The sequence below is a fragment of the Paenibacillus sp. FSL E2-0178 genome (assembly GCF_038593005.1).
GTDB classification, from domain to species: Bacteria; Bacillota; Bacilli; order Paenibacillales; family Paenibacillaceae; genus Paenibacillus_AQ; species Paenibacillus_AQ phytohabitans.
Genome location: NZ_CP151953.1, coordinates 403,701 through 461,371, shown reverse-complemented (window position 1 = coordinate 461,371; position 57,671 = coordinate 403,701). Strand labels below are relative to the sequence as shown.

42 protein-coding genes and 1 riboswitch (2 of these 43 cut by a window edge) are annotated in these 57,671 nt (G+C 51.7%); of the genes, 37 read left to right on the top strand and 5 right to left on the bottom strand.

The features are described 5' to 3' along the window. Positions 1 to 192, top strand: partial view of an SGNH/GDSL hydrolase family protein gene (locus tag MHI42_RS01895; RefSeq protein ID WP_342422550.1) — the 3' end only. The gene continues 426 nt to the left of window position 1, outside the view; 192 of the gene's 618 nt are visible here — the last part of the coding sequence; its start codon lies beyond the left edge, outside the window; it ends in the stop codon at positions 190 to 192. A 97-nt stretch (positions 193 to 289) separates the two neighbouring features. Here MHI42_RS01895 and MHI42_RS01890 read toward each other — a convergent pair whose 3' ends face one another. Then, positions 290 to 2,599 carry a helix-turn-helix domain-containing protein gene (locus MHI42_RS01890; RefSeq protein ID WP_342422549.1) on the bottom strand — a complete coding sequence of 770 codons (2,310 nt, stop codon included), beginning with the start codon at positions 2,597 to 2,599 and terminating at the stop codon, positions 290 to 292. A 261-nt stretch (positions 2,600 to 2,860) separates the two neighbouring features. Between MHI42_RS01890 and MHI42_RS01885 the strand changes: the two genes are divergently transcribed. The 20 genes from MHI42_RS01885 (at position 2,861) to MHI42_RS01790 (ending at position 27,614) form a co-directional block, all read left to right on the top strand. Further along, complete coding sequence (locus MHI42_RS01885) at positions 2,861 to 4,459, top strand: extracellular solute-binding protein (protein WP_342422548.1); 1,599 nt, start codon at positions 2,861 to 2,863, stop codon at positions 4,457 to 4,459. A gap of 86 nt (positions 4,460 to 4,545) precedes the next feature. Continuing rightward, a complete protein-coding gene (locus tag MHI42_RS01880) occupies positions 4,546 to 5,517 on the top strand; it encodes an ABC transporter permease subunit (protein WP_342422547.1) in 972 nt (323 codons plus the stop codon). Continuing rightward, positions 5,511 to 6,365, top strand: a complete 855-nt coding sequence (locus MHI42_RS01875; RefSeq protein ID WP_039292182.1) for a carbohydrate ABC transporter permease — start codon at positions 5,511 to 5,513, stop codon at positions 6,363 to 6,365. The genes MHI42_RS01880 and MHI42_RS01875 overlap by 7 nt, the downstream gene beginning before the upstream one ends. Positions 6,366 to 6,395: 30 nt before the next feature. Then, positions 6,396 to 8,465, top strand: a complete 2,070-nt coding sequence (locus tag MHI42_RS01870; RefSeq protein WP_342422546.1) for a hypothetical protein — start codon at positions 6,396 to 6,398, stop codon at positions 8,463 to 8,465. A gap of 23 nt (positions 8,466 to 8,488) precedes the next feature. Beyond that, on the top strand, positions 8,489 to 9,859 hold the full coding sequence (locus MHI42_RS01865) for an FAD-dependent oxidoreductase (RefSeq protein WP_342422545.1): 1,371 nt from the start codon (positions 8,489 to 8,491) through the stop codon (positions 9,857 to 9,859). 27 nt (positions 9,860 to 9,886) lie between these two features. Further along, positions 9,887 to 13,633 carry a sugar-binding protein gene (locus tag MHI42_RS01860; protein ID WP_342422544.1) on the top strand — a complete coding sequence of 1,249 codons (3,747 nt, stop codon included), beginning with the start codon at positions 9,887 to 9,889 and terminating at the stop codon, positions 13,631 to 13,633. Between the two features lie 69 nt (positions 13,634 to 13,702). Next, positions 13,703 to 14,989: a Gfo/Idh/MocA family oxidoreductase gene (locus tag MHI42_RS01855; RefSeq protein ID WP_342422543.1), complete on the top strand. Its 1,287-nt coding sequence runs from the start codon at positions 13,703 to 13,705 to the stop codon at positions 14,987 to 14,989. 606 nt (positions 14,990 to 15,595) lie between these two features. After that, a complete protein-coding gene (locus tag MHI42_RS01850; protein WP_171719619.1) occupies positions 15,596 to 16,156 on the top strand; it encodes a glycerol-3-phosphate responsive antiterminator in 561 nt (186 codons plus the stop codon). A 135-nt stretch (positions 16,157 to 16,291) separates the two neighbouring features. Then, positions 16,292 to 17,119: an HAD-IIA family hydrolase gene (locus tag MHI42_RS01845; RefSeq protein ID WP_342422542.1), complete on the top strand. Its 828-nt coding sequence runs from the start codon at positions 16,292 to 16,294 to the stop codon at positions 17,117 to 17,119. 17 nt (positions 17,120 to 17,136) lie between these two features. Further along, positions 17,137 to 17,880, top strand: coding sequence for a glycerophosphodiester phosphodiesterase (locus MHI42_RS01840; RefSeq protein WP_342422541.1), 744 nt, complete (start codon positions 17,137 to 17,139; stop codon positions 17,878 to 17,880). Beyond that, complete coding sequence (locus tag MHI42_RS01835; RefSeq protein WP_171719621.1) at positions 17,877 to 18,611, top strand: glycerophosphodiester phosphodiesterase family protein; 735 nt, start codon at positions 17,877 to 17,879, stop codon at positions 18,609 to 18,611. Before MHI42_RS01840 ends, MHI42_RS01835 begins: the two co-directional genes overlap by 4 nt. Before the next feature lie 46 nt (positions 18,612 to 18,657). Then, positions 18,658 to 19,749, top strand: a complete 1,092-nt coding sequence (locus MHI42_RS01830) for an ABC transporter ATP-binding protein (protein ID WP_342422540.1) — start codon at positions 18,658 to 18,660, stop codon at positions 19,747 to 19,749. Further along, entirely contained in the window at positions 19,746 to 20,624 is an 879-nt protein-coding gene (locus MHI42_RS01825; RefSeq protein WP_342422539.1) for a sugar ABC transporter permease, read from the top strand. Before MHI42_RS01830 ends, MHI42_RS01825 begins: the two co-directional genes overlap by 4 nt. 14 nt (positions 20,625 to 20,638) lie before the next feature. After that, on the top strand, positions 20,639 to 21,466 hold the full coding sequence (locus MHI42_RS01820) for a carbohydrate ABC transporter permease (protein ID WP_171719624.1): 828 nt from the start codon (positions 20,639 to 20,641) through the stop codon (positions 21,464 to 21,466). 66 nt (positions 21,467 to 21,532) lie between these two features. After that, a complete protein-coding gene (locus MHI42_RS01815; protein ID WP_342422538.1) occupies positions 21,533 to 22,843 on the top strand; it encodes an ABC transporter substrate-binding protein in 1,311 nt (436 codons plus the stop codon). A gap of 180 nt (positions 22,844 to 23,023) precedes the next feature. Continuing rightward, positions 23,024 to 23,156: riboswitch (cyclic di-AMP (ydaO/yuaA leader) on the top strand. 7 nt (positions 23,157 to 23,163) lie between these two features. Next, positions 23,164 to 23,973 (top strand): alpha/beta hydrolase, encoded by an 810-nt coding sequence (locus MHI42_RS01810; RefSeq protein ID WP_342422537.1) that lies wholly within the window; start codon positions 23,164 to 23,166, stop codon positions 23,971 to 23,973. A 113-nt stretch (positions 23,974 to 24,086) separates the two neighbouring features. Continuing rightward, a complete protein-coding gene (locus tag MHI42_RS01805) occupies positions 24,087 to 24,773 on the top strand; it encodes a MarR family transcriptional regulator (RefSeq protein WP_342422536.1) in 687 nt (228 codons plus the stop codon). Between the two features lie 241 nt (positions 24,774 to 25,014). Then, positions 25,015 to 26,367, top strand: coding sequence for an MATE family efflux transporter (locus MHI42_RS01800; protein ID WP_342422535.1), 1,353 nt, complete (start codon positions 25,015 to 25,017; stop codon positions 26,365 to 26,367). A 93-nt stretch (positions 26,368 to 26,460) separates the two neighbouring features. Next, on the top strand, positions 26,461 to 27,312 hold the full coding sequence (locus MHI42_RS01795) for a chromosome condensation regulator (protein ID WP_342422534.1): 852 nt from the start codon (positions 26,461 to 26,463) through the stop codon (positions 27,310 to 27,312). Between the two features lie 113 nt (positions 27,313 to 27,425). After that, positions 27,426 to 27,614, top strand: a complete 189-nt coding sequence (locus MHI42_RS01790; RefSeq protein ID WP_042213975.1) for a hypothetical protein — start codon at positions 27,426 to 27,428, stop codon at positions 27,612 to 27,614. Positions 27,615 to 27,662: 48 nt separating this feature from the next. Here MHI42_RS01790 and MHI42_RS01785 read toward each other — a convergent pair whose 3' ends face one another. Continuing rightward, positions 27,663 to 28,235: a TetR/AcrR family transcriptional regulator gene (locus tag MHI42_RS01785; protein WP_342422533.1), complete on the bottom strand. Its 573-nt coding sequence runs from the start codon at positions 28,233 to 28,235 to the stop codon at positions 27,663 to 27,665. Between the two features lie 186 nt (positions 28,236 to 28,421). On the opposite strand from MHI42_RS01785, the gene MHI42_RS01780 reads away from it, so the two are divergent. The 7 genes from MHI42_RS01780 (at position 28,422) to MHI42_RS01750 (ending at position 36,951) form a co-directional block, all read left to right on the top strand. Continuing rightward, positions 28,422 to 29,285 (top strand): alpha/beta hydrolase, encoded by an 864-nt coding sequence (locus MHI42_RS01780; protein WP_342422532.1) that lies wholly within the window; start codon positions 28,422 to 28,424, stop codon positions 29,283 to 29,285. Positions 29,286 to 29,462: 177 nt separating this feature from the next. Next, entirely contained in the window at positions 29,463 to 31,214 is a 1,752-nt protein-coding gene (locus MHI42_RS01775; RefSeq protein WP_342422531.1) for a spore germination protein, read from the top strand. 23 nt (positions 31,215 to 31,237) lie between these two features. Further along, positions 31,238 to 32,326 (top strand): spore germination protein, encoded by a 1,089-nt coding sequence (locus MHI42_RS01770; protein WP_342422530.1) that lies wholly within the window; start codon positions 31,238 to 31,240, stop codon positions 32,324 to 32,326. After that, complete coding sequence (locus MHI42_RS01765; RefSeq protein ID WP_342422529.1) at positions 32,323 to 33,516, top strand: Ger(x)C family spore germination protein; 1,194 nt, start codon at positions 32,323 to 32,325, stop codon at positions 33,514 to 33,516. The genes MHI42_RS01770 and MHI42_RS01765 overlap by 4 nt, the downstream gene beginning before the upstream one ends. 111 nt (positions 33,517 to 33,627) lie before the next feature. Then, entirely contained in the window at positions 33,628 to 33,981 is a 354-nt protein-coding gene (locus MHI42_RS01760) for a YciI family protein (protein ID WP_342422528.1), read from the top strand. Positions 33,982 to 34,639: 658 nt separating this feature from the next. Then, positions 34,640 to 36,145 carry a right-handed parallel beta-helix repeat-containing protein gene (locus MHI42_RS01755; protein WP_342422526.1) on the top strand — a complete coding sequence of 502 codons (1,506 nt, stop codon included), beginning with the start codon at positions 34,640 to 34,642 and terminating at the stop codon, positions 36,143 to 36,145. Then, positions 36,142 to 36,951, top strand: a complete 810-nt coding sequence (locus tag MHI42_RS01750; RefSeq protein ID WP_342422525.1) for an AAA family ATPase — start codon at positions 36,142 to 36,144, stop codon at positions 36,949 to 36,951. Before MHI42_RS01755 ends, MHI42_RS01750 begins: the two co-directional genes overlap by 4 nt. 43 nt (positions 36,952 to 36,994) lie before the next feature. Here MHI42_RS01750 and MHI42_RS01745 read toward each other — a convergent pair whose 3' ends face one another. After that, the gene (locus MHI42_RS01745) at positions 36,995 to 37,630 is read right to left on the bottom strand and encodes a glycosyltransferase family 61 protein (protein ID WP_342422524.1); all 636 of its coding nucleotides are present in this window, start codon (positions 37,628 to 37,630) and stop codon (positions 36,995 to 36,997) included. Positions 37,631 to 38,531: 901 nt separating this feature from the next. Here MHI42_RS01745 and MHI42_RS01740 point away from each other — a divergent pair. The 5 genes from MHI42_RS01740 to MHI42_RS01720 all read left to right on the top strand — a co-directional run bounded on the left by MHI42_RS01740 (position 38,532) and on the right by MHI42_RS01720 (position 45,509). Beyond that, positions 38,532 to 39,482: an ABC transporter permease subunit gene (locus MHI42_RS01740; RefSeq protein WP_171715819.1), complete on the top strand. Its 951-nt coding sequence runs from the start codon at positions 38,532 to 38,534 to the stop codon at positions 39,480 to 39,482. Continuing rightward, positions 39,476 to 40,372 (top strand): carbohydrate ABC transporter permease, encoded by an 897-nt coding sequence (locus MHI42_RS01735; protein WP_246354110.1) that lies wholly within the window; start codon positions 39,476 to 39,478, stop codon positions 40,370 to 40,372. The genes MHI42_RS01740 and MHI42_RS01735 overlap by 7 nt, the downstream gene beginning before the upstream one ends. A gap of 130 nt (positions 40,373 to 40,502) precedes the next feature. Continuing rightward, positions 40,503 to 42,098, top strand: coding sequence for an extracellular solute-binding protein (locus tag MHI42_RS01730; RefSeq protein ID WP_342422523.1), 1,596 nt, complete (start codon positions 40,503 to 40,505; stop codon positions 42,096 to 42,098). A gap of 118 nt (positions 42,099 to 42,216) precedes the next feature. Further along, complete coding sequence (locus MHI42_RS01725) at positions 42,217 to 43,659, top strand: response regulator (protein WP_342422522.1); 1,443 nt, start codon at positions 42,217 to 42,219, stop codon at positions 43,657 to 43,659. A 20-nt stretch (positions 43,660 to 43,679) separates the two neighbouring features. Continuing rightward, on the top strand, positions 43,680 to 45,509 hold the full coding sequence (locus MHI42_RS01720; protein ID WP_342422521.1) for a histidine kinase: 1,830 nt from the start codon (positions 43,680 to 43,682) through the stop codon (positions 45,507 to 45,509). A gap of 505 nt (positions 45,510 to 46,014) precedes the next feature. On the opposite strand, the gene MHI42_RS01715 is transcribed toward MHI42_RS01720, so the two are convergent. Continuing rightward, a complete protein-coding gene (locus MHI42_RS01715; RefSeq protein ID WP_342422520.1) occupies positions 46,015 to 46,233 on the bottom strand; it encodes a hypothetical protein in 219 nt (72 codons plus the stop codon). Positions 46,234 to 46,458: 225 nt separating this feature from the next. Between MHI42_RS01715 and MHI42_RS01710 the strand changes: the two genes are divergently transcribed. From MHI42_RS01710 to MHI42_RS01695, 4 genes are all read left to right on the top strand, one after another. After that, entirely contained in the window at positions 46,459 to 49,548 is a 3,090-nt protein-coding gene (locus tag MHI42_RS01710) for a family 43 glycosylhydrolase (protein WP_342422519.1), read from the top strand. Between the two features lie 51 nt (positions 49,549 to 49,599). After that, complete coding sequence (locus MHI42_RS01705) at positions 49,600 to 54,123, top strand: glycosyl hydrolase 115 family protein (protein WP_342422518.1); 4,524 nt, start codon at positions 49,600 to 49,602, stop codon at positions 54,121 to 54,123. A 2-nt stretch (positions 54,124 to 54,125) separates the two neighbouring features. Further along, a complete protein-coding gene (locus tag MHI42_RS01700) occupies positions 54,126 to 55,838 on the top strand; it encodes a hypothetical protein (RefSeq protein ID WP_342422517.1) in 1,713 nt (570 codons plus the stop codon). 320 nt (positions 55,839 to 56,158) lie between these two features. Next, entirely contained in the window at positions 56,159 to 56,962 is an 804-nt protein-coding gene (locus tag MHI42_RS01695; protein WP_342422516.1) for a DNA-binding protein, read from the top strand. Positions 56,963 to 57,233: 271 nt separating this feature from the next. Here the strand turns inward: MHI42_RS01695 and MHI42_RS01690 are convergent, their stop codons facing one another. After that, positions 57,234 to 57,671 carry the 3' end of a carbohydrate ABC transporter permease gene (locus MHI42_RS01690; RefSeq protein ID WP_171715811.1) on the bottom strand. The gene runs 441 nt beyond the window's last position, so 438 of the gene's 879 nt are visible here — the last part of the coding sequence; its start codon lies off the right edge, out of view — the gene reads right to left on this strand; the stop codon is at positions 57,234 to 57,236.

Below are 57,671 nucleotides of genomic sequence, written 5' to 3'. Positions count from 1 at the left end.
CGCCTGGCGGAATACGCTGAAGCAATCCGCGGGCTTGGAGTCTATTACGCCTTACCCGTCCTTGATCTGTATGCTGAAAGCGGGATTACCCGGTTAACCCTGGATTATTTCACCCTTGACGGTCTTCACCCGAACGCGGCTGGCTTTCAGCGGATTGCAGGACTGGCTGTTCCTTTTCTGGAGCGGCTTTGAGCCGTATATAGATAACAGCAAGCATTGTCGACAAGAACATATACGCACAGAAAGCCGCCGGATGGGCGGCTTTCTGCGCTTTTCAAAGAGGTTTCAATCAGGAATTCAAATGCAGCTGCCGGTATTCCGTCGGCGTCATGCCATAGTATTTCTTGAAATTGCGCAGAAAACTGGAGAAGTTGGTGTAGCCGACCTGCTCGGCAATATCATTCAGCTTCATGGGGGTTTCCAGCAGCAGCCGGTGGGCGGCCTTCATGCGTACTTCAATCAGATAGTCGACAAAATTGCTGAAGGTATATTCCTTGAACAGCTTGCTTAAATAATTGGGGCTGATGCTGAACCGGTCCGCCAAATAATTAACGGAAATATCGCTCTGGGCGTAGTGCTCTGTGATATAAGAGAGAACGCTTTCAATTAACTCGCTGCTTTTTTTCTTACTGCTCCGTTTCTCCTGCAGAGACTGAATCAGTTCGGTCATCAGCGAGCTTAGAACCATCCGCATCTCGTACAATGTCTCACATTGCTGAAGACGGATGAACACCGCTTCATGCTCCGTCTGAAATTGTTCATTCAGGCTGGAGTCAGCTGCGGTCCGCAGCGCTTTTAGAATGACCTGCAGACAGAGCTGGACCATCATCTCTTTGGACAGATTGCATCGCGCCGCCCGTTTGAACAGCTCCTCCAGCACGATTCCGGTTTTCTCCGCGTTCACCTGCTTGACCGTTTCCTGCACAGCATCAACGGATTCGAAGACCTCAAGCAGCCTGCCGCTGTCCCATGCACCAACATCGTTTGAGGTGATGAGCGCATTATGACCCATAAGAATTTTACAGGAAATCAGCCCTGCCGACTCCAGATAAGACTTGCGGATATCTTGAAAATGATCATAATACTCCCCCATGCTGACGGAGATCGTCCGTCTGAACTGCACCTCAACATAGGCCATGAAATCCTCTCCGAATGATCTGGCTTCCATTGTATTCTCCGCACGTCCCGCATCCCTGAAGCTCAGAATCATTACCGCCTGATCATCGTTCATCTGAATCGCAGCCCCTTTGACCTTGTCCTGCCGGGAGCGGATCATCTCTTCAGCTACATTACACAGCGCGTACAGGTACAGATTCATGTCTCCAACCTTCTCCAGCATAGCCTTATTATCGAATTCAATGGTGAGGACGATATAATGCTGCGGATACAATTCAATGCCCACATGATTAAGCATAGGCTCAGCGGAGGCGAATTTCGTCCGGTTGCCGGTCAGAATATCGAACATAATCTGCAGCTTCAGCGCCGGAATGCTCTCGTGGAGCTTCTTTTCTGCATTGGAATATCCGGTGAATACCTGCTCTATTCTGTTATGCAGATCATTATACGAGAGGGCTTGTGAAGATGTTAAGCTCTGGAAACCAGAGGGAGTGCGCACAGTAATCTCCTCCAGCCTTGCAATGAAAAACTCCATGGGAGCAAACCAGCGGTGATTGACGAAGCGGCTTGCAGAAACCGCGATGACAACCATCAGCACGGCCATGGCGATCAGAATATAGCGCACTGTAAGCGAAAGCGTGCTGAGCTGCTGCTGGGATACGATGTAAATCAGCTTCCAGCCGGTATAAGCAGAGTTATCGTAGAATACGAGATTTTTCCCGGTGGCCGTTTTCTCTACCACGTACCCCCGCCCTTCGCGTGCAAGTACCCGGGAAGCGTAGCTGTTGTCCAGAATGCTCTGATGAATCAGCTTGGGGTCCTTATGGGACAGCACATTCCCGTTCCGGTCGACCAGAAATACATTGTAGCTGTCGCTGAATTGAAGATCGCCGAACATCTTCGAGATACTCTTTTCATTAATTCGCGTGACCATTACACCGCTTCTGTCTTTGGGTCCGGCGGTAAAAGGGTAATTGCGGACAAGCAGGAAATCGCTGCTCTCTGCTGCCGGAGGAGAGGCATTCCATTTGCCTGTCTTGCCGCTGCCGGTAAAGGACTTGATCCAGCCCATGGAATGCGCTGATTCCAGCGGGTAATAGTCGGACGCAGAGAGGAGCTTGCCGCTTTTCTCCGAATACAGATAGATCGCCTTCATATTAAAATTAGCTGCGAGATTGTTGCCCAGCTGATCCTGAAGTATAGAGAGGCCCAGCAAATGCTGTGCGGAATCCGGACCGGAGTCCTCAAAAAAAGACCGGGTATCATTACTCCGCAGCAGATTGATGGTGGTTAAATCGATTTCCTGAAGTGTGCTGTCTACCCGTTTGCTGATCTGGCTCAGCACATTCTGATTCGAACCAATCACCTGCCTTTCTAACTGGCGGATAGAGCTAATATAGCTGATCGCCACTGTCATCAGGATAATCAGGATGAATAATGCGGTATACATGAGCTGTACTTTGGCTGAAATTCTTCTCTTCACTTGCTATCGCTCCTTAACCGGCGGATGTTCACTTCATTATATGACATAATGCAGCGGTAAGCGGGTGTCACTTTCCATTATGATGTAGCGTTATCTACAAATATCCGCCGGATAGCGGGAGATGAGAGTTCATTGTAGGTTCTGCAACTATTCAGTCTGCCGGATAGCCCGCTATAGTTAGGTGGAGGCCAGGCGCCAGGCTTCACCGTCTAAGCAAGACATGATCTGCCCAACATCACAAGTCCATTGGAGGTCAAAAGAATGTACAGAAACAGAAAGCTCACCCCCGCGCTTCTCGCGGTGCTGCTGTTAGGAACGGCGGCGTTGTCCGCATGCGGCAACAGTAACGGAAACGCCGGAACATCCGCAGGGCCATCCCCGGCCGCTGCCTCACAGGCACCAAGCGCAGATCCCTATGCTTCGCTGCCCAAGGAGATATCCGGTTCCATTTATGACAGGGGGCAGGTGGCAACGGGAGAAGGCTCTTATGAAGAGAACCGGTGGACAAAGTATATCAATGAGAATTCCGGAGTGAAGGTCAATTGGGTGCCGATTCCGCGCAATCAGGAGGCGGATAAATTCAATGTTCTGATTGCTTCCGATCAGGCGCCGGATATGATGACTACCTTCAACCGCGATTTTATTGTCCGCTGGGCCGATGAAGGAGCCATTCAGCCGCTGGATGAGTATATCGACAAGTACAGCACCAGCTACAAAAAATATCTGCAGGAGCATCCCGAGCTGAAGCCGTACCTGACGCTGGATGACGGTAAAATCTATGCCATCGCCAGCATGCGGCCTGCCCGTGCCAATACCGCTATCTTCATCCGGCAGGACTGGCTGGATAAACTCGGACTGGCTATGCCGACTTCGGTGGATGAGCTGGTGGTGGTCGCCAAAGCCTTCCGTGACAATGACCCTGACGGCAACGGTACGGCCGATACCATTCCAATGGCGATGTCAACGGCCTATACGGCGATTACTGACGACTGGTATATGGCGCGCAGTGCGGCCTGGTTCGTGGAGGACGGAAAGCTCACCCAGAGCTTCTTCACCGAACGGTATAAAGACGCGCTTGCTTTCCGCCAGCTCGCTTACCATGAGAGTCTCGTTGATAAGGAATTTGCGACAGATAAGGAATTTTCGCGGCAGAAGCAGCTGTGGACCACGGGTCGCTCCGGCATCTATTTCAGTAACCTGAACATGGACAATACCATTACCGAGCTGCGGAAAAATAATCCGGAGGCCACACTGGCCGCAGTTCCGCCTCTGTCCACGAAATATGGAACGAATGGCTATGAGGTCGAAGTCCCTAACCATCTGCTGACCGCTTTTAACAAAAACATGAAAAATCCGCAGGCTGCGATGGAATTTATCGACTGGATGCTGGATTCAGGCTGGGAGCCGCTGACCTATGGAACTGAAGGCGTACATTATCAGCTGAAGGACAGCATTCCGGTAACAACCGATTTTGACAAATGGAAGACAGAGGTCGGCTATGCTTCGGAATACCGGCTGGTTCAGCAGGAGCAGCAGACGCCGGAATATTTGGTTACCCGGGCAGGGGACAGCAAGGATGATCAGGATATGGCTGCCCTCAAAAGTACGATTATTAAGAACAGTGAGACCTATACCTTCCGCAAGGATCTGCCATATATCCCGCCAGTTGCGGAATACGCCTCCATCGCCGGCCAGTTTGAAACCAAATGGAAGGAAATCAACACCCGTATGGCGATGAGCAATCAGACACCGGATGAAGCGGTCGAAGAGCTGCGCCAAGCCTGGAACAGCCTGGACGGAGACAGTGTAACCGCCAAGGTTCAGGCCTGGTACGACGCGAACAAAGACAAGCTGAAGTAACCCATACTATTCTTGGATATAAGGGAGCTGCGGAATGAACCCTATTCCAGGCTCCCGAAATTTATAGAGGAGTGAGAAAGAGCTATATGCCAAAAACATTGCACCAGCCCTCCGGTCCGGCGGCCATACGCTCCAAAGGCCTGAACAATCCGGGGCGGGGCCTGCTATTTTATCTCTACCGGGACCGTTATCTGTACTTGTTCCTTATTCCGGCCATGTCCTATTTCTTCCTGTTCAAATTTGTCACCCTGTACGGCGAGCTGATCGCCTTCAAGGATTTCCGTCTGCTGGACGGGGTTTGGGGCAGCCCCTGGGTGGGACTTAAGCATTTTCATACCTTGTTTGGAAGCGCAGACTTCTGGAATGTGCTGCGCAATACCCTGCTGCTGAACTTGTACAATCTTGTTTTTGCCTTCCCGGCTCCGATCCTGCTGGCCCTGCTGCTGAATGAGCTGCGGGTGAACTGGTTCAAGCGGGCCGTGCAGAACATGCTGTATTTGCCTTTTTTCATCTCATGGGTAGTTCTGGCGGGGATCATTGTCTCCTTGCTGTCACCTTCCACCGGAGTAGTGAACGCGGCCCTGCGCCTGTTCGGGATTGATCCGGTTTACTTCATGACCAGCACCTTTTGGTGGCCTGTGGTGTTCATTGTCTCCACCATCTGGCAAAGCGCGGGCTGGGGTACGATTATCTATATGGCCGCCATCTCATCTATTGACCCCGGCTTATACGAAGCGGCCAAAATCGACGGAGCCACCAAGCTGCGCCAGATCTGGCATATTACGCTGCCGGGTATCCGCGGGACCATTGGTGTCCTGCTGGTTCTGCAGATGGGGAAGATGATGGATGTGGGCTTCGAGCATATCTTTAATCTGCAGAATGCCGCTGTCTTCAGTGTATCCGATGTCATCAGCACGTTCGTGTACCGCACAGGGCTGCAGAACGCGCAATACAGTCTGGCAACGGCTGTCGGATTATTTCAGGCGCTGATCGGGCTGATTCTGGTGCTGACGGTCAACAAAATTGTGAAAAAGCTGGGAGAAGGCGGATTATGGTAAACCGACTGAAAAGTATGCCGCTGTATTTGTTTCTGGCCCTGTGTGCGTTCATAACGGTGTTTCCGATTCTGAATATTCTGGCGATGTCGCTGAGCAGCAGCCGGGCGATCATTTCCGGTGAAGTGGTATTGTGGCCGGTAGAAATTACCGTTCAGGCCTATAAACAGCTGTTCATCGACGGGCAGCTGCTCATCGCTCTCAAGAATACAGTGATCATCACAGCCGTAGGTACTGTACTCCAGATGATTGCAACTACGCTGGCCGCATACACGCTTTCGAAGCGGAGATTGAAAGGACGGCAGATCTTTACGTTTATGGTGATGTTCAGCATGCTGTTCGGCACCGGGCTGATCCCGCTGTTCCTGCTGGTTAAGCAGCTGCACCTGATTAATACCTTCTGGGCGATCTGGCTGCCCGGGCTGGTAAGTGCTTACAATCTGTTTGTGATGAAATCATTTTTTGAAGGCCTGCCGGCCGAGCTGGAAGAATCAGCGACGATTGACGGCGCAACGGATCTGACGGTGTTCTTCAAGCTGACGCTGCCTTTATCCAAGCCTATCTTGGCTGCGATTTCGCTGTTCTATGCGGTTGCTCTGTGGAACACCTATTCCAATGCCTTGTATTTCATCAGCAAATCGCAGCTGCTGCCTGTAACAGTCAAGCTGTACCAGATGCTGCAGACGCCGATTGATTCCCTGCTTGCAGGCGGTGATTCCTCTCAATACATCCAGCCGGAGGGGCTGAAGGCCGCGGCGATCATCATCACGGTGCTGCCAATCCTCTGCGTTTATCCGTTTTTGCAAAAGCATTTTATCAAAGGGGTTCTGCTGGGCTCGGTGAAGGGCTGAAGTGCAGAATTCCATTTCTGGAGGGAACACATGAAGGTGACTACAAACTATACACTCGGTTCATTTGCGTTTGATTTACGGAAAAGTCTGGCACCTGCTGAACATCTCTGGGTGAGCAGCGGCTATAGTACAGTTGCGCCTTCTGCGCGAACGGTCAGCGGCGTTCAAGGCTGCTATTCACCGCCTTTTGCTGCCAAGGATCTGGGCGTGAAACTTCATATAACAGCGGACGGACATCCTGTCCGGGATAACGGAGACTTAGGAAAAGGGGACTGTGGCGTACTGTATGCGAAGGGCGTATGGCAGCCCGATCAGATCAAAAGACAAGGAACATACCATCATCTGGTGGACGGAAACCTGTTATCACTGGCGGTGTCCAGTGAATTGACGCCTCTGGCGGATACCCATGGATTCCTCCTGACTCAGCGGATCAAGAACCGCAGTCTTAGAACGGTAACGGTTGCTGTTCTACCTGAGCTGGTGCCGGGAAGCCCGGCCATGGTTCCGCTGGACGATTGGGACTATGGAGCACCGCTGACCTCTGCCGGTCCTGCGCTGCAGATTGAGGAAGGAATCTGGGAGAATGAACAGGTCCGCATTACCCTGCTTCGTGAAGGAGATCAGGAGCGAAGCCTTGGAGAAGGGGAGGAGGCCGTGTTCCGGATGGCTGCGGTTCTGACTCCTGCCGGACAAGAGTTCCGTTGGGAAGAAGGGCAAACCCTGGAAGAGATGGCCCGGCAGACAACCGTTGTCTGGGAACGCCGGCTTGAGGAAGCCTGTCGTGAATTGCCGGTGCTGCAATCGGATATTCCGGGTCTGGAAGACTATTACCGCCGCTCATTGATCAGCGGGATGGTCTGTCTGTGGGAGAATCCGGAATTCGCCATTCAGCCTTTTCCCGCCGTCTCCGGCCTGGAAGGTGCAGGGATCTGCTGTTATCCATGGGATGCCGGGGGGTACGGAGCAAGAACGCTGGCATTAATGCTGGGGAAGGACAAAGCGGCAGAGCTGGCTAGTCTGATGGCAGCCAGCGGCATTGAGCGGCACTCCCGGTTTGCCCCCAGCGGACAAGGCGCCCATGTGCCCTACTCGTATAGCTTATGGTCGTTTCTGAACTTTGCCTGGTCGATCTTTGTGCTGCATGGGGGAGAGGCAGAGCTGTTCCCGACCATGCGGACGCTGGCCTTATATGACGATAGCCGGTTGCCGGAGTGGAATGAGCTGCTGGATTACGGCCTTCAACCGAACCTGCTGGAAATGCGGGGTGCAGGCTATGAACATATCGTAGCCAGTCCGAATGCCGAGCGGGCCTGGAGTTATGACCGCTTGGCCGATCTGGCGCAGCATCTGGATCTGGCGGCGGATCAGCCCGCACAGGAATGGCGGGACAAGGCGGAGCGTATCCGCCAGTCGATCCGCACCCATCTGTGGGATGAGGACAAAGCCTGGTTCAAGGCCATTTATCCCGAAGGCCATGCGGAATGGATCTATTCGATTCAATATTATGACGCGCTGCGCTTCGGTGCCTGCACCGAGGAGATGAAGCAGGGAATGTTCGCACAGGTTAGGGATGGTGCATTTCTCGGCAAATACGGCGTAAGCAGTATCTCGGCCGAAGATGAGCTCCATTATGAGCAGAATGATCCGGACTGGTCGGGAGGCGGGGCGTATACCGGGGATGGGCCGATGCTGGCGCTGACATTGTGGGAATCCGGACGCGATGAGCTGGCCTGGGATACACTGAAGCGCCACTTCTGGATGGGGCAGCATCTGCCGTATTATCCGCAGGAGCATTACTGTGACCGCCCGGCTGTACCCGTGCATAAGCGGGCGAATGTGGTCGCAGGCTTGGCCGGCGCGGAAGCAATACTGTTTGGCCTGGCCGGTCTCGATCCCCGCCTGGACGGCAGCTTATGGATTCATCCCCGCCCGCCCGCTGAAGGAAAGGTCTCTCTTTCCGGTTTCGCTTTCCGGGGGCATATCATTGATGTGCGGATGAGCCCGGAATGGTGCGAAATCATCTGCGATGACAAGGTAATCTACAGTGGTGTCCCCAGCCTCCGTGAGGTTGTTCAGTCCCCCGGAAGCCTGAGGAATTGAAGAGAGAGAAGGGAGCGGACGCTATGAAGGGAAACTGGAATTTCGAGCTTGTGGTGGTAGGAGCAGGAGTCGGCGGGATCAGCGCAGCCCTGGCTGCTGCGAGGTTGTTCCGGCGGGTGCTGCTGATTGAGGCGGGACCTGAAGTCGGCGGCACCGGCGTCTTCTCCAGCGTCTCGCTGATCTGCAATTTCCGCGACATTATGGGACGCCCGGTTACAAGCGGCATTCACCGCGAGCTGTTCCCGGCGGCGTATACCCATTTCAACGAACAGCGGGTGCCGACCTATGATGAGCAGTCTCTGAAGTCCACCTATCAGCAGCTCCTGGAAGCTGAGCCAACGCTAACTGTGTGGACCGGGTGCTCGGTGAATGAGGTTGATGTGGAGAAGGGTCGGATTCAGCGACTTCACCTTCAGGGCAATCAGGCTGGAACGGTTGCCGCAGAGGTATTTCTGGATGCCACGGCGGACGGTAATCTGTCCGCAATGGCAGGGATGCAGTACGAAATCGGCCGTGAAGGTGACGGCAAGCTGCAATCAGCCACCGCCACCTTTCGTGTAAGCGGCTTCGATCCCTTGAAGCTGAAGAATCCTGATATCCAGACCTGGCCGGCGATCCATTCCCTGCGGCTTGAGCTGCTGCCGTATTATCAGGAGCTTAAGGACAAGGGGGAGACCGCTAATCCAAGGCAGAGCATCACCTGCTTTCCTTATCCGGACGGCAAGTCGCTGCTCTTCAACTCCACCTCTGTGCTGGGAGTGGACCCTACCCGTCCGGATTCAGTAAGCCTGGGCATGGAGGAGGGTACCCGGCAAGCCAATGAACTGTTCGGGGCCATCTGCGGGCATCCGGCATTCCGGCAGGCCAGGATGGATTATATCGCGCCGCGACTCGGTGTCAGGGAAGGCCGGCGGATCACTGGTGAGTATGTCCTGACAGCCGAAGATTGCCTGAACAACCGGCATTTCGGGGATATGATTGCAGCTTGCGCCTACTCACTGGACATTCACAGCCCGGATGGAGGAGCGACCCGGCTGGAGCGCATTCCCGGGGACGGATATTATCATCTTCCTTATCGTTCCCTGATCCCCGTGGGCTGCTCCAATCTCCTGCTCGCCTCCCGCTGCATCAGCGGAACCCATGAGGCGCACAGCTCTTACCGGATCATGGCGTCGGTCAGCGCCATCGGTGAAGCGGCGGGGGTTGCTGCCTCGCTGGCCGTGATTCAGGGGAAGGCGGATGTAAGGGAGGTGATGCCTGCACATATCCGTTATGTGCTGCAGCTGCGGGGGCAATTCACAGAAGGTGAAGTGGAGCGGATTCCGCTTCCGGCCAGTCCGCAGCAGGAACAGCCTGGATCATTGGAACCGAACTTCAAGTCAAGTCATGACTGACCATTCAGAAGGGAGGAATACGCAACGATGAATAGGAGAAGCAGCAAGCAAGCCGTATGGGCGTTGATCATCCTGCTGGTATTCTCCATGGCGGCAGAGGGGTTCCCCTCTGCTGTCTACGGAGAACAATTGAGAGCGAATGCATCACCTGGGGGAATCATACCGCCGGATGCTCCGGGCACTCGCGCCAGCGTAACTGAGTCCGTCTATGAAGAACCGGCTTCCCCGGTCATTACAGACTGGGAAGACTTCCGCAGCAGCTTCGGTAAGCATACGCACGCTTTGGCTCTGGAAGCGGAGGACATCGTCATTGACGGGGCAGTGGACGAATGGGATCGCTACGCAGAGATCCGGCTTCCGGAGGCTGCCGGGCAGGTGCTGGTCGAAGGCTGGGGAGGACCTGCGGATGTATCCGCCAGCGTCTATCTCGCTTATGACCAGAGCTACTTCTACTGGGCGGCGAAGGTGACGGATAATGTGCATGTTCCTGTCTCCGACAGCACCATGTGGAGAGGGGACAGCATCCAGTTCGCCTTCAGTCCCGGCGGCAGCTACGGGCCGGAATACGCCATCAATTATATGGACGGGCAAGCGCATGTCTGGCAGTTCAGCGAAGGCGGAGCCGCAGCAGGAGCGGAAGTGATCACGGCTGCAGCCAGCCGGACCGGACAGGAGACCTTCTATGAGGTACGGATGCCGTGGTCTGCCATCTCCACGGGTATGCCGGAGAACGGGGAGCTTCCGTTCACGCTGCTGTTCAACGACAATGACGGTGCTGGCCGCCGGGGCTGGCTGGAATGGACACCGGGTATCGGCAAAGCCAAAAGTCCGGCCGACCATGCAGTGGTTCATCTGGTCCCTTCCGCCGACCCTTGGAGCTTCTGGGTGGAAGGTCCCCGGGAGATCAATGTGAATACGACTGTCTCTTATTCGGTTTACGCTGTGAACACGACCAGTGAACCGCATAACCTCCATCTGTCATCCAGCCTGCCGGGTGTTGAAGCGGATTTCACGCTGCCTGCCGGCTCGGCCGCCGGATGGAGCCTGCCATTCACCACGGCGGACCCCGGAGAGCAGCTGCTTGAATTCACGCTTGCGCAGCAAGGGAGTACTGCCGGCAAGCGGCAGGAGCTGAAGGTGACTGCGGTGCTCGATCCCGCAGAGATTGAGGCCATGCTGGATAGTGTGAATGCACAACTGCCCGGTCTGGAGCAGTTGCTGCTGCAATGTGAGGCACAAGGACTGTCCACAGATTATGAGCGGATTGATTATACCGTAATCAAGGACTTCATTGGTTACGGCAAGGAGGATATCGTGCAGGGGCGGCTCGGCAGAGCGCAGTATGTGGCGGCTGAGCTGGAGAGGATGCTTGCAGGCAGCAAGCAGCAGCTGGAAGGGTATCTGGATGGCAGCCTGACCCCGCAGTCCGCACCCCGGTATGTCTCCGGACGCCCGGAGATTTCCGGATATTCCTTCGTGGGTGACACCATCGTGAGGAGTACGGGCGTCACCGAAGAACGGCCAATCTTCTTCACGGGCTACGGTCACTTCAACCAGGTGAAGCGGGATATTCCGAAGCTTCAGGATCTCGGAGCTAACGTAATCCAGATTGAGCTGGGGCCAAGGGATGTCATTCTGGACAAACAAGATTTCGTAAACCGCTACACCGTCAACCGCTCCGGTGCGGTGTCTGCTACAGCAGCAATTACAGAAGGGATAAGCCATTCCGGCAATCATTCCCTGAAGATTGCCAATGCATCGCCGCGGCAGTCGAATGTATTCATCAATGTCGCCCAGACCATAGCAGTAGAGCCGGAGACTACCTATGAATTCAAGGTATGGGTGAAGGGTGACAATGCCAGGAACGTCTGGTTCCCGGGCGGAACGGGCTGGAAGCAGCGTCAGCCGTTGCCTGGCGGAACCTATGACTGGACAGAAGTAACATTCGAATATACCACAGCGAAGGGGGAGGTATCCTACCCGCTGGTTATTTTATCCGAGAATACAGGTACGGTCTGGGTGGATGACTTAAGCGTCGTCAAGGCCGGGAGCACGGTGAATCTGATTCAGAATCCCGGCTTTGAGGATCTGGGCGGTTATTCCCCAGACAAGGAGTACGTTGTCTCCACCCGCAAAATCCAATCGGATCTGTTACCGGCGCTGCAGCGGGCTGAGGATTATGATGTTGCGGTCAATCTCCTGATTTCCCCGCATTATTTTCCGGACTGGGTGCTCGCAAAGTGGCCGGAGCTGAAGGTGGAGAATAACGGCTCTATCAAATTCTCCCTGTTTCAGCCGATGGCCCAATCCATTATAGAGGATTATCTGCGGGCCTTGATTCCTGCTATCAAGGATTATGATTCGCTGCAGAGTCTTACGCTCACCAACGAATCGGTCTATACGGCCAATAAGGATGCCTATGCACTGCCTGCCTGGCACGCGTATCTTGAAGGAATCTATAACGGCGATATCGGGGAGCTGAACGGCGTCTATCAAACGGCCTATAGCTCTTTTAGCGGTGTGCCTATGCCTGAGAATATTACAGCTTCTCCGGCGTCTTATGACTATGTGCTGTTCAACCAGGATTACTTCGCCGGCTGGCATGAATGGATGGCCGGAATTATCCATGAGCTTGCTCCAGAGCTGCCTGTGCAGGCGAAAATCATGGGTGATCCCCGGGGCAGCCTGTCCTGGGGTGTGGATATCGAGCGCTTCTCGGAGTTCAGCCAGATCAACGGCAATGACAACTGGAATTATATCAACGAAGGCCCGAAGGGCTTCATGGAAGAACTCAGCTTCTATGATTTGCAGGCCTCCTTCAAAGAAGCCCCGGTCTTTAATTCGGAGCATCATCTGATCGCAGACGGGGACAAAATGTATACGCCGGAACAGGCAAAGCATGTCCGCTCCGTACTGTGGCAGAGTGCGATTCACGGCAGGGGCGGCTCGGCCATCTGGGTCTGGGAGCGGACATACAATGAAACGGCCAGTACCGAGGGCAGCATTCTGCACCGGCCGGATGTTATAGCACAGGCGGGGCGGACCAATCTGGACCTGAACCGGCTGGCCGGTCAGGTTACCGCCTTCCAGAACGAACAGCCGCAGGCGGCGATTCTGTTTTCTACCGCCTCGGGTGTCTTTTCGGGCGAATACTCGGCAGTCTCGCTCCGCGCTTATGAAGCATTGTCTTACAGCGGCTACAAGGCCGGATATGTTTCTGAAAAGCAGGTGGACAATGGCGGGCTGGACGATTATAAGCTGCTGATTGTACCGAACGCTTCAAGAGTCAATCCGGAGACGCTGAGCGGGATCAGACACTTTATGGAACAGGGCGGACGGGTGCTGTTGATCGGCTCCCACGCTTTGGAGCTTACACCGCACGGTGCACCGCTCTCTGCCGCAGACAGAAGTTATGTGTTCACCCATGCGGACATAATATCGGCAACGGACTGGACCACAGGCCAAATCAGAGATTACTTGTTACCGGTCCTGCAGACTGTAAATCCGGGGCAGCTGCTGCTGCTTGATCCGGCAGACAGTGCTCCCGTATACAATGTTGAGTGGAGAACCGTTGAATACGGGGGACATACACTCATGAATGTGGTTAACTATGGCCCGGAACCCGTGCTGGTCAAAGTAGTCCGCAATGGATTAACGGCAAACGGCTTCATGGATCTGCTTACAGATCAAAGCACTGCGGGCCAGACTATAGAGCTTCAGCCGCTGACCCCCTATTTGTTCAGTCTGGACTTTCCGGCTGAGACAGATAACTGAGGGTAGTGCACGGCTGCGATGCAAAAACTGAAACTCAATTTAAGAGCTAACTTTAGGAGGCACACGGAATTGGACAAGAAGCGTTATGTACAGGTAGGCATTGGCGGCAGGGCGCAATTTTTCTATGAAGCTATCGCGAAGGAGTACAGGGATTCTGCGGAGCTTACCGCTTTTTGCGATGTGAATCAGACACGTATGGATTACGCCAACAAGCTGTTGTCGGAGACACACGGGTATCCGCAGGTGAACACCTACCTCGCTGAGCAGTTTGACACCATGATCGAGACAGAGAAACCGGATATTGTCATTGTCACCAGTGTCGACTGGACCCATCACAGATATATTATCCGCGCGCTTGAGCTTGGCTGTGATGTGATCACAGAGAAGCCCATGACCGTTGATGTGGAGAAATGCAAGGAGATTTACGAAGCGGTGGAGCGTACCGGACGCAAGGTCAGGGTTACCTTCAATTACCGCTATGCCCCCCATCATACAAAGGCCCGCGAACTGATTGCCTCCGGGGTAATCGGGGATGTGCATTCCATTCATTTCGAATGGCTGCTGAATACGGAGCATGGAGCGGACTATTTCCGCCGCTGGCACCGGGACAAGCGCAACAGCGGGGGACTGCTCGTTCACAAATCCACTCATCACTTCGATCTGGTCAACTTCTGGATCGGTGCGGAGCCGGAAACGGTGTTTGCCTTCGGCGACCTGCGATTCTATGGCCGGGAGAATGCCGAGAACCGCGGCGTAACTTCATTCTATCAGCGTGCCACCGGAAATCCGGCTGCCAAGGACGATCCCTTTGCCCTGAAGCTGGATGAGAATCCCGTTCTGAAGGAGATGTACCTGGATGCAGAAGCAGAGGACGGCTATCAGCGGGATCAAAGCGTGTTCGGCGACGGGATCAGTATTGAGGACACCATGGGGGTAATGGTCCGGTACAGCAATAAGGCGATTCTTACGTATTCATTGAACGCCTACATGCCTTGGGAGGGTTACCGGATAGCTTTTAACGGCTCCAAGGGCCGTATCGAAATGAGCATCGTGGAAAAATCCTATGTCAATGCCGGAGGTGACCGTGCCCTGGAGGGAGCTGTGGAGGGCAAACATATTGTGGTGCACCCTATGTTTGGAGCGCCTTATGAAGTCCAGGTGGATGAAGGAACAGGAGGACACGGCGGCGGCGATCCTGTGCTGCTGAACGATCTGTTCGGAACCCCGGACGAGGATATTTACCACCGCGCAGCCGACCACCGGGACGGTGCCCGCTCCATCATGACCGGAATCGCCGCCAATCAGGCCATGCGGACCGGACTTCCGGTCCGGATCAAGGATCTGATTACCATCTGATTTGTTGAAGAAGGCTGGCGTAGGCTGCTACGTCGGGAAGAGCAGGTTTTAAATAGATTGTTGTGTTTACAAGAGGCATCCCCATCAGTTAATGATGTATGGGGATGCCTCTACTTATGACAGCAGCTTCCCTAAGCAGAATATAAATTACTCTTTCCATCAAATCCTGCACATAATACAACATTCCCCTCATCCTATCGGCCCAAATTGAAAATTGTTGTAGTAAATGCAGGATTTCACCTTTTTCCAAGCGGCTTAGCAGGTTTATTCTTGTATTTCATACAACAATCTCCCGAACATCTGGCTATCTATGAATTAAAGTTGCAAAACGTACAACAATGATGCTCAAAGTGCTTACTAACTAACTCTGAAAAGTCTCCATTAAGCGGTCTAAGAGATTCTGCCGGCATGCTTACCGAGTGAATGAAACAACTTGCTGCACTCCCTGTCAGTTATCTGCGGCAATGGAATTCCTTGCCTGAATGTTAACTGTAACTTTTACAGCGCTCTGATATTAAGCGAATAAAAGCTCTGTAACATAGAGTCTAGGACCAGCAGAAAGACAAGCTGGCGGCAGCAAGCTATAAGTGAAGGGAGGATGCTTACTTGAAGCATAACCCCATTATTGCTTCGATCACCGAGGAGTCACAGATTGATCAGGCGGTTGCCTGCGGTGTGAAGCGTGTGAATCTGATGACCGGCAACATTAATAACCTGGGGCAGATTGTGAAGCCGCTGCAGAATGCAGGCAAGCAGGTATTCGTCCATGTGGAGATGGTCGGCGGGATTGGCAGAGATGCGGCGGCGATTCAGTATTTGGCTGAAGCCTTCCGGATCGACGGGATCATTACCACCAAGAGCAATGCCATCGCCACAGCCAGAGCCCACGGGCTCGCCAGTATCCAGCGCTTCTTCGCCATTGATACGGCAGCGATAGAAACCGCGCTTCGGATGATCAAGACCTGTAATCCCGATGAGGTCGAGCTCATGCCCGGACTGATGCCGAGAATCATCAAAGATATGAAGCAGCGCATTAAGCAGCCGCTGATCGTAGGCGGACTGATCCGGGAAAAGCAGGAAATCAGCAGTGCGCTGGACAGCGGCGCCGATTATGTCTCGATTGGGGACGCGGCCCTGTGGCAGTGGAAGCGTGAAATAAGTGAATAACGTACCCCGGGGTGGAGACGATGAGAAAACCCAGCGGTCAGTTATTAGCATTCGATGGAGCCTTACGAGGCTGTAATCGGAGGCTTAATTTCTGGAGCTGGTTTTTTTGCGCGGAAATTCCGGCGCGGAGAACCAGTGAACCTGAATGAAAAGGAGCAAGCGCTGATGGACATCGCTTCATATGAAGCCTACTGCTTTGATTTGGATGGGACCGTGCTGATTGGCGATCAGCTGCTTGCGGGTGTGGTGGACACGGTTGCGGAGCTGCGGCGAAGGGGCCGGAGAGTTCTTTTTCTGACCAACAGCTCGGTCCATACTCCCCGGGATTGCCAGCGCAGACTGGAGCACATGGGGCTGGCCTGCGGGGAAGAGGAAATCTTGACGGCACTCTATGTCAGCGGCAGCTACTTCGCACGGGAAGAGCCTGAAGCCAGGGTGTATCTGGTTGGAGAATCGGTGATGCGAAGGCAAATGGAGGAATTCGGAGTGGCCGTAACCAGGGACCCTGAGGCAGCAACCCATGTGCTGGTAGGCATGGACCGCGAATTCAATTATGAGAAGCTGGTGCTCGGAATGAGAGCGGCAAGAGGGGGCGCCAGGCTGGTGGCGGTCAATCCCGATCCGGCCTGCCCGGTGCCCGGAGGTTATATCCCGGATACCTGGGCGATTGTCAAAGCGCTGGAAACTGCGGCCGGGACAGAGGCTGATGTGATTATTGGCAAGCCTTCTTCCTATTATGCGCAGGAGGCGCTTCGGCTGCTGGCCTGTCCCCCGGAGCAATGCCTGATGGTGGGTGACCGGCTGGAGACAGACATTCTAATGGGTAACGGCAGCGGCATGCAGACGGCCCTTGTCCTTACCGGAGTGAGCACAAGAGCGGATATTGCGCGGCAGCAGATTCTTCCGGGTTATGTTCTGAACTCCCTGGCCGATCTGTTCAACAAGCAAGCCGAACCCCAATAACAGGAGGATGAGAAACTATGCAGGATTGTAAAATACTCGCCCACCGCGGCGCAAGCGCCTATGCCCCGGAGAATACACTGGAAGCCTTCAGGCTCGCAGTGCAGCAGCATGCCGACGGTCTGGAAATCGATATTCATCTGACCAAAGACGGGGAGATCGTGGTGATTCATGATGATACGATCGACCGCACCTCTAACGGCAAAGGAGATATTATGGCCTACACGCTGGCTGAGCTGAAGGCCTTCCGCTTCAATAAGGGCTTCGAGGAGCAATACCCGGATGCTCAGATCCCTACTCTGCGCGAAGTATTGGAATTGGTGAAGGAGCATGATCTATATCTGAATATCGAAGTGAAGGATATCCTCTCGAAGTCGGAGCTGTATAACGGACTCGGGAAAGAGGCGGCGAAGCTGGTGGAGGATTATGGCCTCAGCGGACAAGTGATCTTCTCTTCCTTCAATCATACCTCTATGGTAAGGCTCAAGGAATCTTACCCGGAGATGCGGACAGCGCTGCTCTATATTGCAGGATTGTACGAGGGCGGGAAATATGCGCAAATGACCGGAGCCGATGCTCTGCATCCCTTGTACATCGGGGTTAACCGCGAACTGGTAGAAGAAGCCCACTCGGCAGGAGTTCAGGTCAACGCCTGGACAGTAAATGATCCGGAGCATATCCGCATGATGCTGGAGGCCGGTGTAGATGCGATCATCACTGACCGTCCGGATGTCTGCTATCAGCTTAGAGAGGTACGCGCATGAAGCAGACACAGATACTGGCTCACCGGGGAGCAAGCGCCTATGCACCGGAGAATACGATGGCCGCATTCGGGCTGGCTCTCGACATGGGGGCGCATGGCATTGAACTGGATGTGCAGCTGACCCGAGACGGTAAGCTGGTGGTGATCCACGATCTGTCCATTGACCGGACTTCGGACGGGACCGGTCTGGTCGGAGAACTGACGCTCGAAGAGCTGCGGCAGTATGATTTCTCGTATGCTTTTGCCGGGAAATACGGAACGGACGGAAGCCGCCTGCCGGAGCTTGGCGAGGTGATGGAGTTCGCCATGAAGCACGGGCTGTACATTAACATCGAGACCAAGGATTATTCCCGGCCTTACGGTGAAGTGAATATGCGGACAGCGGAGCTGGTGCGCCGTTATGGCTACACAGAGAATACGCTGATCTCTTCGATTAATCACAATGCCGTGGCCCGGCTGAAGCGCGATTACCCGGAGCTCAAGACGGCGATTGCGTTCATGGAAAGCTTCTACCGGCTGGAGGCATATGCGGCGAATTGCCGGGCGGATGTACTGCATCCGTATTATCTGGGGGTAGATGAAGCCTTCATGGAGCTGGCGGACCGCAGCCGGTTCGAGGTTAATCCCTGGACAGTGGACGATGAGGCAGAGATGATCCGCTTGCGGAATCTGGGGGTTACGCGGATTATGACCAATAAACCAGACCTTGCACGGGAGTGCCTGAAGAACTGAGAGACGAAAGGAAGCAGGCGGAAGACCACTGCTGGAGGAGGAGAATATGAGCGGCATCGTTCTGGAAAAGGTAACCAAGAAATACGGCGACAAGCTGATTATTGAGGATTTGAATCTGACGATTGAGAGCGGCAGCTTCACGGTGCTGGTCGGCCCTTCCGGGTGCGGCAAGTCGACAACGCTAAGAATGATTGCCGGACTGGAGCATTCCACGGAAGGCTCGATTCACATCGGCGGGGTAAGCATGAATCAGGTAGAGCCGGGCAAACGGAATCTGGCGATGGTATTTCAGAATTATGCCTTGTACCCGACCATGACGGTCGAGAAGAACATCGAATACGGGCTGAAGAATAACAAAGTGCCGAAGGAGGAACGCCAGCGGCTGATTACTGAAATTGCGGAGACCGTCGGACTGACCAGGCATTTGCACAAAAAGCCGGAGTTTCTCTCCGGCGGTGAACGCCAGCGGGTCGCCTTGGCGCGGGCCATGGTGAAGAAGCCTGCCGTGTTCCTGATGGACGAGCCGCTGTCCAATCTGGATGCCAAGCTGAGGCAGCAGATGCGAGCGGAGCTGATCGAGCTGCATAAGAAGCTGGGTGCGACCTTTGTCTACGTAACCCATGATCAGGTGGAGGCAATGAGCATGGGCACCCGGATCGTGCTGATGGATGGCGGGAAGGTCATGCAGGAGGATAACCCGCACAACCTCTATTACGATCCGGCCAACCTGTTCTCCAGCCGTTTCATTGGCACCCCGCCGATGAATATTCTCGCACTCGACCGCTGCGGGGAAGAGATCCGTAAGCTGGCTCCGCAGCAGGCCCGGTATCTCGGCTTCCGGCCGGAGAAGGCGAAGTTTGCCCTGGAGCCGGGAATGGAGCAGGACAATACCGTTAGCCTGACGGGTACGCTCAGCGGCCGGGAGCTGCTCGGGTCGGAGATTATCTACAAAGTGCTGCTGGAGAACGGGCTGATCATTTCGGTGAAATGCTTCGACCGTCCGGAACGCGAGCTGGAAGCAGTGAGACTCTATGTGAAGAAGGAGCATCTGGCATTCTTCGACGCACAGGAGCAGCGGGTCCGGGTAGCTGCACAGTCCGGAATCAGCACAGCCGGAAGCATCGGTGATTCGGCATGAAGCGGCTGCGTCCTTCCGTGAAGGTGCTTCCCTATCTGCTGGTTGCTCCGGCAGTGATCATCCTGACCGTATTTTATCTCTATCCGATTCTGTACAACATTTATTTGAGCTTCTTCACCTGGAATATGCGCGGGCCGATGAAGTTCGCCGGACTTAGCAACTATGCAGAGCTGTTCAGCGGCCAGGATTTCCTCCATACCCTGCTCAATACGCTGCTGTACATGGTCATGGACGTTGGGCTGGTGATGGTGCTGGCGATGGGGCTGGCGCTCTTTTTACAGAAAAACACGCCCCTGAACCGCTTCATCCAGACGCTGAGCTTCACGCCCAACATTATCTCGCTCGTATCCGTGTCGCTAATCTGGATGTGGCTGATGAACACGGATACGGGGCTGTTCAATTATCTGCTGTCTGTGCTGGGAGCAGCGCCGGTGGGCTGGCTGACCGATAAGGATGTGGCGCTGTTCTCGCTGGTACTGGTCTCGGTCTGGAAATCTGTCGGGTTCAATGCACTGATCATTTGCTCCGCCTTGGGCTCTATTCCGGGGTATCTCTATGAGGCTGCGGCTCTGGACAATGCGTCCAAGCGATCCGTTTTCTTTCAAATTACGCTGAAGATGATCTCACCGACCTTGTTCTTCCTGATCCTGATGAATATCATCGGGTCCTTCCAGGTGTTCGAGACGATCAATATCATGACACAGGGTGGTCCATCCAACGCAACGAACACGTTGATCTTCAGCATTTATAAGCAGAGCTTCGAATATTACCGGGTCGGCTACGCCTCCGCAATGGCGGTCGTGCTGATGGGTATCGTGGGGCTGATTACGATTTTCTACTTCAAAGCACTGAATAAACGGGTTCATTACCGCTAAAAGGGGGTGAAACAATGAGAGTTTGGCTTCGGCTGCCGGGTGCAGGACTGCGGATCATTGTATCTGTTCTGCTGATCGTGATCTTCCTGATGCCGTTCTATTGGATGATCCTCACCGCGTTCAAGACGCTGGGCGAGGTGCTCCGGATGCCGCCGAAATTCTGGGTGGATTCGCTGCAATGGCAGAATTTCCGGGATGCTTTTACGAGGATTAACTTTCTGCATTATACCCGCAATTCCCTGATCATTACGCTCGGGACGATGCTCGGCCAGCTGGTCGTTGTTGTGCCGGCAGCCTATGCATTCGCAAGATATCAATTCAAGGGTAAAAATGCGCTGTTCGGCATCGTGCTCGCCACCATGATGATTCCGGGCCAGCTGATCTTCCTGCCGATCTTCGTGATGTTTGCGAAGTCCGGGCTGCTGAACACTTATGTATCGCTCATCGTGCCCTTCATTGCCAGCGGTACAGCCATCTTCATGCTGCGGCAGACCTTCATGCAGGTGCCGGATTCCCAGCTGGAGGCAGCCCGTCTGGATAATGCCAGTGAGTTCAAAATCATCTATACGATCATGATGCCTGCCGCTGTGCCCACCTTGTCCACACTCGCGCTGCTGACGTTCATCGGGACGTGGAACAGTTACTTTTTCCCGCTCGTATGGACCACAACGGATGCTGTCCGGACCTTGCCGCTTGGAATTCAGAAGCTTCAGGATGTGGAGGGGCTCAGCCCGCAGATCGTGATGGCCGGGAATATGATGCTGATCGTGCCGATTCTGCTGGTCTTCCTGATTGCACGCAAACAGATTATCAAAGCGTTCACCTACATGGGAGTGAAGTAGCGGGAATACCCTGCGGCCTTGCATGTTGAATACCAAATACAGCAGTTCACGGAGGAGAAACGAATAATGAAGGTATGGGGAAAAAGAGTAGCTCCGCTGCTCGCCACTGTTGCATTGACCGCCGTTCTTGCAGGCTGTGCCACCACCGAAGCCGAATCCAGTGTAGCGGCCTATGAGAAAGGGGATTCCGTCCTCGAGCTGAATTTCTGGACTTCTGCCGTGGAGGATGTGAACCAGAATCTGGTGGACCAGTTCAACGAGACGAAGGGAGCCGAGCTGAATATCCATGTGAATGCTGAATATCAGGGCGATTACTGGGAAATGCAGCAGAAGATCAACGCCGCAGCCATAGCGGGTACGCTGCCGAATGTTTTTATTGATGAAGTGGCGATGACTAAGGGCTTTGCCGACAGTGACATTATTACCAATCTGGAACCGTTCATGGAAACAGACAAATTCGATACCTCGGATTTCAAAATCGGCGACCTCGGCAACCTGTATCTGGGCGAGGATCTGTATGCCTTTCCGCATATGCGGAGTGTTCCCGTAATGTATGTAAACAAGACGCTCGCCGCTAAAGAGGGACTGGATCCGAACGGTCCGGCGACCTTTGCCGAACTGGAGGCCTATCTGCAGACCGCTTATGATGCTACCGGCCAGCCGCCGATGTACCTGTTCAACTATGACTTCTGGGTGATGGAGGCGCTGTTGCATTCGTACTCGGATACCAATGTGGTCAATGAGGATGAGACAAAATCCAACATCAACAGCGAAGGTGCAGTAAAGCTGATCACCTTCATTGAAGATCTGGAATCCAAGGGTCTGATCAAAGTGCTCGGGGTCACAGACAAGGATGCTTACTATGCCTCCATTGCCAATCCGGCCACTGCGCTGATCTTCTCCAGTGTCGGCGGCTACAAAACGTTCGCCGGCATGGCCGCGGAGAGTGGAATTGATCTCGGCGTATCCATGATTCCTGCCGGAGATGACGGAAAACGAGGCGTCCCGGTCGGCGGATCGAATACGTATCTGGCGAATACGGGAACGGATAATGAGAAGGCGGCCGCTTTCGAATTCATGAAATGGCTGTCGGATACCGAGCAGGCAGCGTATGCTTCTGCTAATACCGGATATCTACCGACCCGTCTTACTTCCCTGGACACAGACTTGATGAAAGAGACCATAGCTGCTTTCCCTGGCTACAAGGTCGCTTCCGATGAGCTGGAATTCAGCAAAATGCGTCCGATGACCGGCACCTACCATGAGATTGAAGATCTGATGGGTACGCGTATCAACGATATCTGGCTGGAGAACCTGCCAATACAGGCAAGCCTGGACAATCTCGCCAAAGAGGTGGATGACATCCTGAACCGCTGATTATAGATGATGTTTAAAGCAAGCAGAGCAGTGAATCTCCGGTAACGGGAGAATCGCTGCTCTGCTTTTTGGGTTCACTGCGGCCGGTTTCTGCGCGTGTTGGGCAAATTCACCTAAGCTATTCATTCTTAGACGAATATGGGCTATACTGAAGTTTCTGTTAATCTATATCCGCAAAAATATATGTAATCGCTGAGTTCCGTAATGGAAGCGGGGAAACCAAGTTTTCTGGGGTGAATCTCGAGAAATCGAGTAGGGCTACTCTTCAAGCCCGAATCCGGCAGCTAACCCCGTAAGCGACATGAGAGGATGCACAGGTAATGCCGTATATTGACGTCAATGGAACTACCCTCTATTACGAGGTGTCGGGCAGTGGTCTGCCCATTGTTTTTATTCATGATTATTCGACTTCACATCATCTGTTCGAGCCTCAGGCGGAGTATTTCAGCAAGCGGGCGAAAGTGATCCTGTTTGACTTAAGAGGGAATGGGCAATCCGGTAAAATGGATGTAGAGATTAGCCGGATTGTAGACACGCAGTGTGAAGATCTGAAGGGATTGTTGGATGGACTGTCCGTAGAACGGGCCGTCATCGTAGCTTGTTCCAGCGGTGCTGTGCTTGCCCAGAAATTCGCCTATCTGAATCCTGAACGGGTAATTAATCTGGTGTTGGTGGACAATTACATCCTAGGAGATTGTACGTCCAAAGGCAGCAAAGTGCTGGAGCTCTTTCAAATCTGCGCATGGGTCGCCCATTATCTTCCGGCTGAAATGTTCATCCGTTCTTTGCGCATTACATATAACAAATGGCTGTCTGCGTATCATATTCTGAGAAGAGAGCTTGTCCATGAACGGACAACAGAATTGATTAAACAGCGTCTGGCACTAAGACATACGGACAGCTACGGGTTTGCACTAAGGCTGCAGGTTCCCGTTCTTTGTGTATCAGGCAATCAGAATGAGCGGGTTCTGGAGCAGGTGAGACAAACAGCGGCCAAATATCCGCTCGCCACGCTGGCAATACTGGAAGATGCCATGTATCCCAGCCATTTATGTCAGCCGCAGCACTTCAACCGGCTATTGCTTGATTACCTGAAAGACCAGCAATGCTTCCAGCGGAAAATTTATTAACGGCACCTGTAGAAAATCTTTGACAAGTATAACAGGTACCGTTATAATAAATTCAACAGGTACCGTTACATTGATTAACAGGTACCGTGAATATATCCCGGGGAGGATTAATAATGAATATGAATGCTGAATTGTTCGACAAGCTTGCCAAGCTGCAATGGCTGTTGCAGAGACAACACCTGAAGAACCACGCTGCTGTGGGTCCCATGGCTGATACGTCACGCGGGCAAGGCCGGATCATGGCGTTTCTGCGGATGAAGGACGGAATCAGCACGAAGGATTTATCCTATATGCTGGACATCCGTGTATCCTCGCTCAATGAATTGCTTGCCAAACTGGAGAAGGCCGAGTATATCACCCGCAGACCTTCAGAGACAGACAAACGTATCATGCTGATCTATCTCACGCCCAAAGGGCAAGCGGAAGAAGGCCAGGAGGTTGAGGGCGGCAGTATATTTTCAGTCCTGTCTCCAGAAGAACAGGCAGCCTTCGGGGAATACCTGGTCCGCGTCATTACAGCGCTAGAGGATGAGCTTGGAACAGATGCAGATCGTGACGTAATGGCCATGTGGATGGAAGCCGCTAAGGAGCGCATCGGGACAGAGGAATTCGACAAGCTGATGGCTATGCGCGGACAAATGAGCAGAATGTGGGGAAATATGGATGACGGACGCTTTAGCGGAAGATTCCCCGGATTTGGCAGGGAAGGTCATGGCGGCGGCATGAACGGCTTCGGCTGGCCTTCCAGAGATGGTAGAGACGGCTCGAAGGACAACTCAGACCATCCGGAAGATAAGTAAGCAGAACATTTACTATAAGAAGTATTGGCGCTGTCTTTCCGCAAGAGCAGGGCAGAGGCAGCGCAATACCTTTTCAGCGTAAATAATGAATTTGAATTACGGTTACGTCCATTCCCGCATACCAAGCCCGCAATGTCCTTGTTACGGGTTTGTTTGCTGCGGCGTAAAGTTCGTAATCAATTATTAGTTAGAATTCTAACCAAATTGCAAACAAACATAACTTAAGAAAGTGGTGAACCACATGGATACAGAAAACCTCCATTACTTTGAAAAAGCACCGGTCGCAAAAGCTGTAGCACACTTCGCAGTACCCATGATGCTTGGAACGTCAATGAGTGTCATCTATTCCATTTTAAACGCCTTTTTCATAGGCACCCTTAATAATACTGCCATGTTAACTGCACTTGCCTTAACCTTACCGTTATTCGCGGTCATTATGGCGCTGGGTAACCTGATTGGAGTCGGCAGCAGTGCCTTCATTTCCCGTCTGTTGGGAGAGAAAAATACGGCTGATGTTAAGCATGTATCTGCATTCGCCTTTTACAGCAGCCTGGTTCTCGGTCTTATCGCGATGGCCGTCGGCCTGCCGCTCATTAATTCTATCGTACATGGCCTGGGGGCAACGCCTGACTCCTTCGGATTTACCAAGGACTACGTTACCATTATGCTTATTGGCTCACCCTTCGTCGTATTGTTCTTCACACTGGAGAATATTGTGCGCTCGGAGGGAGCCGCAATTACATCTATGATTGGTATGCTGCTTAGTGTGGCCGTGAATATAATTCTCGATGCGCTGGTCATCTTCGTCTTCCACTGGGATGTAATCGGTGTTGCGTCTGCCACGGTCATTTCTAACATAGTTGCGAGTGCTTATTACGCCTATCATATAGGATTTAAGAGTCAATTCTTAACGGTCTCACTGAAACAATTCAAGGCTACCAAGGTCATTCTGGGCAATGTATTCAAAATCGGAGTTCCCGTCTTTGTGATGAGTCTCTTCATGGGTGCCATGTCACTCATCTTTAACCGTTATCTGGTCGAATATGGGGAGCAGGCTATTGCGGGCTTCGGAATTTCCTCACGACTGCTGCAATTCCCCGAGTTAATCCTGATGGGATTAAGCGAGGGCGTCGTGCCGCTTATTGCCTTCTCTTTTACAGCTAACCGGTTGCGCATGAAGCATACTATTCAATTTACGATTAAAACCATACTGGCACTAGCTGTCGTGTTCGGCGTTATTGTCTACCTGATCTCTGACCACTTAATCGGGCTGTTCACGAATGACCCGCAATTGATAGAAATGGGCAGCTACATCCTGCATGTGACCTTCTTATCCCTGTTCATTACAGGAATGACGACGCTATTTACGGGGATCTTCCAGGCAACTGCGCAGGGAACTGCAGCTTTTATTATGTCAGTGATTCAAGGCGCCACTCTGATCCCTGTGCTCTACATTGCCAACCGTATGAACGGATTCCATGGGGTGGTCTGGTCGCTGGTCATTTCCGATGTCGTGGCGTTCCTGGTCGGGGCCATCATGCTGTATGTTCTGCGGAACAAATTGCAGCCGGACTTGGTAAGTTTAGCACAGTAGGATCTGGATTCCGAGCTTGATAAGACAGCCAAGGATAGATACTCTAGAGGGAGCCGCAAATATACCGAAGTCTTCAATGAAGGAGCGAGATTCATGAATGTGGTGGAAAAAGTGCCTTCCATAGCAGCTGGTTATCGTCATACGGTCCTGCTTAGGCCGGATGGGGCGGTAATGGCAGTGGGCGACAATAAATATGGTCAATGTGACGTAAGCGGCTGGCAGGATATGGTGGCAATTGCTGCAGCTAATGCCCATACGGGGAATTCACATACCCTCGGACTCAGATTAGACGGTACGGTGGCCGCTGTGGGCTGGAATAAGCATAATCAATGTGAGGTAAGCGGCTGGCACGGTATCGTGGCGGTTGCTGCGGGTTGGCGCCGTTCAGTTGGCATTCAATCGGATGGCACGGTAGTGGCCGTGGGCCGGAATAATGAAGGTCAATGCGATGTACACAGCTGGCGTGACATTATAGCGGTTGCAGCTGGCGACTGGCATACCGCCGGACTTCAACGGGACGGCACGGTCACAATTACGGGGAATAACCGGTATGGCCAATCCAATGTTAGCAGCTGGCGCAATATAGTGGCGGTTGCGGCAGGGTATCTCCATACCGCCGGTCTTAGAGCAGATGGCACGGTAGTTGCTTCAGGCCGGAATCACGAAGGCCAATGTAACGTAAACACCTGGCAGGACATAGTGGCGATAGCAGCCGGCAGTCATCACACCATCGGGCTGAAAGCAGACGGTACGCTGGAAGCTCAAGGGTGGAATAAACACGGCGAATGCAATATAAGTGACTGGCGCGGTATCGTGGCGGTTGCGGCAGGCTGTGCTCACAGTGTCGGGCTTAAGTCGGATGGCACAGTGGTGGCGACAGGTGATGATACATATGGTCAATGCGAGGTAAGCAGTTGGCCTTTCGGACAGCTGGAGGGCTATTGAGAGCAGGATGAATATGAATAAATCATTCGAATAAGGGCATTGTAATCAATGGAAAAGTTGATAAAAGATGATCGTAAATCGCGGCATTTTGAATTCCCCGGGAGGTTAAGACAATGACAAATCAGGATCCGCAGGAGCTTCTTCGTCTAAAGCACGAGCAAGATGAGCACAAAAAGCAGTTCACCAATTTTGCCCGGAGTGTCAGCGCCCATGGCGAGGCAGAAGCCGGCCAGGAATTTAGTGTTGACCGTGTGCCTGACGATCAGAACCGTATGAAATCTGTAGAGAACAAACGGGATTAATCTTAAAAAGTTAAATGAAGCCGGTCCCTTTCGGGACCGGCTTACTTATTATTTGCTTTGCAGATAATAATCAATGATCACCTTGGCGGTTTCCCGGGCATGCTCCGCAGGCTTGGGATCGGTCTGCAGCATGGCTGCAGTAATCGCGCCTTCCACTAACAGAGACAGACCGCTGGATAAGGCTTCGCGATTCACAGACGGACATTCATTAAGAACAGAATCGATGTATTTTTTCATAAAAGCTTTGTAATTACGGGCTGCTTCATAGTAAGGATGGGAGTGATCCATGAATTCCGCTGCCGTCTTAATATAGACGCAGCCATTAAATTCCGGCTCCCCGAACCATTCTCCAAGCATATCGAATACAGCTAATAATTTGTCCCTGGGTGTTTTTGCGCTCTTGTTGACTGAGTCTTCGAACCGTTTTCTCCATTCGTAATCGTACTTCATGAGATAAGCAAGGACAAGCTCGTCCTTGGAACGGAAATGATTGTAGAGCGTCATTTTGGCTATGTTCGATTCAGAAACAACCTGGTCTACACCGGTAGCCCGGATTCCCTGTTTATTAAATAAGTCGGAGGCGACAGTTAGGATATGTTCTTTTTTACTTTTATTAGCCACAGGATTCCCTCCGGTTCACAGTATTTCAAAAGTATACAGATCAGTCTATCTATTATAAATGGCCCACGGTTACTACGCAAATGATAAATCTAAAAAAATAACTTGAAACTATACAGACCTGTATGTATGCTATTGAGTATCGGAACAGGTAAGCTGGTTACCGGTAATAATGAGGAGGTTGGCTCAATGACTATACAATACAGCTATGCACAAGTTGAAGGTTTGAATATTTTTTACCGCGAGGCAGGGAGCAGGGAGAAGCCTACACTTCTTCTGCTGCATGGATTTCCTTCTTCATCGCACATGTACAGAAACCTTATTCGTGAACTCGAAGTCGATTACCATATCGTAGCTCCGGACTATCCCGGTTTCGGGAACAGCGATCAGCCGTCAACTTCAGAATTCACGTATACCTTCGACAATCTGGCCTTGCTGATCAATGCATTCGTTGAACAATTGAACCTGAACCAATATATCCTGTATGTTCATGATTATGGTGCTCCGGTAGGCTTCCGTTTGGCCCATATGCATCCGGAACGCGTTCAAGCCATTATTTCACAGAACGGAAATGCTTATGAAGAGGGAATCGGAGAGTCATGGGCACCGATGCGTGCCTTTTGGAATGATCCAGGGAATCCGGCCAGTCTTGAAGGTATGCTCAATCTACTGACACCGGAACTGACGAAGTTTCAGTATGTGAATGGAACCCGTAATCCTGAGGCCATAAGCCCTGATAACTGGAATATGGACCAAATTGCCCTGGATCGTCCGGGGAATCAAGACATTCAACTCGCGCTCTCATACGATTATCAGAATAATTTGAAACAATATCCGGTCTGGCAGGAATACTTCCGGAGCTCTCAGCCGCCTTTACTCGCTGCGTGGGGTAAAAACGACTTTTTCTTTGGACCGGAGGGAGCCTTAGCCTTTCAAAAGGATTTAAAAGATGTGGAGGTTCATTTGTTAGATACAGGGCATTTCCCGCTCGAAGAAGATCTGGAACTCAGTGTGAGCCTCATCCGCAGTTTTCTTACGAAACGAAACGTGTAGCACAATCATTTTAAAATATAGACTAACAGCTGTCTGGTCCCCAAGCGGGAGCATATGGCTGTTTTTGCGTGTACGGAAATGCAGGGAGCAGTACTTTACCGTTTTTAAATTAGCAGGGGTGTATGAATTATCCAGCATCGGCCAAAATAAGGGTTACGATCAGAGGGGGTGTTTGTATTGTGGAAGAGCATAACGGGTTACATTCCCGGCTGGAGTGTGTGCATGCAGGCACTTATTATTTTTATTGTTCCTGTTATTTTGACAAGATGCATGCTGTTGCTTCGCGCTAAGGAAGGCAAGGCCAGTACCCGGGGAAGACGGGCGGAAGGCCAGAAGGGCGGAGGCGTGCCAAGCTCCGAGGATACCGGTGAAGCGGAGCAAACCAGTGAAGCCGTGAAGAATCATAAGATCGTTCCTTCAACAGTTTCGCAGAAAAATCAGCAGCCAACGTTAACCTATACCGGACAATTTCAGCAGGATCTGCAGACCTTTAGGGAGATCAGTGCGGATATGTCGGATGTTAATGTACGGGAGCTGCGTGTAGGCATCCTGAAATTGAAGGCAGCGCTGTTCTTTCTGGACGGCCTCACCGACAAGGATGGGATGGACCGCAATATCCTAAGGCCGCTGATGAATGCAGCACGTCCATTTGAAGGGCTGGACACTCCGCCTGATCCGGCGAGCCTGAAAGAAATCATTGTCCATCAGGTGGTGCTGGTCTCGGAAGTTGAATTCACCAATCAGCTGGACATGTCGCTCAAAAAGGTGTTATTCGGCTCTGCGGTGCTGCTGATCGAAGGAATGAACGAGGTCTTCATCCTGGGGACGTCTAAAGGGAATACAAGAAGTGTAGAGGAACCGATCTCGGAAGCGCTGCTGCGCGGCCCGCGGATCGGCTTCACGGAAGCGCTGAGCGACAATACAGCCATGCTGCGCAGGCACGGACAGAACACCGATCTTGCGATGATCTCGTTTACGGTCGGGGAAAGAGTCGAGAAAGAGCTGATACTAACCTACATTAAAGGAATTGTTAATGATGAACTGATTGCAGAAATCACGCGGAGAATTCATACGATTAATATCGATGATGTGCAGGAATCCGGTTATATCGAACAACTGGTAGAGGACAATTATCTCAGCCCTTTCCAGCAGATTCAGAATACGGAACGGCCGGACCGGGTGATGGCCGCACTGCTGGAGGGAAGGGCTGCCATTTTGCTTGACGGCACGCCGTTTGCGTTGATCATGCCGGTGACGTTCGGGATGCTGCTGCAATCCCCGGAGGATTATTATGACCGCTGGTTCTCCGGCTCCCTGCTGCGGATGCTGCGCTTCTTCGCCGCCTCCGTATCACTGTTTGCTCCGGCGCTCTATATTTCCTTCCTCTCCTTCCATCCCGGTCTGGTTCCGACCAAGCTGGCGATTTCGATCATGAGCTCACGCCAGGGAGTTCCGTTCCCGACCTTAATCGAAGCGCTCATTATGGAGATTTCGATCGAAATCCTGCGTGAGGCGGGCCTGCGTCTGCCTAAGCCGATTGGCCCGGCCATGGGTATCGTCGGCGGTCTGATTATCGGCCAAGCGGCGGTAGAAGCGGGGATTGTCAGCCCGATTCTGGTCATTGTCGTTGCCGTTACGGCGATCTCTTCCTTCTCGGTACCGATGTACAGTGCAGGGATCACCCTACGGTTTCTCCGTTTCTTCGCGATGTTCTTCGCCGCTACCTTCGGGCTGTACGGTGTAGTACTGTTCTTCCTCCTGCTGAGCAGTCATCTGATTAAGCTGAAGAGCTTCGGTGTGCCTTATCTGAGCATGATCACCCCTAACCGGATGAGTGATCTTCGCGACTTTATTGTCCGGGTACCGCTGCAGTTGATGAAGCGCCGTCCTTCACTATTGGAGCCCAAGGATAAGCTGCGTAAAAGATAGCACAGTGAAAGGGAGGTGAGCCTATGATCACTAAAGCCCATGACAAAATTACAACGAGTCAAGCGACCATTATTATGGTAAATTACATTCTCGTAGCCGGGATATTCAGCCTTCCCCGGACAACCGTGCAGGCTGCAGGCACGCCCGATGTGTGGATTTCAGTAATACTGGGGGCGCTCTGTTCGATGATAACAGGTATTATTATTGTCAGACTCAGCCAGAGGTTTCCGGGCCAGACCTTTTTTCAATACAGCACCCAAATTACCGGTAAACCGGTCGCCGTATTGCTCGGGCTGGTGATCATCGGGTATTTCCTCGCGGTGTCCGGCTATGAGCTGCGTACTATGCAGGAGGTAACCATGTTCTTCCTCCTGGAAGGTACCCCTGCATGGGCAGTAGCCGGCCTGTTCCTGTGGGTCGCCCTTTATCTCTGCAGAGGGGGAATCAATGCTTTATCACGGCTAAGCAGACTGGTTGCTCCTTTGGCCGGTGCCATATTCTTCGGCGTTTGCCTGCTTAGCCTGAAGGTGTTCGATCTGGACAATCTGCGGCCTGTACTTGGAGAAGGCCTCACTCCGGTCTGGAGAGGAATTAAGCCAACGGCCCTAACCTATACAGCGGGCGAAGCTCTGCTGTTTCTTGTTGCTTTTATGGACAAGCCCAAACGGGCCGGCAGAGTTCTCGTGATCGGAACCCTGATCTCAATGATTTTTTATTTGCTGGCGGTTGTGCTGACGATAGGGGCATTTTCTGTAGAAGGAGTGGTTACCCGGACCTGGCCATTCATTGACCTGATCCGCAGCTTTGAAGTGAATCTGCTGTTCGAACGGTTCGAGTCACTGCTGCTGGTAATCTGGATAATGCAGATTTTCTGTACGTTCTGTATCTCCTTTTACGGAGCCGCACTGGGAGTCTCGCAAATCTTCAACCTCAAGCTGGATCATTGCCTGTTCCTGCTGCTGCCGGTGGCGTATATCATCACGGAAGTGCCGCACAACATTAATAATTTATTTGCCTTTGGCACTGGGCTTGGCAATTGGGCAATTGTACTCTTCGGACTGATCCCGCTGCCGCTGCTGCTCATTGCTTATTTCCGGAGAGCAGATTCATGAAGCGCTGCATTCTGTTGATTGTGTCGATCGCTCAATTAATGCTGTTAACGGCCTGCTGGAGCAGTGCACCGATTGAGAATTTGAATATGGAAGTGGCGGTAGCACTGGATGCGGCTGATGAGACCGTCATTGAAAAGAAGTTCGAGGCTGAGGGCGGAGATTATTCCAAGCGTGAGCGGATATCAGCGACCTATCAATTTATTGTGCCGCAAGGCGCTGTAGGCTCCAAAAAAGAAGGGGCTGCTTCGAGAAATTTCTACAATATGACCGAGACCGGCGATTCTATCTTTGAGGCCATCCGTGAGCTCTCGCTGCGCACCAACCGCCAGCCGATCGGACACCACTTAAAGGTGATTGTTATTGGCGAGAAGCTGGCCCGTTCCACGAAGCTGTCAGAGCTGATTGATTTCTTCAGCCGGGATAATGATATCCGCCCGAGCGTGCTGGTCCTGGTCAGCAAAGGGAAAGCCAAGGATGTACTGAACAATGTGCTGCCCGGCCAGACACCGGCTTTTGTGCTCGAAGGCATCTTCGGCAACAGAGACCGGAGTCTGCGCATCTGGGACCCGGTCACCATTACCAAGATTGTTGGGCCTTTGCACAGCAAGAAGAGCTTTCTACTGCAGAATGTTATTGCTGCGGAGAATGAAATGAAGTTTGCCGGAGCCGGAATCATTGACGGGGAGTCAGGCAAGCTTAGCGGTTTTTTGAGCGAGAAGGAGCTGGAGGGTGTAGTCTGGCTGACAGGCAAGGGGAAGGGCGGTGTACTCAAAACCCACAAGGATGACACCGGCAGGCTGATCACCTATGAGGTGAAAGCGATGAGCAGCAAGATCAAAGCGGTTGTGGAGGAGGGTCAGATTTCGTTCCATGTTAAGATTGAATCAAAAGGCCGGTACGCCGAAACCTTCTCAACAGACGGGGACCGGCTGGATGCGGCTTTTATGAGACGGGATGCCATGGAGCTGGAGAAGGAGGTAAGGAAGCTGGTTGAGACGGTGATTGACAAAATGCAACATGAGCTGCACGCCGACGTCGGCGGATTCGGTAAAACCCTGAGAATTCAGCATCCTGAGGAATGGCGGAAAGTGAAGGAGCATTGGGATCAGACGTTCACCGGGCTTCCGGTACACCTTGAGGTTAAGCTTCAAATCGAAGAGTATGGTGCTTCCGGTACAGCGACGGACTGACCCAAAATACATTGGAGGGAAATTACTACACAAGTAAAGCTTTGATCCCTATAATAGGGTCAGGGTTAATATTGCGAGCAAATCATCAACGGGATTTAAGGAGGCATATTCATGTTATTCATGCTGATTGTCAAAGCCTCGAAGAATTCGGAGGCCGGGAATCTCCCAAGTCCGGAACTCAGGCAAGCCATGACACAGTACAATGAGGAATTAGTTAAGGCAGGTGTGCGGGTTGCAGCAAAAGGACTTCATCCAAGCTCAAACGGGATTCGCCTTTCGTATCCGGCAGCAGGGGGAGACCCGGTAATTACAGACGGCCCCTTCACGGAATCGGAAGACTTGATTGCCGGGTTCATTCTGATTGATGTGAATTCGAGGGAAGAAGCCATATCGTGGGCTATGCGCATGCCGGACCCGCAAGGGCATGGTGAAGGCCAGGTTGAATTGCGTCAGGTATTTGATTAACAGGACAATGACCAGCTAAATAGGCTGAACTTAAGAACTTAAGAACTTAAGAACTTAAGATTTTAACATACAACCAAATCCTTCAACCGTGAATAATGTGGCATCCGGGCTCCGGGCGGCTGCAGTTGCCGCAGGAATTTCCCGGTTCATCAGCTTTCTGGGGCTTAAGACGAAGTTCTGTAGCTTTTCATAAAATCCTGCACATAATACAACATTCCCCTCTCCATATCGGCTCAAATCCAATATTGTTGTAAAAAATGCAGCAATTCATCTGTTTCAAGCGGCGTAGACGGATTATTCTTGTATTTCATACAACAATCCTTACGAATACCCTGCTGTTTACGAACCAAAGTTGTAAAACGTACAACATTTATGTCTACCTCTACATGCGATCTATGCAGATGTCTCTCGAATTGTACGCACACAGATCCTATCCGGGTCTGTTTTTTGCTATATAGCCCTTTTACATAGAATACGACTCTCTTGGTTTGTCTTGATTAGGGTTATCAATTATGATAATCAATGGAATTGAATTGATTATCACAATTATAATAGAAGAGCACTAGATTCAGTAAAATTAAGCTCATTTGAGCTTGTTGAGAGGACGGCGAATATGCTCAGAAACTTCCGGCGATCCGCCATTTTACTTTGTTTGCTTATGATCTGGGGATGTTCCGGCAGCCAGAATCCACCGCTGCCGGATACACCCTCCCCAATCTCTTCCATTCCGCCCATCTCACCAGCTTCGCCAACTGTAAATACAGATCCGGAGGATGCCGCTAATACCTATTACGTATCTATAGCTGGAGATAACACTAACCCGGGAACAATAGATTCGCCCTGGAAGACGCTTCAGTATGCTGCCGATCATGCCGGTCCGGGGAGTTACGTCTATATTCGCGGAGGCGTGTATCATCAGAAGCTGCGCATCTCAAGAGGAGGCTCAGCGGCGGCGGGACCTATCGTGTTCGCCGGTTATCCCAATGAGACAGCAGTCCTTGACGGGGCAGGTCTGCCGGTTAACGGGCTGGAAGGACTTATCGAGATCGGTCAGGCGGGCTATGTAACCATTAGGGAACTGGAAATTCGCAATTATAAGACATCAACCAGAGGTGAAGTGCCTGCAGGCATCTATATTCACGGCTCAGGGAAGTCCATCTCGTTACTGAATAACCGCATTCATTCCATCGCCAATACCGCCATTCCTGAGGGGGACGAGCTTTCCGGCAGAGATGCCCACGGTATAGCGGTGTACGGCACTGAAACAGACGCAGCCCTGGTTGGCCTGACCATTGACGGCAATGAAGTGTATGATTTGGTCCTCGGTTCCAGTGAAGCGCTGGCTGTGAATGGCAATGTGGATGCTTTTGCGATTACGAACAATATCATTCATGACAATGACAACATCGGGATTGACCTGATCGGCTTTGAAGGTACGGCCGGGGACATGGCGGTAGATCAGGCTAGGAACGGAACGGTACGAGGTAATGTAGTCTACGGGATTTCATCCAATACTAATCCGTCATACGGCGCTTCTGTGCCGAACGGCAGCAATGCAGCGGGCGGAATATACATCGACGGGGGCAGGTCAATCCTTGTTGCGGAGAATCGCGTATACGACAATGACATTGGGATTGAGCTTGCTTCCGAACATAAGGGACGGCTAACCAGCAGCATCACGGTACAAGACAACCTGATCTACCGCAATCGCCTGACCGGCATTGCAATGGGCGGTTATGACGGAGAGCGCGGCGGCACCAGCGATAGTACGGTTGTATCCAATACACTGTACAAGAATGACCTCTTGGGCGACGGCAATGGACAATTGTATCTGCAAGCGAACTTAAGCGGCAATACGATTAGTAAGAATATTATTGTAGCTGGAGATTCCAGCGTCTTCATCAGCAACGAATACATGAGCAACCGGAATAACACGGTGGATGGTAATCTTTATTACGCTGAGGCTGGAGCAGATGAGGCGTACTGGGTCTGGAAAAAGAAACCCTACACCGGCTTCACCGCTTACCAGCGCGGCACAGGGAACGATTCCGGCTCACGATTTGCCGAGCCGCTGTTCAAAGATGCTGCCCGTGATGACTTCCGGCTGGAGCCGGGTTCTCCGGGAGCCGATGGCGGAGCAACAGAGGAAGGAGCACAGCCATGATTTATTTGCGGAGCTTTAAGCTGTCTGATGAAATCGAGCGCAATCCCAACACCTACCCTGACCATGTTTTTAAGCATATCGCCGGAGAGGTGCTGTTGTTTGACCGGATCACGGTGCTCTATGGCAATAACGGCAGCGGCAAATCCACGTTACTTAATGTAATTTCGGGCAAGCTGGGGATTCCGGGAGCCGAAAGAATGACCAGCTATGGGCATAGTATTTATGCTCAGCGGTTTGTGGAGAGAAGCAGCTATCAGCTCGGGCAGGATGAGCAAGAGCGTGCAATCAGGCGGCTCCCAGAAGGAAGCCGGTATCTGAAATCAGAGGATATTTTATATGAGGTCAAGAAGATCCAACAAGCCTCCGTCCTGCGTGAGGGACTGTTATATGAGCAGATGAACAAAGGAATGAGCAAAGAACAGGCAGCAGAATATGAAGCAACGTATGCCTTTAAGAAGAAGCTGGACGACATTCAATTCTCACAAGAGAAATACTCGAATGGCGAAACATCCATGCAATTTTTCGAGGAGCATCTGCTGCCCGGGCAATTGTACTTACTGGACGAGCCGGAAACATCACTGTCTCCAGCCAATCAGATAAAAATGGCCGAGCAAATCAATGAGCTGGCGCGATATTTGGACAGCCAATTCATCATTGCTACTCATTCACCTTATGTTCTAGGCACACTACAGGCAAAAATATACAACCTTGATGCAAAACCGCTTCAGACAGCAGAATGGTTTGAGCTGGACAATGTCCAATTCTTTTATCAGTTTTTCAATAAGCATAAGCAGTTGTTTGAATGAGAGTGGAATTTGTAATGACGGTCTGCTTCACCTGAACGGCTGCTCATGCGCCTTGCTTGTTCAGTCCGGCCATACCGAGTGTTTGCTCCAGCCGGTCCAAATCCACCGTGAAGTCTGCAAGTCCCGGAAAACGGTCATGTGCCGTACCGTCATCTTGTCCGTACATCATGTAGTAGTCAAGTTTGTTGTGGTTGCTGATCATCCAGTAAGTAGGCACAACATGCCGGAGATGAAAAATTTCGATAACAACGGTTCCCTTCATGCAGAAAGCAAGATTGGCCAGTCCGGCACCATGCGGCGATACTATCGCTTTGGCACAAGCAAAGAGCTGAACCTGCTGGGCCACGGTCCAATCCTCCAGACAAATAGGAACAAATCCGTACGCCTCCAAATACCGGATGACTTCATTCTCGTTAATGAACCGGCGGGCAGAAGCTTGGCCCCGGGAAATGAAAATACGGCTTGGTGAATGGGGGGTTGTGACGTGTCCGGGCAGCATAAACCTCCGGAGGGTAGCAGTGGTCCAAGGCGGGTAATGGGAATTCATCATCAGAGAAGGAACTACCAGCCGCTCCGCCTGAATTTCCCGGTCATCTGTGGCGTGAATTACGGACGATTCCGGTACGTCAAACATAGCTAAGGTCTCTTCCACGAAGGCTCCATAAGGATTCGGATTCATGATGAGGGTCTGAAAAGATATATTTAGAGTCCTGAGCATCCCCAGCCGTTCCAGGGACCTCCTGAAGCTCCCGGGCCTTCCGCCGCTGCAAAGCCGGATGTTCTTCCGGCGTCAGCATTCTGTGTAGTTGTCCATCGTATTCGGGGGACAGGTCGAAGATCAGTTTGCTGTCTGATGTCAGGATAGATCCAGATCGTCCCCACACACGCCCGCTCGGAATACATGCCACATATCCGCCTCCGGGTTGAAGGGTATAGGGTTGCAGGTAAGGGTGAACTTCCTGTTCAAGTGTGTTGGGGGCCCTGTATTCAGCGGCTCCTCCAAATTCAAAAGGTACAACACTTTCCCCGGCTCCAGAGGGAGCGGAAGCTGCCCATTCCCACACATCCCGGTAGAACCCGGACTCTCTCAGGCTTGTGCCTGCCGGCTTCTCGTTTCCGCAGATTTCTTCCACTGATCATCCCGCCATTCCCTTTAATCTCATGAATTTATTTTATGCGGGCCTAGCTTAACGGGCGCGAAGACAAGAAAAAAAGGCGGACATTCCCTAAGAAATGTGGGGGGGATATTTGCGTAAACGTTTTTACAAATATGCGGTTCCCAACTTCACCCGCTTGAAATTTGAATTCCACAAAATCCGCTCAAACCCATCCATTCAAAATCGAAGGCTGCAAAATTTATAAACCAGATACCTAACGCAATCAGGTTATGAATAACATTTGTAATTCAATGAACAGTAAGAACAGCGTCTTCCGTAACCGGAGGATGCTGTTTTTTTATATTACTTTTAGCCTTTTAAGTTATTACCAAATTCATTTAAGGGAGTACATTTTCTTATTTGCCCCGGAAGCTATAATGAAGGACATGAGAGCTCCTTAATACAGCCGGAGGGATGAGAGAAATGAAAGCGGTTTTATACAATCAGCGAAATCATGTCGGAATAAACAAGAGAAATAATTTTTGGTTCAGAATAAAAAGAGATGCCATCCTGTATGCCCTGTTGCTGGTGCCTCTGTCGTACATTGCCATTTTTAAATATGCTCCCATCTATGGCTTGATTATGGCATTCCAGGATTACAACATCTTCGCAGGAATAAGGGGGAGCGAGTGGGTTGGACTCGATGTGTTCCGGTTTATTTTCCAGCAGGACAGCTTCTATCGTGCACTGAAGAATACCCTGGTGCTGAATGTTCTGGATCTGATCGCGGGATTTCCGGCACCGATTCTGCTCGCCATTCTTCTGAATGAAGTAAGGCAGGCCAGATTCAAGAAATTAACCCAGACGGTCCTGTATCTGCCGCACTTTATGTCCTGGGTGATCATTGGGGGGATTGTATACCTGATGTTCTCGAACAGCGGGATGGTCAATCACTTCATAGCTGCCCTCGGACTAGAGAAGATTGAGTTTCTGTCGCAGAAAGTCCCCTGGCTGATCACCTACATCTTCGTTGGTGTCTGGCAGAATATCGGCTGGGGGACGATCATCTATCTGGCGGCGATCACCGGGATCAATAAGGAATTGTATGAGGCCTCCGATATGGACGGGTGCAGCAGGCTCCGCAAAATGTGGCATATTACTCTGCCCGGCATTAAGCCGACGATCAACATTCTGCTGATCCTTCAGATTGGGCGGATGGTGTCCATCGGGTTCGACCGCCCCTTCGTGATGGGGAATTCACTGGTCAGTGAATATTCCGATGTAATCAGTACCTTCGTGTATAGAGTCGGCATCAGCTCGGGAGACTTCTCCCAGGCAACAGCGGTAGGCTTATTCCAATCCGTGGTCGGTCTGACCCTGCTCATAGGCGCCAACTATATCGCGAAGAAATTAGGTGAGGATGGAATATGGTGAAGCTGATGAAGAACGTGCGTCCAGGGAAAAAAATGAGTGTAGCCGATGTTGCGATTATAGTATTCATTGTGGCCTTGTCCTTCACATGTATTGTTCCGTTCTTATATATGATTGCGCTTTCGCTAAGCTCTAACGAAGCGATTGTAGCCCAGAAGGTAGGGTTGTGGCCGGTTGGCTTCACTACAGAAACGTACAAAACGATCTTGAGCGATATGGATATGCTGTACACGCTGGGATATAGTATTGTGCTTACCATTTTCTTCACCGTCGTGTGTATGTTCCTGACCATTTGCGCGGCATATCCGTTAACGAAGAAGCGGCTGTGGGGAAGAAATTTCATTCTGTCAGCCCTCGTCTTCACGATGTATTTCAGCGGCGGACTGATTCCTTCCTATATTCTGGTTAAAAACCTCGGTATGATGAACACGGTATGGAGTCTGATTCTGCCGGGCGCCATGAGTGTCTTCAACCTGATCATACTGAAAACGTTCTTCACCTCGCTTCCTGAGAGTCTGGAGGAATCAGCGTCCATTGACGGGTGTTCGGATCTGGGCATTCTCATCCGGATTGTGCTTCCGCTCTCGCTGCCTTCCATTGCCACATTAAGCCTTTTCTATGCTGTGGACCGGTGGAATGGCTTCCAGGATGCCTTGTTCTATATTACGAAGAAGGAGCTGTACCCTATGCAGCTCAAGCTGTACCAGATCATTTCGGCCAATCAGCAGCTGGATAGCCAGCAGGGGGGAGAAGGAAGTATAGGCTCTTTCATTGTGCCTGAATCCCTGAAAGCAGCGAGCGTGATGTTTACAACCGTTCCGATTCTATTGATCTATCCCAAACTGCAGAAGTATTTCGTAGACGGTGTGATGACAGGGGCGATCAAGGGCTGATAGAACAACATATTAGATCAAAGGAGGGGATTCCAGGACAGTTGAATGATAAATGTAAAGCTAAGGGTTTACAGCATGAACGATTTCAATAAACAGGGGCATGAAAGGGTGGTTTATAGTGAAGACGGACATGAAGAAAATAGCAGCAGTTCTGTGTAGTACAGCTCTTCTGGCCAGTGTTGCGGCAGGCTGTGGAGGCAATGACAACAAGAGCGGGGAGACATCATCGTCAGAGGCATCAACGACTGCATCTGGCGCCCCTTCCGGTGCTCCGGTAACCTTGACGGTAGAAGTGTTCGACCGCGGGGTTCAGGGACAGCCGGATTTGAACAACAACAAATGGACCCAATACGTTAATGAGAAATTCGGCAAGCCCAATAACGCCATTGTAGAATTTGTTCCTGTCCCCCGCTCCCAGGAAGTCGACAAGCTGAATGTGTTAATGGCCGCGAACCAGGCTCCTGATATTTCCTTCACCTACGACGGGACCCTGGTCACCCGCTTCGCCAAAAGCAAGGGACTCTATACGCTGGACGAATTGCTGGAACAGCACGGCCAGCAATTGAAGTCGTACCTGGGTGACAAGGTGCTCTCCTACGGAAAATATGACGGCAAACAGGTCTCCATCCCGGGCAAGCGGACCCTGCTGGCCTGGAACGGAATGTTCATCCGCAAGGATTGGCTGGATAAGCTGGGCCTGCCGGTTCCGACGAACCGGGACGAATTGTATGAGACGCTGGTAGCCTTCCGTGACAAGAACCCCGGTAATGTTGACGGCGTCATCCCTTGGGCTACAGCGGCTGCCGGGATGAACTACACCTTCGGCAACCTGGTGCAATCGTTCTGGAAGACCATGCCGGAGGAGGAATTCATCACCACGACTAACTGGCTGAAGCCCGGTAACAAGGAGGCTTACCAATGGCTGAACAAGCTGTACAATGAGAAGCTGATCAGCCCCGATTTTGCCCTGGACAAAACAACCAAGCAGGCGGATGCTGATGTAACCAACGGCAAGGTAGGCTTCTATGCCGCCAACTGGGATTATCCGATGACACAAAAAATACGTGTTCCGCTGATGCAAAATTCACCGGAGGCCAACTATGTTCCGATTGATACCTTCAAGAATGACGAAGGCAAATACCTCAAAGAGGTATATAATGAGAATGGTATATTCTCCTTCATTCCCAAGAGCAGCAAGAACGCGGAGCTGGCGATTAAATATCTGAACTGGATGGCTGATCCGGAAGTGATGTTCTTCCTGCAGTTCGGTGATGAGGGCGTTAACCACAAGATGGTAGACGGCATCCCTCACGGGATTGCACAGACCGGCGAGAAAATGCAAATGAGCAATTTGAATATGGATTATACGATGATTGTAAACGGCGCTGAGCTGGGCGATACCGAAAAGAATGTCAGAACCTATGCGGCAGCGCTGGCAGCCGGGGACAAGAGTTATGAGAATCTGGCGATTGACTCCTATGCAATCAATACAACGGACGGCTATAGCAGCTACAACTATGGCATACCGAACGAAGCCAATATCAAGTACGGCAAAACGCTGGGCGACATGAACAAGCAAATGATTGACAGGCTGATCGTTGCCAAGCCTTCAGAGTTCGACGCCCTGTACGAGAAGCTGGTGAAAGAATATATGGACGCCGGCGGGAAAGCTGTTCAAGAGGAGAATGTGAAGAATTACAGAGAGAGCCAAGCCGCCAAAAAATAAGCTCATCATATTCGGATAAGCCATTGAGAGTTTCATCATGGTTTATCCGAATTTCGGTTGCTATTCCCGGACAATTTCACTATTATTCAGAGGAATCCATAGGTTCAGGAGGCTACCCATGTACAAGGTCATGATTGTAGATGATGAGTCGTGGGCGATAAGAGGAATACAGAACGCCTTCGACTGGGAGAAATATGGCTTTGAAATTGCAGGACAATATACAAGCGCTTACAAAGCGTGGGAGGCCATACGCACACAGCAGCCGGACTTGGTGTTTACGGATATCCGGATGCCGGATATCTCCGGGCTGGAACTGATGAAGCGGGCCAAAGCTCAAGGGCTGAACATTGAGTTTGTCATCGTAAGCGGATATGGGGAATTTGAATACGCCCAGGAAGCGATACGCCACGGGGCGCTCGATTATTTCCTGAAGCCTCTGGATGTCGATATGGCGGATACATTCATTGCGAAGCTGGCCGCTCACTTCTCCCGGAGAAGCGCAACGCGCAATCACCTTCTTCTGGATGCGCTGACCTCGGGGGATGAGACCGAGATCAGGCGATTCCTGCCGCTTCCGGCCAGCATGGCTGTATGCTATTACCAAGTGTTTGCGGTCTATTTGCGGAGTGATATTAAGGGTATCAGGAAGCTGTTGTCTCCGGAGGGCAGGAACATAACTGCCGTGGAGGTTGAAGCCGGGTCCCGGAAGCTGCTGGTCGTGCGGATGGCTGAGCATCTGAGCAGCTTGGAGTGGACCCCGTATGAAGGGGTGCTGACAGAGACGGGAATCCAAAGTGTGGGCATCAGCAGCATCAGCAGCCAGCTTCAGCAGGTGAGCAAACTTATCAAAGAAGCTGACCTGTCCGCCTCGCATATTTTTCTGGAGCAGACTTCAGCAGCCGTTCACTATGAGCCGAAGCTTCATCTCATGAAACCTTGTATTGATGGACTCTATACCATCATTCACGGGAATTCGCTTGACGATATGGATGTGTACATTACAGGACTGCAGAAATACTTCAGGAACCATCTTCTGGGCATGGGTGAGGTGGTCTACTTATGGAATCAGGCTGTCGGGATGCTTATAAACACGTATGCTGAGGAACTGAGGGACATGGAGCTGGAATTCCTCAATTATTCCGAGATCAAGGAACGGTTCGAAGACTTTGCGTCTCTGTGCAGCTTCTTGCATGACGTCCTTACGGTCATCCGGCATGGCAGCAGCCGTTCCTTGCAGGAAGGGGATATCCTATCCTGCTTCAACCGGATGGTCGCCTATATCGACCGGAACTTTGAGCAGAAGTTGTATCTGAAGGATTTGTCTGTCCAGTTCTTCATTAATCAGGTGTATTGCTGCCAGTTGTTCAAGAACAATCTGGGCAGAACCTTCTCCGAATATGTGGCAGAGCTGAGGATCAGGAAAGCCCGGGAGCTGCTGAAGCATACGGACCTGTCCATTGAGCAAATTGCCGTTAAGTCGGGGTATGTGGATTATTATTATTTCAATAAAGTGTTCAAGAAGCATTGCGGGATGACGCCCACCAAATTCAGAAAAAGCTAATCGGATCGGAGCGGTAAGCCATGAAGACCAGTAAAGTGAAATTAAAACATCAGATATGGCTTATCTTTTTTTTCTCGATCGTTATATTTACCGTCATGGAGATCTATTTCTTCCATAGCTTCTCTAATTTAACCCAGAAGCGGGCTGCCACTTACGGCAACCAGATGATTGAACAGACCCGCCACAAGATTGATACGGTGTTCAATGATATCCGGGTCAGCACCGGAATTGCAGTCAACAGCAAGCTAATTCAGGAATTCTCCGTGGAGGTTGATGACTACAAAAGAGCGTTCGACAGCGGTCCGTATGCACTGGATCTTATGGAATACATGAGATCCTTCAATTCCTATGTGAACGGCATCATCATTAACGACATCAAGGGAAGGCGGCTGCACAGTCTGGACTCGGCAAGCGGCGATATTTTTTTCATCAACCCCTATGATACTTTTATTCAGAAATATAAGGATGACCCTATGCTGCGGGAGCAGGGGATGTTCACCACGATTCTGAAAGACGAACGGACAGGTACGGAACAGTTCTTCTATATCGCGCCGATTGTGGAGAATATTGGGGGAGTGTATTTCTCCCAGATTACAGGTTACTGCACCGTGATGGTCAATATGGACAAGATGCAGGGGCTGGTGGAAAATACAGAATTAACAGCCAATTCCACCTTGTACATACTGAATAACCGGGACGAAGTAATCGCCTCCACGAATTCTAATGCTCGCGGTACCTTGTTCAGGGATATGCTGTCTATGGATAAGGATATCCTGCTTAATGGTGTAAAAGAAACCATCGACGGGGAGGAGATTCTCGTTCAGGTCAAGGGTCTGGAGGAGGCTGACGGATGGCGGGTTGTTAGTATGATTCCGGTGCGTGAACTGACTGCGGACATGGCCCCGATGCGGAAGGTCAGTATTATCGTCGGCATTGGCATTATTCTAACCATGCTCTTAACCGGCAGCTTCTTCATGAACAATCTGATGCGCCCGCTGATGGGACTTGTGATGGATATGAAGAGGGTGGGGAGACGGGACATGGGCTTCCGTATTAAAGTCCGGTTCACCAATGAGGTGGGCTTGCTGGCCCGTGACATTAACCGGATGATGGATGAAATGGAGGAAATGGCCAGAGACATGTTTGGTACCCAGGCCAGACTCTATGAATCCGAGCTGAGCCAGAAGCAGGCGGAATTCTCTGCCCTGCAGAGCCAGATTAATCCCCATTTCCTCTATAATACGCTGAACTGTATCAGCAGCATCGGGCTGGAGTACGGAAGCAGAGAGATTGCGCAAATTACATTCTGTATGTCTAAAATCTTCCGGTACAGCATCAAGAAGGATAATCTTGTACAGATCAGGGAAGAAGTTGACTGTATTCAGGCTTATATGAAGATCATCTTAATCCGCTACGAGAATAAATTCTCCATGGAGCTTGATGTGGAGGAGAGGCTGCTATCTATGAAGACGCCCAAGATGATCCTCCAGCCTATTGTGGAGAATTCTGTCTACCACGGGCTGGAGCGGATGGACGAAGGCGGCCGGCTTCTGGTTACCGGAAGGATGGATGAGCATGGAGATGTGTGCTTCTGTATTACAGATACAGGGAAAGGAATGGAACCGGAAGTACTAGCCGCCCTCAAGGCCAAGCTGGACACGGATTCCCCGGAGCGCACGCCAGACGGCCAACCGGCAACAGGTATTGGGATCACCAATATTCATAACAGACTCCGGCTGCTGTTCGGAGAAGGTTACGGGATCACCATAGAAAGCCGGTTTGGGCATGGAACCACAGTGACCGTGAAGATTCCGCAGCTGGTTAATGACCGCATATCTTTAGAAGAGTAGCCTTTGAAAGAGTAACAGCAACTCAGAATATTATGAGATGAACGAAAGGGATATGAGCTATAACTACACCGATCCTGCGGACAGAATACCCGCGTCCGTAATTCGTAAGATTCGGCTGGATTCCCAAGGTTCCCCCTGGAGGACATCAGACAGATCTTTACCGGGAAGGGCAGATAGCCTGACTCGTACCATCAGGACCCATCTGTTATTCAGGATGTGTCCTTTTTTGATTGCATGGCTTCAGAAACTGGGAAGAGTATGGGCAAAGGTGTGGCAGCGCCTGTCGTCGCCGGAAATAGTTGGATTAACTACACTTGCTCATGAACGTAGGTGTCCTTCACAGGGAACAGTTGGAAAAATAGCACTTAATAGACGGCAAATCGAGCAGAGTAGAGGAAATCCCTGGAATTAAATGATGTTTATCCAACTAATTCTCTCAGATGCTGCAAACCGTCCAAATTAAGATACGTTTATCCAACTAATCATTTATTCCATATAAGAGGCACTAAAGAAATAAACAAAAAGCAAAAGAAGCGGAGCGGAAATTTGGAACTGTAGTAGCAGTAGCGACCGCCTGAAAGCTTTCCGCAGGAAAGCTAGCATCGGAAGCAGCAGCAGTCACCGGATTTCCACCGCGAAGAGCCGTATTAATCAAGGAATCTGGTGACAACAGCGGCCGGAAGTCCAAATGTTCACCGCAGTGACGACGAAGCTTCAAGTTCAATACTTAAGTGCCTCTTATATAACCTCAGATTCACCCTCCGGTTGATTTTATGGTTTCCTGCCACACTGAAGGCACTTTTTTCTAAAACGGTTACAAAAACCATTTAAGATAGTACATTTTTTAAAAGTTCTCCAGAAGGTAGAATGAGGACGCTAACCCGAAAAATCTAACCAAGAGGGAGATGAAAAAATGAAAGCGTTTTTATCTGTCAAAGGAGGGCTGCACATGCCTGGCAAAAAATCCAGAGTGCTGCTGCTGTGTCTCGCACTGCTGCTGATGCTGCCACAATGGGGCGGGGTGGCTGCTGCGGAAGAGTCAACGCCAGCTTCACCGGGGCCGGCCGCTGTACAAGGAGGGAATAACGTGTCCGATTTCTACAATGTTATTATGCAGACGGGAGCCGATCCCTGGGTATACCAGCATACGGACGGCTATTATTACAACGTATTCGTCAATGCCAGCGGGATCATGATCCGCAGGGCGAAGACCATCACCGGCATTGAAGCGGGTGAGCGGAGCCTGGCCTGGACACCGGTTAAGGGGACCCAGTATAGCTCCAATGTGTGGGCGCCGGAAATGCACTATCTCAAAGATACGGACGGAGCGTACAAATGGTATATCTACTTCGCGGCCGACAACGGAACCAACGCCAACCACCGTATGTACGTGCTGGAGAACGCCAGTGCAGATCCGCTGAGCGGAACCTGGGAGTTCAAAGGTAAAATCACCGATCCCACCGACCGCTGGGCGATCGACGGCACGGTGCTGACGGTGGGTGAGCAACACTATTTCATCTGGTCCGGCTGGGAAGATACGGACGGAAGCTTCCAGAATCTATACATCGCCCGGATGAGCGATCCGCGGACCATCAGCTCGCAGCGGGTACTGATATCTACGCCTGAACATGATTGGGAGACGTCCCCGGGCAGAATCAATGAAGGCCCGCAGATCACGATAAAGGGCGACACCATTAATCTGATCTATTCTGCCAACGGAAGCTGGACGGACAGCTACTGCCTCGGGCTGATTACCGCCAAGCTCAGTGATGATCCGCTGAATCCGGGCTCCTGGATTAAGCGCGATCAGCCGGTCTTCTCCAGTGCGAATGGCGTGTACGGCCCGGGCCACCACAGTATCGTCACCTCTCCAGACGGTACAGAGGACTGGATTATCTACCATACCGCCCGCTGGCCGGGCTCAGGCTGGACCCGCAATGTCCGTGCGCAGAAGTTCACCTGGAATGCAGACCATACGCCGAACCTGGGAGAACCCGCCAATCCAAACAGTCCGCTTGCAGTGCCTTCGGGTGAGCCGGTGCGGACGCGTTATGAAGCGGAAGCAGCTCTATTGGTGCAAGATCCGGCTGGTGAATCTTCCCCGGCTGTCCGTCGGGAAGCCTCCGCTTCCGGCGGGGTGAAAGTCGCCAACATCAGCAGCGCCAATGATTATGCCCAATTTACAGTAAACGCACCGGAGGCGGGATTTTATGTGCTGTCTGTGCGTAATGCCAATGGCTCACCGGGTGCGGGAGATGCCTCCCATATCCTGTCGGTCAACGGCGGATCCGGGGCCGCTATGAACATCGTCTATTCGGGTGATAACCGCTGGGGAGCCTCCACGGCGAAAGTCTATCTTCAGCAAGGCGACAACCTCCTCCGTTTCTCGAAAGGGAACAATGTGGCTGAGATCGACAGTATGGACGTATTCCGGCTTGATACGGCGGAGCTTCTATTTGAAGCTCCCGGGTTCACGCTAGGCTTGGGGGAAACCCGCAGCTTGCCACTGTATACGGTAACAGGCACTACCTATTCCGCTGTTAACACGGGAGTTGTCCTCAGCTCTTCGGATACGAAGGTGGCTGTTATTGACGGCGGGAATCAGATTAAGGCTGCCGGAGCAGGAAATGCCATCATTACCGCTTCATACAACGGGAAAATGGCCACAGCCACAGTTAATGTTGCTGCTGAATCTAGATCTGTACATTCCGTAGTCTTCAGCGGGTTGAAGCCCATTCTGACCAGCGGGCTGACCAGCTTACCCCTTCAGCTAACAGCACATTACAACAACTATGAAGTACAGAATGTGACACAGAATGCCCAGTATACCAGCAGCGATCCCGAAGTGGCCCGGATAGATTCTAATCCAGTCACCCGTTCAGTATACGCGGTTAAACCGGGTACAGCCCTCATTACAGCCGCATATAGCGGCAAGCAGGTTACCTTCCGCTTAAAGGTAATTGCAGCATCGGATGCGGTTCAAGTAACTTCAGTAGTGAGGACTCCTTCTGGAGTAAGCCCCACGCTGCCCGGCGTTGTGGATGTTGTCTACAACAACGAGCCGAAGCAGGCCGCTGTCGTCAGCCGGGAGCTGACAGGACTTGATTTCAGTTCGATTGGCACCGTTCAGGTGCCTGTTACCCTGAAGCTGGCCGGACGTGAGTTCTTCTCCACCGTTTCCGTAGAAGTTGTTCCGGGTTACGGTCTGGATGAGATTGTGAATCAGCTTCGCAGCAAGCTGGTCAATTTCTCCTATCCTTTGGGCGACGGGCTAGGTAACTATAGTCAATCCAAGTATAACGCCTTCGTGGCCGAAGTGGATCACGCGGAGGAACTGGCCGGGAACGCGGATTTAACCAAAGTGCAGTTTGACGGGGAGCTTAATAAGCTTGCTGAAGCAGAAGCGGCCCTGTTAGCTTCGCTTAACACTACACAGGATGGTGTGTTCTATAACGCTTACCGGGATTTCTCCGGCGACACGGCGGGCAAATACCCTTACGGCATTGTCAGCGAAGCTCTCACTGGCGGTGCTGCCGCCACTGTGCAGGAGGAAGGCGGGAATAAATTCCTGCGGCTGACAACTGCAGCTACAGCGGGTAAGGTCAATCTGTTCCTGCCGTATATAGGTGAAGTCAAGGCCGGTACGAATCAGCGCATCGTCATCGAATACCGCGTCAGATTAAACAGCAGCTTCCAGTACGCCAATGGAGCCATGGTGAGAAACGACAGCGGTACCAGCAATTATTCCATGGTCACGGCGTTTGATACGGGTAAAATCATCGTGCAGAACGGAGCCTCTACTAAGGTTAAGGTTAAAGACTCCAGTCTGAGCACATGGTACAAAATCAAAATGGTGGCTAACTGGGATGCCAAGACTTATACCGTCTATATTAACGATGCTCCGGTTCCGGTTGCCACGGACTTCAGCTTCCGCCATACCGGCGGCAGCAAGCTGACCGGCCAGCTGTTCGGCATCGACGGCTACGCTAATGCCTCCATCGACTTCGACGATTTTAAAGTCAGGGTTACCGGAGATTAACCAATAATGGGGTGAGCTGAAGTGATCCGATATTCAAAACGTTTGTTTGCAATGATGATCACAATCGTACTTTTGGCCGGGGTGATGCCCGCCTATGCTGCCAATACTCCGCTTTCAGAGGACGGAGGAATGCTATCTGAAGCGGGGAAGGCCGGCGATTTCCCATTAGCGGCTAACGGAACGGCCGCGGCCCTCTGGGTTGACGCCGGGGAGAAAGCTCCGGTCAGACGCGTGGTGAATGACTTGAAGGAGGATATCAAGCGGGTCACCCGTCTGGACGCCCATGTGAATAGCGGGGCCGCCTTGCCCCAGGGCCCCGTCGTGATCGTGGGCACACTGGCTGACAGTGCTCAGATCCAGGCGCTTATTACCGAGGGGAAGATCAGCGCAGCTGAAGTAAGCACAATTAAAAACAAATGGGAAGCCTACCTGATCAAGGTGGTAGACGGCCATACGCTGGTCATCGCCGGATCGGATTCCCGCGGAGCCATCTTTGGCGTATACGAGCTCTCGGAACGGTTGGGGGTAGACCCGTGGTATTTTTTCGCGGACACTGCAATCCAAACCAAGGATGAGGTATATATAGCAGCCAATACTTCGGTTACTGACATGCCGGATGTGCAGTACCGGGGCGTATTCCTCAATGATGAGGAAAAGCTCAGCCGCTGGGCCAAAGAGGTCATCCAAGACCCGGACACGATGGGGCCGCAGACGTATGCCAGAATTTTCGAGCTCATTTTGCGGCTGAAGGGCAATTACCTCTGGGCGGCCATGCATGTCAATTCAATCAACAATGTTCCGGGCAATATGGAGCTGGTGCAGGAATACGGCATCGTGCTCGGCTCCAGTCATCCCGATATGCTGCTGCGGACGAACACCCACGAGTGGGATGAGTGGAAAAAGAGCTATGCTGCCCGGAAGGGGGTTAACCCCGACACGATCCAGTACGATTACACCGTGAGCAAGGAGGCCGTGCTTCAGTACTGGCGGGAAAATATTGAACGCCATCAGGACACCGAGGCGCAGTGGACGCTAGGGATGAGGGGAATCCATGACGAGGCTTTCAATGTAAAGAATCTCATGGAGCCTGCTTTTAATTACCTGGGCGGTGATCTGGAAGAGCGCAAAGCTGCCCTTATGAATGAGATCATCCGGGAACAGCAGAAGCTGCTTCGGGAGATACTGGGCCAGGATAAATACGAGAATGCCTTCCAGGCGTTTATCCCTTACAAGGAAGTTCTGCCTATCTATAATCATCCCAGATTTGATCTGCCGGGGAATGTGACCGTGATCTGGTGCGATGATAATCACGGAATCATGCGGAGTGTTCCGGAGGCCGAAGAACGTGCGCGCGATGGCGGACACGGTCTATACTATCATGTCTCTTACTGGGCACCTGTTGACCAGAGCTATCTATGGCTCAATTCAATCCCTCTGGCCTTGATCGGCGAGGAGCTCAGCAAGTCGTGGGATCATCAGATCCGCAAGTCCTGGATCCTCAATGTGGGCGATATCAAGCCGCAGGAGGCTGAGATGACCTTCTTCATCCGTTACGGGTGGGACACAGAGAAGTACAAGAACCGCGCAGATCAATTTCTTAAGGACTGGGCTTCCGAACATTTTGGCAGTGCGTACAGTGACGAGACCGCTGATATTTTGGGCGCCTTCTACCAGCACACCAATGTCCGCAAGCTTGAGCATATGAAGGTGGGCCTGTTCAACCAGACGGACTATGGAGATGAGAGCTCCAGTCGCATGGCCGTATATCAGGACTTGTTCAACCGTACCGCCGCTATATACAATGCGTTGCCTGAGGCGCAGAAGCTGAGCTTCTATGAACTGGTGCAATCCAAAATAAACTGGGCCTATTACGTCAACAAAGCCTACTATTATGCGGATCGAAGTAATCTCGCTTCCGATCAGGGCAGGATGGCTTCCGCTGATACGTTCCTCAAGCTCTCTCAGGAGGCCGATCTGGCAAAAAAAGACGAGATTGCGCGCTATAGTTCGATGGCAGAGGGCAAATGGAAGGGATTCATCGATCCCGAGATTGCGCCCCCTCCGGTCATTAATCAGCTTCCGCCCGGCACACCGGCGCTGGTGCTGGGCGACCCGTCCATGGGGGTGGTCGTGCAGGGTGAGGTAATGCCGCAGGCGGACTCCGCTCTGGTCTTCTCCCCATACAACCAGGATGGCAAGTTCGTTCTAGTCTTCAACAAAGGAGCCGGCAGCATCAGCTGGACGGCCGCCGCAGATCAGCCTTGGATACAGCTATCTGCTGCGGCAGGAACCGTAAACGACGAGACCCGGATCTGGGTGACCGTGGATCAGATGGAAGCCCACCAGGGCGCAACCGCAGCAATTACGATTACCGATACTGCCGCAGGCACGAATAAGACCATTCAGGTGGTCATTGAGAATCCGGCAGTGCCCCTGTCCGCCATCCAGGGCTACGCGGAGGCTGACGGCTATGTCTCGATCGAAGCCGAGCATTACAGCCGCTTGAATCCAAAGGGCGGTAAGACCTGGAAGATCGCCCCTGATCTGGGGCGTGCTTTTGGCGGTGATGTCGTGCGTGCCTCTGCTCCTGACCTGAGTGCCGTAGAGGAGAGTGCAATTCTCTCATCTGCTCCCAGCCTGGAGTATGACATTAATCTGACCTCATCAGGCCAGTTCCCGCTGGAAATCTACCGGATTCCCACGCTGAATTCCAAGGGGAAGGTACGCTTTGCAGTATCTGTAGATAACGAAGCCCCAATGGTTGTGGAATCGGCCGCCGCCGATGAGGGGCAGGGCACCATCTGGGTCAGCAACATCTTCCATATGATCGAGAAGCATGTGGTGAGTTTGCCCGCTCTGTCAGAGGGACAACACACTATCAAGCTGTGGATGGTAGATAACTTTATTATGGTTGACAAAATGGTGCTCTACACCTGTCCGGAGGGTATTATTCCAACCGAGCTGGGTCCTGACGAGAGTTACCACCACGAATACAACACATCCTTCAGCTCCGGCAATGATCTTCTTCCTTGGACCCTGGCGGCAGCGCAGCCGAAGAATATCCCGGCCGGCTGGGGCGGGGGAGCTTTTGTAGAAGCGGATGGAAAGGTGGGCATTGAAGCCGAATACGCCATGGAGCATCTGCTTGAATCCGAAGATCAGATTACCGCGGATATGAAGGCGTACACCGTCTCAAAGCGGGATAAGGCCCAGGCGGCAGGGAAGATTCCCAATGCCTGGCGTCTGACTCAATCAGACACCGGTATGGCCATGCGCCTTCCCGATCTGGGCGGACAATGGTCAGCGAATGCAGAATTCCCTGTATATAGTCCGGAATTGACGTACACCATCCATTTCAGCAACACGGGTACGTACAATGTCTGGGTCCGCTGGCGGTATGTTGATAACGCTTCCGACTCCATCCGCGGCGGGCTGGACGGCACGCTTGGCAACTTCCCGGCAGATGTATTCTTCAGCAATAATCTGGATGAGAAGTGGCACTGGAAAAACGTGGGTAAGGTTACCGCCGCCACAGCGGGCGAACATGACTTCAGCCTGTGGATGCGCGAGGACGGTCTGTATATCGACCGTATCTACCTGACGAAGAGCGGCGAGACGCCGACCGACACCCTCTGGACGCCCTCCCTCCGTACGGAGAGTACTGTAGGGCAGAGACTCCAGACCGCTGTGAACGCGAAGCGCACCGCAATGTCAGGGATCTCTTATCCCTTAGGTGACGCTCCCGGTCATTACAGTCAGGAGGCATACGCCTCCTTAATGAGCGCGCTTGCGGCGGCGGATGCCTTGGCCATGAGCGGTACAGCTTCGCAGCAGCAAGCGGATGAAGCCCTGAATGCCATTACTGCCGCTGAGACAGCGCTGGATAACTCTCTCCTCCTTACAGGGGGGGGCGTGACCTATAATGTATACCGGGATTTCTCGGTTGATACGGCGGGCAAATATCCTTACGGCTTTAACGTAGAGGGGATGACTAATGGTGCTACGGCCACTGTGCAGGAGGAGGATGGGAATAAATTCCTGCGGCTGACCACAGCTTCTGCTTCCGGCAAGGCTGACCTGTTCCTGCCATATACAGGTGAGGTCAAGGCTGCTGCGAATCAGCGTATCGTTATCGAATACCGTGCCAGAGTCAACAGCAGCTTCCCGTACGCCAATGGCGCCATGGTGAGAAATGACAGCGGGAGCAGCAATTACTCTATGGTCACGGCGTTTGATACGGGTAAAATTGTTGTGCAGAATGGAGCCTCCAGCAAGGTTAAGGTGAAAGACTTCAACCTTAACACCTGGTATAAAATTAAAATGGTGGCTAACTGGAACGCCAAGACTTATACCGTCTATATTAACGATGCTGCGGCTCCGGTGGCCACAGACTTCAGCTTTCGCCATACCGGCGGCAGCAAGCTGACCGGCCAGCGCTTCGGTATCGACGGCTACGCCAATGCCTCTATCGATTTCGACGACTTTAAGGTTTACATTACTAACATTAACACTACTAATGCCCGGCCGGAATCGAAGGATCAACCAATTGAAGCGGCGGGAGTCATGGAGGGATAGATATGTCAACTCCGTTATATGAGAAATTCGAGCCTTTACGAAATGCTAAGCTTGTTCTGGGATATCTGACATCCATGGTAGATGAAAAGGAAGATAACCTTCCGTACTGGCTGGTGCTGCCTCATAAAAAACCAGCTGAAGCCGCTCATTGCCGGGTGGATGATGCCGAGCTGGTCGGATCATGGTATGAAGCCATTGACGCCGTCCGCAAAATGCTGAAAACGGAAGAGGGAGCAGAGGTTCAGTCCTCCTTTTACCGCCATCTCATGAAGTCCTGGGGAGAGCACGGGCTTCGCTTTCATGAGCCATACCCCTGGACCCATACGAATCACAGCTCATTTCATGAAATGGGCTATATTCTTCCGGCGCTGAACCGGATGGTGGAGAACAATCCTCTGGACCCGGAGCCGGATAAGAGGGCGTCCGAGCTTGTAAGAGGGCTCCGCTCCCTGGTCATCGAAAGAAAGGTCCGTACCTTCTGGTCAGGCGATTATGAGGAAAAGGAGCCGGTGTACGAATTCCCAAATGACGTGTATTTGAAAGACGGCGGGTTCGATCTGTCCCGGCATACCGGGCGGGGGGAGCAGGCAATCCGCAATGCTATTATTCTTCACTCCCTGGTGCGCAGATATGAGATCGCCGGAGACGGGGGGGCGCTTGATCTGGCGGTCGGCATTGCCAACCACCTCTTAGGACCTTCACGGTATTTTAATTACAAAATGGAGTTTTTCGGCCATGTCCATTCCGCGGGCTGGGTGGCCTCGGGTCTGGTCCGTCTTGGACGTATCACAGGGACCGGGCAGTATATTGCCGCAGGCAAAGGGATATATGATTATATCCGTTCCCTGTCCTCCTCCTTCGGCTGGGTGCCCGAATATGCCCAGTGGCATCCCCAGCATGAAGAGCACTGTGAAACCTGCTGCATCAAGGATATGATTGAATGCGCCAATGAATTGATTCTGGCCGGGTACGAGGAATACTGGGGTGATATGACCCTGTTTGCACGGAACCAGCTGGTGGAGAACCAGGTCAAGGTATCTTCCTATGTAGTGACAGACAATACCCTGCCTGACGGGGAGGGAGTCACCTACAGGGAGATTGACAAGAGAATGATTGGCGGCTTCACCGGCGGTTCCCTCGTTAACTCCATCTCATTGTCCAAATTCCGCTCTATTGCGGGCTGCTGCGTCGGCATGGCTCCGGTGGCACTGGAGATCGTATGGAATCGGGCCGTGGAATTCTGTGATGGGAGAGTACTCGTCAATATCCCCGTGGATAAGGAGACGGAGGAATCGACGGTAAGCATGAATTACCCCGATACAGGCTATATTTCCATCAGGCCCAAGATGCGCTGTGATGTAGCGGTACGGGTGTACGACTGGATGGGGCAGGACCTAAGCACGAAGATTAATGGAGTAGAATGCGCAGCCTCAAGGGAGGGTAATCTGGCGGTATTCCGCAATGTAGCTGCGGGAGATATTGTCGAGCTGGAGCATCCTGTCGAAACGGCGGTGGTCCAAGAAACGGTGCGGGGCGAAGAGTATTCGGTATCCTGGAGAGGCTGTGACGTCATCGATATGCTTCCGCGCGGAGAGCACTTGAGACTGTACCAGCGGGATTTACAGCTACCGAAAACCTATCCGTCTGCTGTAGATGTTCACTTCACCGGAGCCGCCAATTATGGTCCTACCCAGCAGGCGCAGGACAAAAAGTAACGGCAGCCACAGACACAAGTTTACAAAGTTACAAACAGAAGCCACAGCCGGCAAAAGCAATGTCCCGGTTGTGGCTTTTTTGTTCCGTTTCATTGCAGAGGAGTTGAATGCCTTTCTTGCATTTAATGCAGGTGAAATGTGTCACAATTGTTAATTATATGGGTTATTATGGTAAAATAATATAGGTTTAGGGGATTTTTTATGCAAAATAATTGACCGTAGGAAGAACGAGGTCTATAATCTGGTATATAATGGAATGTAAAGGAGTGAAATAGAAATTGCTACAACTGGATGGGATGGATTCAGATTCTTTAACAAATATGATTAAAGTCTCGTTTTCATGGGAAAACTGGGCAGCAATCATCGAAATTTCAGACAAGCTCTTTGAACTCGCGGCCATTACATATGACTCCACACAGCAACATAGCGCCAACAGCAAAAACGGAAAAAGACACATAGCCTATTACTTTGGTTACAGTTCGTGCATGAAAGGGATTGCTTATCAGAAATTAGGTGATTATTCTGAGTCAAGGAAATGCATCAGCCGGTATGCAGACTTGAGCTGGATTAAAGAATTAAATGAAGAGGGGCTTGCAGAGGTCGAATACTATAAGAATATTGCTGTAGCAAACACCTACGTTCTGGATCTGCTTGAAGGAAAAACGAATGTTCTGTCTGACTATGTGGAATTTATCCTCAAGAGTGATAAAGAAGAACTTCTGGCAGGCTTAATCACAGTGTTAGAATCCGCAATTAAATATAATTACCCTATCGATTGGGTGCTTGAAGAATTTAAGGAGCAAGTCGAAGAAATAGGCAGCAAAGAGAAACGTGAAGATGTAAGGTACTATATAGATTACATCTATTTACAATCCATTTATTTATATAAGAGGGAAAAAATTGTCGATGCCATAAACCTAATATTGGATAATTTGATATTAAGTGATAATCTTGAAGACGGGACAGGCTTTAGGAAGACGACTGCATTTTATGAACTCGTCAGGCCCCATGCTTCAACCTCACAACTAGAGAGACACCGCAGGATCATGCAAAATATCTTAGAGAGGGAGTTTTTAAAAGATGAAAAGAACATGCTTGTTATTAACAGTCGCATTGTTGATTAGTTCTGTCGTAATCTCAACTTCCGCAAGTGCAGCAGATAGTAGCAGTCCAAATGTAAATACGGCATCTAACCTTATTACCATTAATAATCACGGGGCAGGACACTGATCTGAGCTTTGTCAAAAGAAATAACTTAAACGAGAAAACCCGCGCCGAGCGCGGGTTTTTCTGCGTTTAAGGGAACAAATATCTCATATAAGCTAAACATGCTGAGCTGATGAACGTAGAGGAAATCCGACTGATTATTTGCTGTAGAACCAGGACTGGCTCATCCTACTCCTTAACGGCACCAAGCACGATACCCTTGACGAAAAAGCGCTGGAGAAAAGGATAGACCAGCAGGATGGGCAGCATGGCGATGAAAATCTGCGCGGATTTGACGCTCCGGTTGGAGAGCGTTTGCAGATCCTCGAAGCGGATACCGGTCTTGCTGAAATCCTGCACAACGACGATGGTCTGCAGCAGCGTGGCGAGGGGCCAGCGGTCGGGCGAGGTCATGTAGAGCATGCCGTCAAACCAGGCATTCCAATGGCCCACAAGGGTGAACAGGGACAGGGTGGCGATGGCCGGAAGCGACACGGGAAGATAAATCCTGGACATAATCTGGAAGGAGGTTGCACCGTCCATAATCGCGGCTTCATCCAAGTCGCGCGGCAATGCCCGGAAGAAATTCATCATCAGGATGATATTCCAGACATTGACCAGGCCCGG

Excerpts from the sequence above, each read along its gene's own strand:
- MHI42_RS01885 (WP_342422548.1), top strand. The coding sequence starts at position 2,861 with ATGTACAGAAACAGAAAGCTCACCCCCGCGCTTCTCGCGGTGCTGCTG.
- MHI42_RS01880 (WP_342422547.1), top strand. The coding sequence starts at position 4,546 with ATGCCAAAAACATTGCACCAGCCCTCCGGTCCGGCGGCCATACGCTCC.
- MHI42_RS01875 (WP_039292182.1), top strand. The coding sequence starts at position 5,511 with ATGGTAAACCGACTGAAAAGTATGCCGCTGTATTTGTTTCTGGCCCTG.
- MHI42_RS01870 (WP_342422546.1), top strand. The coding sequence starts at position 6,396 with ATGAAGGTGACTACAAACTATACACTCGGTTCATTTGCGTTTGATTTA.
- MHI42_RS01865 (WP_342422545.1), top strand. The coding sequence starts at position 8,489 with ATGAAGGGAAACTGGAATTTCGAGCTTGTGGTGGTAGGAGCAGGAGTC.
- MHI42_RS01860 (WP_342422544.1), top strand. The coding sequence starts at position 9,887 with ATGAATAGGAGAAGCAGCAAGCAAGCCGTATGGGCGTTGATCATCCTG.
- MHI42_RS01840 (WP_342422541.1), top strand. The coding sequence starts at position 17,137 with ATGCAGGATTGTAAAATACTCGCCCACCGCGGCGCAAGCGCCTATGCC.
- MHI42_RS01835 (WP_171719621.1), top strand. The coding sequence starts at position 17,877 with ATGAAGCAGACACAGATACTGGCTCACCGGGGAGCAAGCGCCTATGCA.
- MHI42_RS01830 (WP_342422540.1), top strand. The coding sequence starts at position 18,658 with ATGAGCGGCATCGTTCTGGAAAAGGTAACCAAGAAATACGGCGACAAG.
- MHI42_RS01825 (WP_342422539.1), top strand. The coding sequence starts at position 19,746 with ATGAAGCGGCTGCGTCCTTCCGTGAAGGTGCTTCCCTATCTGCTGGTT.
- MHI42_RS01820 (WP_171719624.1), top strand. The coding sequence starts at position 20,639 with ATGAGAGTTTGGCTTCGGCTGCCGGGTGCAGGACTGCGGATCATTGTA.
- MHI42_RS01815 (WP_342422538.1), top strand. The coding sequence starts at position 21,533 with ATGAAGGTATGGGGAAAAAGAGTAGCTCCGCTGCTCGCCACTGTTGCA.
- MHI42_RS01810 (WP_342422537.1), top strand. The coding sequence starts at position 23,164 with ATGCCGTATATTGACGTCAATGGAACTACCCTCTATTACGAGGTGTCG.
- MHI42_RS01805 (WP_342422536.1), top strand. The coding sequence starts at position 24,087 with ATGAATATGAATGCTGAATTGTTCGACAAGCTTGCCAAGCTGCAATGG.
- MHI42_RS01800 (WP_342422535.1), top strand. The coding sequence starts at position 25,015 with ATGGATACAGAAAACCTCCATTACTTTGAAAAAGCACCGGTCGCAAAA.
- MHI42_RS01795 (WP_342422534.1), top strand. The coding sequence starts at position 26,461 with ATGAATGTGGTGGAAAAAGTGCCTTCCATAGCAGCTGGTTATCGTCAT.
- MHI42_RS01790 (WP_042213975.1), top strand. The coding sequence starts at position 27,426 with ATGACAAATCAGGATCCGCAGGAGCTTCTTCGTCTAAAGCACGAGCAA.
- MHI42_RS01780 (WP_342422532.1), top strand. The coding sequence starts at position 28,422 with ATGACTATACAATACAGCTATGCACAAGTTGAAGGTTTGAATATTTTT.
- MHI42_RS01770 (WP_342422530.1), top strand. The coding sequence starts at position 31,238 with ATGATCACTAAAGCCCATGACAAAATTACAACGAGTCAAGCGACCATT.
- MHI42_RS01765 (WP_342422529.1), top strand. The coding sequence starts at position 32,323 with ATGAAGCGCTGCATTCTGTTGATTGTGTCGATCGCTCAATTAATGCTG.
- MHI42_RS01760 (WP_342422528.1), top strand. The coding sequence starts at position 33,628 with ATGTTATTCATGCTGATTGTCAAAGCCTCGAAGAATTCGGAGGCCGGG.
- MHI42_RS01755 (WP_342422526.1), top strand. The coding sequence starts at position 34,640 with ATGATCTGGGGATGTTCCGGCAGCCAGAATCCACCGCTGCCGGATACA.
- MHI42_RS01750 (WP_342422525.1), top strand. The coding sequence starts at position 36,142 with ATGATTTATTTGCGGAGCTTTAAGCTGTCTGATGAAATCGAGCGCAAT.
- MHI42_RS01745 (WP_342422524.1), bottom strand. The coding sequence starts at position 37,630 with ATGAATCCGAATCCTTATGGAGCCTTCGTGGAAGAGACCTTAGCTATG.
- MHI42_RS01740 (WP_171715819.1), top strand. The coding sequence starts at position 38,532 with ATGAAAGCGGTTTTATACAATCAGCGAAATCATGTCGGAATAAACAAG.
- MHI42_RS01735 (WP_246354110.1), top strand. The coding sequence starts at position 39,476 with ATGGTGAAGCTGATGAAGAACGTGCGTCCAGGGAAAAAAATGAGTGTA.
- MHI42_RS01730 (WP_342422523.1), top strand. The coding sequence starts at position 40,503 with ATGAAGAAAATAGCAGCAGTTCTGTGTAGTACAGCTCTTCTGGCCAGT.
- MHI42_RS01725 (WP_342422522.1), top strand. The coding sequence starts at position 42,217 with ATGTACAAGGTCATGATTGTAGATGATGAGTCGTGGGCGATAAGAGGA.
- MHI42_RS01720 (WP_342422521.1), top strand. The coding sequence starts at position 43,680 with ATGAAGACCAGTAAAGTGAAATTAAAACATCAGATATGGCTTATCTTT.
- MHI42_RS01710 (WP_342422519.1), top strand. The coding sequence starts at position 46,459 with ATGCCTGGCAAAAAATCCAGAGTGCTGCTGCTGTGTCTCGCACTGCTG.
- MHI42_RS01705 (WP_342422518.1), top strand. The coding sequence starts at position 49,600 with ATGATGATCACAATCGTACTTTTGGCCGGGGTGATGCCCGCCTATGCT.
- MHI42_RS01700 (WP_342422517.1), top strand. The coding sequence starts at position 54,126 with ATGTCAACTCCGTTATATGAGAAATTCGAGCCTTTACGAAATGCTAAG.
- MHI42_RS01695 (WP_342422516.1), top strand. The coding sequence starts at position 56,159 with ATGATTAAAGTCTCGTTTTCATGGGAAAACTGGGCAGCAATCATCGAA.